Raw genomic sequence first — 56761 nt, 5'->3', positions numbered from 1 at the left:
GCTGATGGCCCTGAGCGTCGGGGGCATGTTCGCCGGCATCCGTATGTACCGGGCCGAGGCCCGGCTCCCCGGCGACCTGGCCCTCGCCCTGGAGGTCGGCGCCACCCGCACCGGCGCCGTCGACTCCCTCATCGACCGCATGGGCATGCGCTACGCCCCCGCGGTCCTGCGTCTGATGGGCCCCAGGCAGGTCGCCCGCTACCGCCGCAAGATCGACCTGGCGGGCAACCCGGGAGGCCTGACCCTGGACCGCTACGCCGCGCGCAGGGCGGTCTACGGCGCCCTGGGAGCCGTAGGGGCGCTGGTGTTCCTCCTGCGCGGGGATGTGCTGGTGGCTCTGCTGCTGCTGGCGTTCGGGGCCTTCTGGACGGAGGTCGGCATCTGGTCGGCGATCCGCGTCCGCAAGGACGTCATCGAACGCACCCTCCCGGACTTCCTGGACGTCCTCGCCGTCGTCGTCAGCGCAGGGCTCGGCTTCCGCCAGGCCCTGGACCGGGTGGCCTCCCGCTACGAGGGCCCCTGGGCCGACGAGATCCGCATCACCCTGCGCCAGATGGACCTCGGCATGAGCCGCCGCCAGGCCTTCGCGGAGCTGCGGCGGCGCAACGACTCCGAGCAGGTGGCGATGTTCGTGACGGCCCTCCAGCAGGGCGAGGAACTGGGCGCCCCGATCGTCGACACGCTCGTGGCGCTGGCCAAGGACATGCGCCGTACGGACGCCCAGAACGCCCGCCGCAAGGCGGCCCGAGCGGTCCCCAAGGCCACCATGATGATCACCACCTTCATGGTCCCGGCCACCATGCTGCTGCTCGGCGCCGGCCTGATCCTCGGCTCCGGCACCGACTTCGGCTCGATCACGGGCCGCTAGGAGGACCGGTGGCGACGATCGCGACGACGGGCCGGGGGACGGGCCGCGGGCCGGCGTATGCCGGGCTGCGGGAGTGGCGCCAGTGGTGCCATTGGCGGCAGCGACGGGACGGGGCGGCCGCGGGGGCGCCCCCGCTGCCCATCCAGGTGAACGCCGTCCAGGCCATGTGCCGCCAGGTCTTCGGCTTCCGCCTGGCGATGATCGCCGTGGCGTCCCCGGCGGCGCTGCTGAACGCGAGCCCCGGCCTGGGCGTACGCCTGGTCGGCGCGGCGGTGGTGGTCACCTTCATGGGCTCGTACGCCCTCTTCCGCGACTGGGAACGCTTCGGCCCCCTGCTGCTGCGCCACCCGTCCCTGCTCGCCGTGGACACGCTGTTCGGCGCGCTGCTGCTGATCTCGGCGGGCCCGGACACGACCCTGGCCTACGTCAGCGTCTGTACGCCCCTGCTGGCCGGCATCGTCTACGGCTGGCGCGGCGCCGCCTTCTTCGCCTCCCTCCAGGGCCTGATACTGCTCCTCGTCCACGCCACGCTGGGCCCCGACGAGGACATGGCCGAGTCCCTCCTCCTGCCCGGCCTGTGCGTCATCACCGGCGCGGTCGGCTCCACCCTGCGCAATCTCATGCTGGGCTTCGGCGAGGCGACCGAGGCCCTGTCGGCCACCCGGGCCCGCCTGGCGGTGACCGAGGCGGTCGGCGCCGAACGCGCGGAGCTGGCCCGCGAGTTGCACGACACCGTGGCCAAGACCCTGCACGGCGTCGCCCTGGCGGCCGAGGCCCTGGTTGCCACGGCCTCGACCCCTTCCCCCGACCCGGCGACCCTGCGCGCCCAGGCCGGCCTCATCGCCCGCTCGGCCCGCAGAGCGGCAGCGGAGTCCCGCGAACTGCTGACGGACCTGCGCCGGGTGGCGGGCGAGCAGGACGACGCGGCCGAGGTGGACGTGGCCGGAGAGCTGGCGGCGAGGGTGGCGGAGTTCGCGGAACGGTCGGCGCTGAAGGTCACGTACGAGGCTCACCCGGCGGAAACGGCGGTACCGATGCCCCGCCCCAGGGCCCGCCACCTCCTGACGATCGTGACGGAGGCCCTGGACAACGCGGCACGTCATGCGGAGGCGACGCACGTACGCGTGCGGTCGGAGACTTCGCTCGACGGCCTGCGGGTACTGATCAGCGACGACGGCCGGGGCCTGCCGCTCGGCGCGACGGTCGAAGCCCTGCGCCACTCCGGCCACTTCGGCCTGCTCGGCATGACGGAACGTGCGGCGTTCCTGGGCGGCACCCTCACCCTCGGCCCCGGCGACGACGGCCCGGGCACGGAGGTACGCCTGGAGGTACCGCTGGGTGCGAGGAAAGGGCAAGGAAGCCGATGCTGAACCCGGAACCCGCCCTGCGGGTGATCGTGGCCGACGACAACCCGGTCGTCCGCGCGGGCCTGACCGCCCTCCTCTCGGGCCGCGACGACCTCACCGTCGTCGCCCAGGCCGCCGACGGCCACGAGGCCCGCGAGGCAGCCGCCCGCCACCACCCCGACGTCATCCTCCTCGACGTCCGCATGCCCGGCCTCGACGGCCTCTCGGCCCTGCCCCACCTCGTCCGCCACGCGCCCGTCCTCATGCTCACCTACAGCCGCGAATCGGAAACGGTCCAACAGGCCCTGCGCCTGGGCGCGGTGGGCTACCTCGTCCACGGCGAGTTCACCCCGGACGAACTGGCCACCGCGGTACGCGACGCGACCCGGGGCCGCCCCCACTTCACCCCGAGCGCGGGAGCGGTGGTCCTGGCGTCACTGCGGGGAGGTGCGACTGCAATGGACGTAGAGGAAGTACGCGCGGAGGCAAGGACTTTACCGCGAGAAGACGTTTCGCAACTGCAACGAGATATGAGACAGTCGACAACGTCGACCACATCCTCGAACCGGGACCCCTCCGTCCACCACCTGAGCCCCAGGGAGGCCGAGATCATGGACCTCATCGCCTCCGGCCTGACCAACCACCAGATCGCCGCCGCCTGCTTCATCACCGAGAAGACCGTCAAGAACCACATCAACCGCATCTTCGCCAAACTCCACAGCACAACCCGCGGCGAAGCCGCAGCCAAGTGGCTGCGCACGACCGCCGACCCTCAAGGGGGCCCACGATGACCCCCGGTTGGGCCCCCGATTGGGCCCAGGGGCCCTCTTCCTGGTCGCCCACGCCGGGTACTGCTGACGGAGACATTGTTTCCGGCGCGGCAGGAGGGCATCGCCATGCGCAACGACAAGGGTCAGACCGCGGTGGAGTACCTGGGGATCATCGCGGTGGTGGTGGCGATCGTGCTGGCCATTACGGGGACGGACATCGGGCAGACGATCTACGACGCGATCGTGTCGAAGATCGACGAAGTCATCAGCTGACACTCGTCCGCAGGCGCGGCGACAGCGGGCAGGCTTTCCCCATCTACATCACGGTGGTGGCGGGCCTGCTCTTTCTCGCGCTCGCGTACCTCGCGGTCGGCCAGGCGGCGGCAAATCGGAACGGAGCCCAGACGGCAGCCGATGCGGCTGCACTTGCAGCGGCGCTGGAAGCGCGGGACCAACTGGCCCAGGCATGGGCAGAGGATGTGCTCGACCCGACCAAATGGCAGGACATCTTCAACGGCACAGGACCGGCCGTCGATGCGTGCTGGCGTGCCTACGACCTGGCGGCGGTCAATGACGCCACGGCGAACGGCTGCGGACATCCGGACGGCCCCTTGAGCTTCGAGGTGACGGTCACGGCTGCGGAGGCGGTCGGCGATTCCATCGTTCCGGGCACGGAGGGCATGAAGTCGACGGCGTCGGCCAAGGCCGTGATCGAATCTCGCTGCACCTATCCGCCGGCAGAGGAGCCCGCGGACGACGCGCTGCCGGAGCTGACATGCGACGGCGAGGTCTGGGAGCTGGACCCGGAGGATCTGGACGAGCTTCCGAAACCCGAGGACCTTTTCGACGTCCATCTGGCTGACTGATGAGAAGCGAACGGCCGAGCGAGTGAGAAGGAAGCGAAGTCATGAGCCAGCGGTTCACAACCAAGGCCCGCCGGGGGATGGCCGCGATGACGGTGGCGGCCGCTTTGGCCCTCGGTGTGGTCGGCTGCGGGGGAGGGGGCGACGACGACAAGAAGCCCGACCGTTCCGCTCCCGCTTCCCGTGACGAGGGATCCAAGCCGAATGCTCAAGAGGGGCAGTCAGACGCGCCCTTGGCCGAACTCAAGGGTGAGGACGGCCTACTCCTCAGGATCCAAACCGCCGCCAGAGACAGCGGCGGTTTCGTCACCGTGACCGGCGAGCTCAAGAACGACGGAGACGACGCGGCTCGCGTATCGGTACGTGCTGCCGGCGACGAAACAGAGATCATCCGGCACGGTTCGTCGCTCGGCGGTGCCACGCTGGTGGATTCGACGGGCAAGAAGCGCTACTACGTGCTGCGCGATACGGACGGTCGGCCCTTGACGACAACGGGCATGCCCAGACTCGAGGCCGGCGCCTCGATCCCCGTCTTCATGCAGTTCCCCGCACCCCCCACCAACACCACAGAAGTCACCTTCCAGCTCCCCACATTCGCCTCGGCCCCCATCCAGATCACAGGGTGAGGCCACCGATGACCCCGACCCGTCTCACCCTGACCCTCACCGCGACCACGCTGATCCTGCTCACGGCGACCGGTGCTCACGCGGACGACAACCCCAGCGTCCCTCCAGGCACGGAACCCACCGCGGTGGCGCCGGTGGAGGTCGACGGCAACGACCCGGACCTGAAGCTGCCGGAAGGGGCCACGCTGGCGGAGCCGAAGGTGCTGGACATCAAGCAGGTCGTCGAGGAGGAGAGCGGAGACGAACGCCGCGAGGACACCAACGCGGACGTGAAGTTCGCGCTCCAGGCCGAGGTGCTGTTCGGCAAGGACAGCGCAAGGCTCGGCCCGGAGGCCAAGGCACGCATCGCGGCGATCGCGGAGGAGATCCGAGCCCAGAACGCGACCAAGGTCAGAGTCTTCGGCTTCACCGACGACCTCGGCTCCTCCGCCCACGGCGACATCCTGTCCAAGCAACGAGCCAACGCCGTCCACGCCATCCTGGGCGACACCCTCAACGACCCCGACATCACCTTCGAGGTCCGCGGCTACGGCGAGCAGTACCCCATCGCCTCCAACGCCACGGAAGCCAGCCGCAAGAAGAACCGCCGCGTGGAGATCTCCTTCCCGCGGGGGTAGGGGCCTGCGGCTAGGTCGGGCTCCCCTCCACCCTCACCACGCCTCCCACCCGGAGTCCCCAGGAGTGCATCACCCCGGCCTCGGCCTCCAGTACGTGGCGGGCGCGCAGGCGGGGGAGGCCCAGGCGGTTGGGGGGCATGGTGTGCAGGGACAGGACTCTGAGGTGGCGGTCCAGGTAGGCGACGTCGATCGGGATGCGCATGCCGAAGGTGTGGATGCTGTTGGCCGGGGTGAGGAGGAGGGCGCCGGTCAGTGAGGTCCGGCGCAGGAGGCCTTTTCGGCGGGCGCGGTAGGACCTCGCTATCTCCAGGGGGAGCCGCACGGGCAGGCCCGTGTCGCTGTCGAACGTCAGATGGGCGTGGCCGTCCCGCCAGCCGGAGCCCGCTCCCGCCATGATCTTCCTCCTCTGTCCCCCCATCAAACTAAAGGAGTTGTTCCTCCACGCGGCCCCGGATAGGAAAGCCCCATGACTGAACTCGGTGTCGTCTTCCGCCCGCAGCTTCCGCCCGAGCGGCTCAGGGAGGTGGTCGGCGTCGCGGAGGAGAGCGGCCTTGAGCAGCTCTGGTTGTGGGAGGACTGTTTCCTGGAGGGCGGTGTCTCCACCGCGGCGGCGGCGCTGGCGTGGAGCGAGCGGGTGCGGGTCGGGGTGGGGCTGCTGCCGGTGCCGTTGCGGAATGTGGCGGTCACCGCCATGGAGGCCGCCTCGCTGCACCGGATGTTCCCGGGCCGGGCCGTGCTCGGTGTGGGGCACGGTGTGCAGGACTGGATGCAGCAGGTCGGCGCGCGGGCGGAGTCGCCCACGACGCTGCTGCGGGAGTACCTCCTCGCCCTGCGCGCCCTGCTGCGCGGTGAGCGCGTCACCACCGACGGCCGGTATGTGAAGCTCGACGACGTCGCACTCGACTGGCCCCCGACCGGCCCGGTCGAGGTGCTCGCCGGCGTCACCGGACCGCGCTCGCTGCGACTGTCGGGTGAGGCGGCCGACGGCACCATCCTCACGGCGTCCACGCCACCGGACGGCGTACGACGGGCCCGGCGGCTCATCGACGAAGGGCGCGCGTCGGCCGGGCGCACCGAGCCGCACCGCGTCGTCGTCTACCTGCTCACGGCCACCGGACCCGACGCCGCCGCCCGCCTCCGCGCCGAGCTGGAGGCCGAGAAACTGGCCGACGTGCCCGGCCTCGGAGTCGCCGGAGGCGCCGAAGACGTCGCCGAGGCGGTGCGACGCCTCACCGACGCCGGCGCCGACACCGTCGTCCTCCAGCCGACCGCCGACGAACCGGACCCGGAGGGCTTCGTACGGTTCGCCGCACACCAGGTCCGGCCGCTGCTGGGCTGAGCTGCCGTCCCTCCGGACGGAGCCCAAGCGCGCCCCCTGATCAGCCGGCCCGGCCCGCCCCGACCCGGCAGACACCAGCCACCCCGCCGCACAAAAATCCGCAACCACCTCCCCCCACCCCTGACACCATCACCCCATGACCCCCCGCACATTCGAAGACCTCATCGCCGAAGCCGTCGCCGAGCCCACCGAAGGGTGGGACTTCTCCTGGTTCGAGGGGCGGGCCACCGAGGAGCGGCCCTCGTGGGGGTATGCCGTCTCCCTGGCCCGGCGGCTGGGTGGGGCGGAGGCGGCGGTGGATGTGCAGACGGGGGGTGGCGAGGTGCTGGACTTCGCCCTGACCCGTGCCGGCCGTAGGCCTGCGTACGTCGCGGCGACCGAGGGGTGGCCGCCGAATGTCGAGAAGGCCGCCGCGCTGCTCGGTCGATGGGGCGTCGAGGTGGTGGCCGCGGAGGAGGACGCGCCGTTGCCGTTCGAGGACGGCACGTTCGACCTCGTCTCCAGCCGCCATCCGGTGCGTCCGCACTGGGAGGAGATCGCCCGGGTGCTGGCTCCCGGAGGCACGTACTTCGGTCAGCACGTCGGACCCAGCAGCGTCTTCGAGCTGGTCGAGTTCTTCCTGGGGCCGCAGACCGACGAGGTGCGCGGCGCGCGGAATCCCGAGCGGGAGCGCGCCGATGCCGAGGCCGCCGGGCTGGAGGTCGTCGAGCTGCGGGCCGAGCGGCTGCGGATGGAGTTCCACGACATCGGCGCTGTCGTGCACTTCCTGCGCAAGGTCGTCTGGATGGTGCCGGGCTTCACCGTCGAGGCCTACGGGCCCCGGCTGCGCGCGCTGCACGAGCGGATCCTGACGGAGGGGCCGTTCGTGGCGTACAGCAGCCGCCATCTGTTCGACGTACGGAAGCCGGAGCGCTGAGGCGCGGGAGTCGAAGATGGCCGGGAACCGCTGTCCGGCGCAGGCTGTGCATTCCGCTTTGCAGCTGAACTCCTACAGCCGTGACAAAAGGCGCAGGTGAGGACCTTCACACCTCTCCAGCCTCACTATTCACAGGTTTTCCACATCGTTACCCCGAACGGCTCGCTTTGGGCCACCGGTCTCGCGTAAGTTCAGACCAAGGTAATTCGCGTGAGCAAAGCTGCGCGGGCGGTACCGCGCAGTGGAGGGGGCTGCGCGGTGCCCTGCCTCCTCTTCCTGCGGCGCTACGGCCGTCAAGTGCGGGTTCTCGGCCCGGTTAGCCCGTCGGAGGGACGCGCCGCGCCCGGGCCGGCCGCCGTGTTCTGGCCATGAACAGCCCGTGAACCCCGTATTCCGGGGCCTTCCAGGCGTTGCCGCCCGATTCCGGAGAGTAATTGCGGCACGCCGATGCACGCAGCATCACTTACAAAGGGTTATGGTGGAAACCCCCCCTCGGGCCGGTCCGTCTCCCCCCCACGGACCGGCCCGTTTTTTGTGCCCACGCGCGCATGAACGCCCCCGGAGCTCCGGCCCCGGCGCCCGTCCGGGCCCCCTCAACCCCCGCCCGCACGGCCAAAACAACAGCAGGGGTAGGCTGTCGGCCCCGCGGGGACCGCATCCGCACAGGAGGGGCTGACAATCACGTGAACCTGCGCGACAAGCTGCGCGGCCTGCTGGTCAGGCTGTACACGCGCCGGGTGGAGGGCCACCTGGACCACGCTCAGGTGCCCAAGCACATCGGCGTGATCATGGACGGCAACCGCCGCTGGGCGAAGGCCTCCGGCTCCACCACCGTGCACGGTCACCGCGCCGGTGCCGACAAGATCGGGGAGTTCCTCGGCTGGTGCACCGAGGCGGACGTCGAGGTCGTCACCTTCTGGATGCTGTCCACGGACAACTTCACCCGGCCCGAGGAGGAGCTCGTCCCGCTCCTCGGCATCATCGAGGACGTCGTCCGCACCCTCGTCGCCGACGGCCGCTGGCGGGTGCACCACGTCGGCACGCTCGACCTGCTGCCGGCCGGCATGCAGCGCACGCTGAAGGAGGCCGAGGAGGCCACCGCCCACGTCGACGGGATACTCGTCAACGTCGCCATCGGCTACGGCGGCCGCCAGGAGATCGCCGACGCGGTGCGCTCGATGCTCCTGGACGCGAGCGAGCAGGGCGCCTCCCTGGAGGACCTCGCCGAGTCCGTCGACATCGACATGATCGGCCGCCACCTCTACACCGGCGACCAGCCCGACCCCGACCTCGTCATCCGCACCAGCGGCGAACAGCGGCTGTCGGGTTTCATGCTGTGGCAGACGGCCCACTCGGAGTACTACTTCTGCGAGGTCTTCTGGCCGGCCTTCCGCAAGGTCGACTTTCTCCGGGCCCTGCGTGACTACGCGGCGCGCCACCGCCGTTACGGCGGCTGACGCACCGGCACACCCGGCACACACCCGGCACGCGCGGACGTACCTCCGCGCGTGCGGACGTATCCGACCTAACGGCCGGACGTATCTGGCGTAACAAGGAGTTCACCGGTCCGCCGTCATATGCCGTGGCATGGCAGCGGGTGTTCGAGGGCATAAGCCAAGCAGGTCGACACCCGAACCACGGGTGTCGGATCTCAGCGGGCGGCACGAGTCCGTCCGCCCGGGAGGCCCTTTGCACCAGCCCCACCGTGCGTCCACCGCACGGAAGCAGCCGCGGAGGGCCGGTTCTCGACCCGCGGCGCGCGCAAGGGTCGTCGACCGGCTGGAATTCCCGCCCGCCCGGCTGGGACGTTCCCGCCCGTCAGGCCGGAATCTCCCGCCCAACTGGCTGGAATCTTCCCGTCCGTCCGGCTGGAGCCTTCCCGCCCACCCCGGCCCAGTTTCCACCTTCGTCGCTCCCCGACCTCATCCGAGGGGGTACGTCCTTCCGTGGTGACCAGCGCAAAGCGCCACAAGTCAGACCGGCGCACCTATGTTCTCGACACCAGCGTCCTGCTGGCCGATCCCAACGCCATGAGCCGCTTCGACGAGCACGAGGTCGTGCTCCCCGTCGTCGTGGTCACGGAACTGGAGGCCAAGCGGCACCATCCCGAGCTCGGCTACTTCGCCCGCCAGGCACTGCGCCTGCTGGACGACTTCCGGGTGCGGTACGGCCGTCTCGACGCCCCGATCCCGACCGGGGATCTGGGCGGAACGCTCCGTGTCGAGCTCAACCACTCGGACCCCAGTGTGCTGCCCAGCGGCTACCGGCTGGGGGACAACGACTCCCGCATCCTCGCGGTCGCCCGCAATCTGCAGGCCGAGGGGTTCGACGTCACGGTCGTGTCGAAGGACCTGCCGCTGAGGATCAAAGCGTCCTCCGTGGGACTCCAGGCCGAGGAGTACCGGGCCGAACTGGCCATCACGGAGAACTCCGGCTGGACCGGGATGGCCGAACTGACCCTGCCCGCCGAGCAGGTGGACATCCTCTTCGAGGAAGGACGGGTGTACGTCCCGGCGGCCTCCGATCTGCCCGTGCACACCGGCCTGACCCTCCACTCCGAGCGCGGCAGGGCGCTCGGCCGGGTCACGCCGGACGGCAACGTCCGGCTGGTGCGCGGCGACCGGGAGGTGTTCGGCATCCACGGCCGCAGCGCCGAGCAGCGGATCGCGCTCGATCTGCTCCTCGACCCCGACATCGGCATCGTCTCGATGGGCGGCCGGGCCGGCACCGGCAAGTCGGCGCTCGCGCTGTGCGCGGGGCTCGAGGCCGTGCTGGAGCGGCGGCAGCACCAGAAGGTGATGGTCTTCCGTCCGCTGTACGCGGTCGGCGGGCAGGAACTGGGCTATCTGCCGGGCACCGAGGCGGAGAAGATGAGCCCCTGGGCCCAGGCCGTCTTCGACACGCTGTCCGCGGTCACCAGCCGCGAGGTCATCGAGGAGGTCACCGCGCGCGGGATGCTGGAGGTCCTGCCGCTCACCCACATCCGGGGCCGTTCACTGCACGACGCGTTCGTGATCGTGGACGAGGCGCAGTCGCTGGAGAAGAACGTCCTGCTGACCGTGCTGTCCCGGATCGGCGCCAACTCCCGGGTGGTTCTCACCCATGACGTGGCACAGCGGGACAATCTGCGCGTCGGGCGCTACGACGGTGTCGTCGCGGTCGTGGAGAAACTGAAGGGGCATCCGCTCTTCGCGCACGTCACCCTGACCCGGTCCGAGAGGTCCCAGATCGCCGCACTTGTGACGGAAATGCTGGAAGACGGCCACATCTGAGGCCTGTCACCTCTGTTGGCGCCGCCCCGCAAAAGGCCGAGAGCCTAGCGGGGCGGCGCCTTCACATGTGGGCGTTCGATGAAATCGCCTGGGCCGAACGGGATGTGAGCTTTCACACGCAACACAGAATTGCCTTGCGCCGTCGTGTTACGGCAGAGTCTCACTCCTGTCAGGCCCCGCATACGGCACACGTGTACCCCCAGCGGTACGCAACAACCTGAGCACCACCCAACTCCATAGCGCCGCCGTATGCCGCCCGAGCACCACGCGGCGCTCCCTTTGCGGGAGTTGCCCACCGGGCCCGTGCCTCCCGTGACCCGTGCAGTGGGGAGGCCAGCGCCAGGGGCACGATTGCGTCCGCCAGGGTCACCGAAGCGGGCGATGCTGGAAGGAAAACCGTGTGAGCCGGATTTCGGTCCGGGGATTCGCAGTGGCCTCGGCCACCGCGGTCACCGCTGTCGGAAGCGTCGTCGGCGTTGCCTCGGGCAGCACCGCGCAGAACAACGACGCCGAAGCGACGGCAGCCGACGCGACGCTCCTCGCGGACATCCCCGCGGGCGAATACGCCCAGGTGCAGACCGCGTCCCTGACGCAGCAGGCCGACACGCAGGCCATCGCCGCCGACTTCACCGCGAAGAAGGACGCCGAGGCCGCGGCCCGCAAGCAGGCGGCCGAGACCGCGATCGCGAAGAAGGAAGCGGCCGTCCAGGCCGAGAAGGAGGCCAAGGAGCGCGAGGAGGCCGAGAAGGCCGCCGCCGCGAGCCGCAGCGCCTCTCGTGCCGACGCCTCGACCTTCGCCGTCCAGAGCTCGTACAGCGTGTCGCAGATCCAGTCGATGGCCCGTCAGATGGTGCCGGGCGACCAGTTCGGCTGCTTCAGCAACATCGTGGACCACGAGTCGAGCTGGAACTACCAGGCGGTCAACCCCTCCTCCGGCGCGTACGGCCTCTTCCAGGCCCTGCCCGGCTCCAAGATGTCCTCGGTCGGCTCCGACTGGCAGACCAACCCGGCCACGCAGATCCAGTGGGGCCTGAACTACATGAACGAGCGCTACGGCAGCCCGTGCGGCGCCTGGTCGTTCTGGCAGGCCAATCACTGGTACTGAGCCGCAGAGCTCACCCTCTCAACCCTGTGGAGCCCCTCCCCGTCTTAACGGAGAGGGGCTTTCGCCCTGTACGGTCGGACGCGACGACTCCGGGGGAGTGGTGGGGAAAGACGGGGGAAGAGGACGGATCATGTCGCGAGTGCCAGGCTGGCTGGGCCGGATCGGGTCAGGACTGACCGAGATGGGACAGCGGTTGGACGAGCGGCGCGCCGAGGCGGAGCAGGAGCACGCCGGGCACGCCGAGCACCGGCCCGCTCAGGACGGTGAACTTCCGCACCGGCCGGCCCCGCCCGCGCATCCGCCGGTCGCGGGCCCCCGCCCCGACCCGGTGCAGGCGGTGCCCTGGGGGATGCGGGTCGCCGCCGAGGCCGGCTGGCGGCTGCTGGTGCTGGCCGGCACGCTCTGGGTGCTGATGCGGGTCATCAGCGCCGTACAGCTGGTGGTGCTCGCCTTCGTCGCCGCGCTGCTGATGACCGCGCTGCTCCAGCCCTCCGTGGCCTGGCTGCGCCGGCACGGCGTACCGCGCGGCCCGGCGACCGCGCTCACCGCGATCCTCGGCTTCGTCATCATGGGTCTGATCGGGTGGTTCGTGACCTGGCAGGTCATGGAGAACATCGACGACCTCTCCGACCAGGTCCAGGACGGCATCGACGAGCTGCGGCGCTGGCTGCTGGACAGCCCGTTCCATGTCACCGACAAGCAGATCAACGAGATCGCCAAGAACCTGCGCGAGGCGGTCGGCGCCAACACCGACCAGATCACCTCGGCGGGCCTGGAGGGCGTCACGGTCGTCGTCGAGGCGCTGACCGGCATCCTGCTGACCGTCTTCTCGACGCTGTTCCTGCTCTACGACGGCCGGCGCATCTGGGAGTGGACGCTCAAGCTCGTCCCGGCCGCGGCCCGGCCGGGTGTGGCGGGGGCCGGTCCGCGGGCCTGGCGGACGCTGACGGCGTATGTGCGGGGCACGGTGGTGGTCGCCCTGATCGACGCGATCTTCATCGGCCTCGGCATCTACTTCCTCGATGTGCCGATGGCGGTGCCGCTGGCGGTGTTCATCTTCCTGTTCGCCTTCATCCCGCTGGTCGGCGCGGTGGTCTCGGGCGCGCTGGCGGTGGTGGTGGCGCTGGTGACGCACGGCGTGTTCACGGCCGTGATGGTGCTGGCCGTGGTGCTCGCCGTGCAGCAGATCGAGGGGCACATCCTGCAGCCGTTCATTCTCGGCCGGGCCGTGCGGGTGCATCCGCTGGCGGTCGTGCTGTCGGTGGCCGCGGGCGGCATGGTGGCCGGGATCGGCGGCGCCGTGGTCGCGGTGCCGCTGGTGGCCGTGACGAACACCGTGGTCGCCTATCTCCGCGCCTACTCGCACGAACGGGCGCCGGCGCACATGGCCGAGCCCCGGGGCGCGACCGCACTGGACGCCTCGCCGGCCGACACGTCCGGCGTCCGGGCAAGCGAGAGCCCCGCTCACCAGGAAGGGTGAACGGGGCCTCGTAGAGCAGCCGTTACTCGGCGAGGACGGCCTCGGCGTCGAGGGTGACGCCGACGGCCTGGACCACCGAGGCGATCTTGAAGGCCTCCTGGACGACCTCGCGCTCCAGGCCCGCCTTGCGCAGCACCTGCTCGTGCGAGTCCAGGCACATCCCGCAGCCGTTGATGGCGGAGACGGCGAAGGACCACAGCTCGAAGTCGACCTTGTCGACGCCGGGGTTGCCGATGACGTTCATCCGCAGACCGGCGCGCAGGTTCCCGTACTCGTGGTCCGAGAGCAGGTGGCGCGTCCGGTAGAAGACGTTGTTCATCGCCATGATCGCGGCGGCGGACTTGGCGGCCTGGTACGCCTCGGGCGTCAGGTTCGCCTTGGCCTCCGGCTCCAGCTCACGCAGCACGATGGGGGAGCGCGAGGCGATGGCGGTGGCCAGCACCGTGCCCCACAGTTGCTGCGCCGGCAGGTCGGAGTTGCCGATGACCGAGCCCAGGTTGAGCTTCAGGTCCTTGGCGTAGTCCGGTATCCGGGACTTGAGGGAGTCGAGGGACATGCCTCACTCACCGGCCAGCAGCTTGACCGGGTCCAGGGTCTCGTCGCCCTTGCTCCAGTTGCAGGGGCACAGCTCGTCGGTCTGCAGGGCGTCCAGGACCCGCAGGACCTCCTTGGGGTTACGGCCGACGGAGCCGGCGGTCACCATGGAGAACTGGATCTCGTTGTTCGGGTCGACGATGAAGACGGCGCGCTTGGCGAAGCCGTCCTCGCCCTCGATGCCGAGGTCGCGCATCAGCTCGTGCCGGGTGTCGGCCAGCATCGGGAAGGGCAGCTCGCGCAGGTCGTCGTGGTCCTTGCGCCAGGCGTGGTGCACGTACTCGGAGTCACCGGAGAAGCCGAGGATCTGGGCGTCGCGGTCGGCGAACTCCTCGTTCAGCTTGCCGAAGGCCGCGATCTCCGTCGGGCACACGAAGGTGAAATCGGCAGGCCACGCGAAGACGACCTTCCACTTGCCCTCGTAGGACTTGTGGTTGATCTGCTCGAACTCCGCGCCCTTGTCCAGCGAGACGCAGGCGGTCAGTTCGAACTCGGGGAACTTGTCACCGACAGTGAGCACACGCTCTCCTTGCAGCGAAGAAACACCCCTTTTGGGGGCGTTTCCCATGGGTTGGACGCTGTCGATGTTGGCACAGGCAGCATTGATTACGGAAATAGCTACACTCGGACGTGTTGATCGGAGGTGGTTATCAGTGACGGTGAGTGTCGCCGGGGCCAAGAGGCGCCAGCCCAGTCTGTCCCAACTGCGGGCCTTCGCGGCCGTGGCCGAGCAGTTGCACTTCCGGGACGCGGCCGCCGCGATCGGCATGAGCCAGCCCGCCCTGTCCGGCGCCGTCTCCGCGCTGGAGGAGGTCCTCGGCGTGACCCTTGTCGAGCGTACGACGCGCAAGGTGCTGCTCACGCCCGCGGGTGAGCGCCTCGCGATCCGGGCCAGGGCCGTCCTCGCCGAGGTCGGCGCGCTCCTGGAGGAGGCCGAGGCGGTCCGCGCCCCCTTCACCGGAGCCCTGCGCCTCGGTGTCATCCCCACCGTCGCGCCGTACCTCCTCCCGACGGTCCTGCGCCTGGTCCATGACCGCTATCCGCACCTCGACCTCCAGGTCCACGAGGAGCAGACCGCGAGCCTCGTCGAGGGCCTGAACACCGGCCGCCTCGACCTGCTCCTGCTGGCCGTGCCGCTCGGTGTGCAGGGCGTCGTCGAACTCCCCCTCTTCGACGAGGACTTCGTCCTCGTCACCCCCCTCGACCACTGGCTCGGCGGCCGCGAGGGCATTCCGCGCGAGGCCCTGAAGGAGCTCAATCTGCTGCTCCTCGACGAGGGCCACTGCCTGCGCGACCAGGCCCTCGACATCTGCCGCGAGGCCGGCCGCGAGGACGCCGACGTGACGACGACCGCGGCCGGCCTGTCCACCCTGGTCCAGCTGGTGGCGGGCGGCCTGGGCTGCACCCTGCTGCCCCGCACGGCCGTCAAGGTCGAGACCAGCCGCAGCAACCAGCTCCTCACGGGCTACTTCGCCGAGCCGGCCCCCACCCGCCGTATCGCACTGGCGATGCGGGCGGGGGCGGCGCGGGGGGAGGAGTACCGGGAACTGGCGGGGGCCTTGAGGGAGGCGATGAGACCCCTGCCTGTAAGGGTGGTCGACGGTGAGACGCCTTAGGGGCGCGGGGAACTGCGCGAGCAACCACGACGGCGCCGCACCCGGCAACACCACCGCACCCCCACGGCGCTACTCCGTACGCAACCCGTCAGGCCGCATCAACCGAAGCAGCGGCGGCAGACTGAGCAACGTCACCACCAGCACCACCCCGGCCCCGATCCCCGTCATCGCCAGCACACTCGCCCAGTCCACCCGCACCGACGCCGCAGCCATCCGCAACAGCACCGCCCCCAGCGTCAGCCCCACCACACACGCCAGGACGAGCCCCAGCGCGACCGGCACAGCCGTCTGCCACAACACGGACAGACTCAGCGTCGAGCGCCTCGTGCCGAAGGCGACCAGCGACGACAACAGCTTCCGCCGCTCGCGCAGTTGCTCCAGCTGGGACACCAGCAGACTCAGCCCGATCAGCGCCAGCACACACGCGGCCCCGACGAACAGGCCCCGGCGGATCGCGGTGAAGCGGTTGTTCTGCTTGGAGTCGACCCAGGTCATCGGCTGGGCGTACGGGTCCATCCGGGCCGCGGCGTTGCGGACGTACTCGCGCACGTCCGGCACCGACTCGTCCAGCCGCAGATACAGCTGCCCGGGCACGAAGGAGGCGGCCGCGCGCGGCAGTGCGCCCGGCGTCAGCAGGATGCCGCCGCGCAGGATGCCGTTGGGGTCCCGGATCGAGCGCGCCTCCTGGAGGTCGCGCGGCACGGGCCAGGCGACCGGCTCGGGCCGCCGTTCCTCGGACGTCTCCTCGAAGTACAGCGTCCGGCCCTGCTTGGCCATGACCGGGGTGTCCTCGTCGAACTCCCCGCCCCGCAGGGCGAAAGAGTCGCCGTCACGGCAGGAGGGCAGCGCGGCCAGCTCGCGCAGGGACACGCAGTCGCCCACGGTCACCGGCGCCATCCGCTCGGGCCCGTCGGGGCGGTCGCCGAGGTAGCCCTCGGAGAAGCCGTACACCCGCTGTACGCCCTCGGTGGCCTCGAACCGGGCCCGGGCCGCCGCCAGCGGCATCCCCTCCGGCACGGACACCTGCATCTGGACGCGGGATACGTCCTGGCCGGTTTCCTGCGTGTAGTCGTCGTCGACGCCCGCGAACAGCATCTGCAGGGCGATCGCCCCGGCCACCGCCACCGCGATGCCGTTGACCATGCGGGCCGCGGTGCCGCTGCTCAACTGCAGCCGCCGTACGGCCAGTTGCCAGGCCACGCCGCCGGCGCCGAGCCGGGCGACGACCGCCTCGACGACCCACGGCAGCAGCGCGGTCACGCCGACCAGCAGCAACAGCACGCCGCCGGTGACGAGGTACTGGTTGAACTCGCCGTTGTCACGGCCGTTGCCGACCATCGGGTAGAGCATCGCGAGACCCGCCAGCGGCAGCAGCAGCCGCCACCACAGCCGGCGCCGCGCCGGGCGGGCGGTGCGCACCACACCGAGCGGCTCGATCACCACACCGCGCAGCGCGAACTGGGTGACCAGCACCGCGGCGGCCGGTACGGCGACGGCGACCAGCAGCGCCAGCACCGGCGAGGGGTCGAGATAGCTCGGGAACGCGCTGAAGTGGAACACCTCCACCGACCCGGCCCACTGTCTGCCGAGCAGGAAGAAGCCGGTGCCGAAGACCAGGCCCAGCAGGGACCCGGCCATCGCCTCGCCCGCCGCCACCCGCCGGGTCATCCGGCTGTCGGAGCCGACCAGCCGCAGCGCCGCGAGCCGCCGGTCCCGGCGCTCACCGCCGAACCGTACGGCGGTGGCGATGAAGACACCGACCGGCATCAGCAGCACCACCACCACGACCAGGAGCAGCAGGAGCAGCACCGGGTCCATCCGCTCCGAGGACGGCAGCGGATCACCGAAGCGGTCGAGACGGTGCGCGCCGGAGTCCAGCCGCGCCTCCAGCCCCTCGCCACCCGCGTAGTAGGCGAGTTCGGCCGAGCCGACCAGGCCCTCCTCCGCGATGGTGCCGGTGATCCGTTGCGGCAGCCGCTCACGCAGCAGCTTGCCGTCGTCCGATTCCAGCAGCCGTTTCAGCGCGGGGGACACCACCATCTCGCCCACGCCGGGGAACTTCTCGACCCCCGGCGGCAGGGGAGCGCGCGGCCCTTCGGGCTCCAGCACCCGTCCTCGTACGTCCTTGTCGCGGAAGACCGTGTAGGTCTGCAGGAGGAGCAGGGTGTCGTCGGCGCTCTTCGTCAGCTCGGTCTGGTTGAACAGCAGGTCCGAGCGGGCGGCCTCCCGCTCGTGCCGGACCGCGAGCGCGTTCGGGATCGCGGTCGTGAGCAGCAGCACCGCCACGCCGAGCCCGACGCCGACGGCGGTGAGCAGGGTGCGGGTCCACCCCTCCCGCCCGCCGCCGAACGCAAAGCGGAAGCCCAGCCTCAGGTCCCTGGACCACTGGCGCAGGTTCATACGATCCGCTCCATGTCCCGCGACCTGCCGTCCCGTACGACGATCTCGCGGTCGGAGTAGGCGGCGACCCGCGCCTCGTGCGTGACCAGCACGACGGCCGCGTTGGTGGACCGGGCCGCCTCCGTGAGCAGCTCCATCACCCGCTCGCCGTTGAGGGAGTCGAGCGCGCCGGTCGGCTCGTCGGCGAACAGTACGCGCGGGCCGGTCACCAACGCGCGGGCGACGGCGACGCGCTGGCCCTGGCCGCCGGAGACCTCGCCGGGCCGCTTGCCGGCGATGTCGTCGACCTCCAGGCGGGCCATCCACTCCCGTGCCGCGCGTTCGGCGGCCCTGCGGGGCGTGCCGTTCAGGCGCAGCGGAAGGGCCACGTTCTCGACGCAGCTCAGCTCGGGCACCAACTGGCCGAACTGGAACACGAACCCGAACTCGCTGCGGCGCAGCGCACTGCGCTCGGAGTCGCTCATGGTGGCCATCTCGCGGCCCGCGTAGCGGATCGACCCGGCGTCGGGCGGGACGATCCCGGCGAGGCAGTGCAGCAGGGTCGACTTGCCGGACCCGGAGGGGCCCATGACGGCGACGACCTCGCCCGGGTGGATGGAGAACCCGGCGCCGTCCAGCGCCGTCGTCGGCCCGTACGTCTTGTGCAGCCCCTCGGCCACGAGCAGGGCGCCGTCGGGGGCGGTCACTGCGCCACCACCGCCTCCGCCAGCTTGTCGAGGCGCGCGGCGGTCAGCTCCAGCCAGCGCAGGTCGGCCTCCAGATGGAACAGGGCGTGGTCGCAGATCAGCTGGTCGGCGAGGTCGCCCTTGCGCTTGCGGTCGGTGAGGATGCGCATCATGCGCAGATGCTCCGAGCGCTGGGTGTCGAGGATCTCGGCCGCGTCTCGATGGGTGAGCAGCGCGAGGACGACCTTCGTGTAGAGGGTCGACTGGAGGTAGGGCTCCGGCTTCTCCGGGGTGGCGAGCCACTGGGCGACGTCGGTGATGCCGGCGTCGGTGATGGCGTATCGCTTGCGCTCGGGGCCGTCGCCGGCCTCGATGCCGTCGACCTCGACGAGGCCGTTCTTCAGCAGGCGGGACATCGTCGAGTAGACCTGGCCGTAGTGCAGCGGCCGGTCCTGACCGAACTTCGCGTCGAAGGCGCGCTTGAGGTCGTAGCCGTGGCGTGGACCGGACTCCAGCAGGCCGAGAAGGGTGTGACCGATGGACATGGCTCGACTCTACACACCATGTATACGCGCCATGTATACGCGGAGTGTGCACTGTCCTGCGGCGAGTGCTGCGGCCCAGGTCAGGGCCGATTGTCACAGTTGCGCTACTCGCTGCGCGGCGGCCGGCCCCGGCGGGCGATCGGCCCGGCCTCGCCCGGCAGACGCCCCGCCTCCGCGAGGGCGCGCCGCAGCAGGAACTCGATCTGCGCGTTGGCCGACCGCAGTTCGTCCGAGGCCCAGCGGGCGAGCGCCTCGTACACTGCCGGGTCCAGCCGCAGCAGCACCTGCTTGCGCTGCTGCGGCCGTCGCTGAGGGGCCGGCCCCTCGGAGGGGGTGCTCACTGGTAGAGGGTCCCGGTGTTGAGGACCGGCTGGGCCGCGCGGTCCCCGCACAGCACCACCATCAGGTTCGACACCATCGCCGCCTTCCGTTCCGGGTCGAGCTCCACGATGTCCTGCTCCTCGATCCGCGCGATCGCCGCCTCGACCATGCCGACCGCGCCGTCCACGATCTGCCGCCGCGCCGCGACGACCGCCCCGGCCTGCTGCCGCTGGAGCATCGCGGAGGCGATCTCGGGAGCGTACGCGAGATGCGTGAACCGTGACTCGATGATCTGCACGCCGGCCGCCTCCACGCGCGCGTGCAGTTCGACGGCGAGCTTCTCGGTGATCTCCTCGGCGTTGCCGCGCAGCGACAGGCCGTCCTCGTCGTGGGCGTCGTAGGGGTACTCGATCGCGATGTGCCGGACGGCCGCCTCGGTCTGGGTGGAGACGAACTCGATGTAGTCGTCGACCTCGAAGGTGGCCTGCGCGGTGTCCTCGACCCGCCACACGACGACCGCGGCGAGCTCGATCGGGTTGCCGTAGGCGTCGTTGACCTTCAGGACGGCGGTCTCGTGGTTGCGCACCCGCGTGGAGATCTTGGTGCGCGAGGTGAGCGGGTTCACCCAGCGCAGGCCGTCCTGGCGGATCGTGCCCCGGTAGCGGCCGAAGAGCTGGACGACCCGGGCCTCGCCGGGCGCGACCATGTTCAGCCCGCACATGGCGACGAAGGCGGCGATGCCGATCAGGACGCCGGGGACGATCAGCGCGGCCTGGGCGCCGCCGGAGGAGACGGCGCTGGAGGCGACGACCACCATGGCGACTCCCGCCAGCAGCCCGAACAGGCCGAGCAGCAGCGCGAGTCCGCCGCCGATGCTGTGCGCGGCGAACTCTCTCACCCGCGGCTCGGGCATCTCGGGCACGTCGGCGGCGGGCGAAGTGTGTGCGGACATGGTGGTCCCCCGTATCTCTGCTCTTGCTGTGATGCTTAGCTTCGGTCTATCTAAGTGATATCACTTTTCGCCGAGACGGCAACCCTGAGCGCCTCTCGGACGTCGGTTCCCATGAGGTGGGTGCTCATTGTCACGTCCGGAAAGGACCGGATCGGACGGACTTCGTCACATAAACCGGTGTTAGCTTTCTGAGCTGACCTGAGCGAGCGCACGTGTGTGACACCCGAGACCGAAGCGGAGCAGACGGACTGATGGGACGAGCGGAAGACAGACGAGCGCGACAGCGCGGTGGCCGCCGCGCGGCGCCGGGGCGCCGCCGTTCGTCGCGGGCGGCCGGCCGCCCGAGCGGCATACGCCGGTTCTTCACCTGGAAGAAGATCCTCGGCACGTTCCTGGGCCTGTGCCTGCTCGGCATCGGCGCGTTCATCGTGCTCTACATGGTCGTGGACGTGCCCCAGGGCAACCCGGCCGCCCAGCGCCAGAGCAACATCTACCAGTTCAGCGACGGCACCATGCTGGCCCGCGACGGCAAGGTCAACCGCGAGATCGTCGACCTCGCCAAGATCCCCGAGCCGGTGCAGAAGACCTTCGTCGCCGCCGAGAACAAGTCCTTCTACCAGGACTCCGGCATCGACCTGAAGGGCACCGCCCGCGGCCTGCTCAACACCGTCACCGGCAAGGGCAAGCAGGGCGGCTCGACGATCACCCAGCAGTACGTCAAGAACTACTACCTCAGCCAGGAGCAGACGGTCAGCCGCAAGCTCAAGGAGCTGGTGATCTCGCTCAAGGTGGACCGCAAGATGTCCAAGGACGACATCCTCGCGGGCTACATCAACACCAGCTACTACGGCCGCGGCGCCTACGGCATCCAGGCCGCTGCCCAGGCCTACTACCGCGTCGACGCCGAGGAGCTCGACGTCGAGCAGGGCGCCTATCTCGCGGCACTGCTCCAGGCACCGAGCCAGTACGACTGGGCGGCCGCCTCCGACACCAGCAAGAAGCTGGTGACCAACCGCTGGAACTACGTCCTGGACAACATGGTCGAGGAGCACTGGCTGGACGCCTCCGAGCGCGCGTCCATGGAGTTCCCGGTGCCGAAGGAGCCCAAGGGCGCGCCCGGCCGGGAGGGCCAGAAGGGCTACCTGATCGACCTCGCCGACCGCCAGCTCCAGGACCGGCTGATGGCCGAGGAGGGCATCTCCCGCTCCGAGGCCGCGGCGCAGGTCGACCAGCAGGGCTGGACCATCACCCTGAACATCGACCCCAAGAAGCAGGCCGCGCTGGAGAAGGCCGTCAAGACGGAGCTGCTCGGCAAGCTCGACCCGAAGGAGCGCGAGGTCGACGCCGACGTCCAGCCGGGCGCGGTCTCCGTCGACCCCAGGACGGGCAAGATCGTCGCCCTCTACGGCGGCCGCGACTACTTCAAGCACTACTTCAGCAACGCCACGCGCCGCGAGTACCAGCCCGCCTCCACCTTCAAGCCGGTCATCCTGGCCGCCGCCCTGGAGGAGGGCTCCGAGACCCAGGACGGCGAGCCGATCACCGCGAGCACGGTCTACGACGGCGACAGCCGCCGCCCGGTCGTGGACGACGGCCGCAAGGTCGGCTTCGCGCCGCCGAACGAGGACGAGGAGGACTACGGCGACATCACGGTCCAGACCGCGATGAACAAGTCCGTCAACTCGGTTTTCGCCCAGATGGGCGTCGACGTCGGCATGGACACCGTCATGGACACCGCCCAGCGGCTCGGCATGGACACCGAGGGCATGCAGGCCGTGCCCGCCCAGACCCTGGGCTCCATGGGCGCGAGCCCCCTGGAGATGGCCGGCATCTACGCCACCTTTGCCAACCACGGCGAGAAGGTCACCCCGACCATCATCAAGTCGGCGTCGAAGAAGGGCCGCACGGTCCAGATCCCCGACCCCATCGGCGAGCAGGTCATCAGCCGCAACACCGCCGACGCCGTCACCTCCGTCCTCACCGGCGTGGTCGACGACGGTACGGCCCAGCGGTCCGTGCGCGACAACCCCATGCGCGACGGCCAGCAGGTCGCGGGCAAGACCGGCACCTCCGACAACAACAAGTCGGCCTGGTTCACCGGCTACACCCCGAGACTCGTCACCTCAGTCGGCCTGTTCGGCGAGGACGACAAGCCCCCGCACCGGCAGGTCCCGATGTACGAGGCCGGTGGCGAGGACCGGGTCAACGGCGGTGGCTTCCCGGCGCAGATCTGGGCGGCGTACACCTTCGGCGTCATGGACAAGGTCACCGAGTTCGACCTGGAGACCGACCAGGGCGCCGCGGTCGAGCCCACCTGGACGCCGACGGTCACTCCGTCGCAGAAGCCCAGCGAGACGCCGTCCGAGGAGCCGACCACCCAGGCCCCGACGACGAAGGCCCCCACGACCCGGCCGCCGACGACCGCGCCGACGACCGAGGAGCCGACGACGCAGCCGCCCACGACGACGGCCCCGCCCACGACGGCACCCCCGACGACGGCACCTCCGACGACGGAGATCCCACCGGACCCGGCCGATCCGGGGAACCTGGACGAATAGACACGAGGGGGCCCGGCATCTCGGATGCCGGGCCCCCTCCATGTCCCCAGGGGCGCGGGGAACTGCGCGAGAAACCGAGAAGGACCCGCACCCGCCAGACGGCCGCAACCACCCGGCGGGCAGGCGGGATCAACTCCGGTTCAGCTCGAACCACACCACCTTGCCGGTGCTCAGCCGGGTCGCACCCCACCGCCGGGCCAGCCTGTTGACGAGGTAGAGCCCGCGCCCGCCCTCGTCCGTGGCCCGGGCCTGCCGCAGCCGGGGCAGCTGCGGTACGTCGTCGCCCACCTCGCAGCGCAGGACGTCCGTGCGCAGCAGCCGCAGGGTGACCGGCCGCGAGGCGTACCGCACGGCGTTGGTCACGACCTCGCTCACCAGCAGCTCCACCGAATCGGTGAGCTCCTCCAGCTCCCACCGGGCCAGCGCGCCCCGGGCCAGTCGGCGCGCACGGCTCGGCGCGGAGTCCTCCGGCTCCAGCGACCAGTACGCCACATCGCTCGGCGCGATCCCGTCGAACCGCGCGGCGAGCAGCGCGATGTCGTCGTCCCGGTCACCGGGACCGAGCATGTCGAGCACCTCGTCGCACAGCGCCTCCAGCGGAGGCGGATGATCCGGACCGGTCAGCTGCGCGGTCGCGGCGAGGCGCTCGCGCAGTTGCTCTATGCCGGTCCACACGTCCCGCAGCCGCGACTCCACCAGCCCGTCGGTGTACAGCAGCAGCGTCGCCCCGGCGGGCGCGTCCAGCTCGACCGCCTCGAAGTCGACGCCGCCCACGCCGATGGGCGCGCCCGGCGGCACCCGCAGCACCTCCGCCCGGCCGCCCAGATGCAGCAGGACTGGCGGCGGATGCCCGGCGTTGGCGATGGTGATCCGATGGGTGACCGGGTCGTAGACGGCGTACAGACAGGTCGCCATGCGGTCCGTGCCCAGGCGCTGCGCCTGCTCGTCGAGGTGGTGCAGCACCTCCTGCGGCGGCAGGTCCAGCCCCGCGAGGGTCTGCGCGGTCGTGCGCAGCTGGCCCATGATCGCCGCGGACGTCATGGAGTGCCCCATGACGTCACCGACCACCAGCGCCACCCGCGAACCCGGCAGCGGGATCGCGTCGTACCAGTCGCCGCCCACCCGCGCGGTCTCCGCCGCCGGGAGGTAGCGGGACGCCAGCCGGACGCCCGTGGGGCGCGGCAGGGTCTCCGGGAGCATGGTGCGCTGCAACTCGTCGGCGATGTACGCCTCACGGCCGTACAGCACCGCCTTGTCGATGCCGAGCGCGCTGTGCGTGGCGAGCTGGGCCGCGACCAGCAGGTCGTCGGTCTCGAACGGGATGCGCTCGGGGCGGCGCAGGAAGACGGCCGCGCCGATCACCCGGCGCCGGCCGCGCAGCGGCGCGAGGATCGCACGGCGGCCGCCCGGCACGATCGCCTCGCCGTCGTCGCCGAGGAGTTCGGGCAGCGCGGCACGGGCCGCGGGCGCGTCCGCGAACACCGGCCGCACCCCGCGCAGCACCTCGGCGAGCGCCCCGCCGGGCCGCACCTCGCACAACTCCGAGGTCACCGAGGACAGTTCGGTCGGCTCCGGGGCCTGGGCGGGCAGGAGGCCGCCGTCGGTGTCCCGCTCCTCGGGTATCCGGTCGGTGCGGCGCAGCCGCAGCACCACCGGGCCGGTGGGCCGCTCGTCGCCGACCGGCAGCGGATCGCGCAGATACACCAGGATCGCGTCGGCGAAGGTCGGCACGGTCGCCCGGCACAGCCCCATCACGATCTCGTCGAGGTCGATGCCGCGGGCGATCCGCCGGGTCGCCGCGCCCACGAACCGCAGCCGGTCGCCGTCGCGCCGCATCGGCGTGGGCCGGCCGCCGGGCACACCCGCGCCGCTGCGCCGCTCCTTGCCGCCCGGACCGCGCCCCGCGCCGTCCGGGTCGGTGCCGGGCTGGGCGGGGATCGCCTCGGGCACCGGGCGGGGGCGGTGGGTGCCCGTCTCCGCCGAGGCCGGCTGGGAGTGCTCCGGGCCGCTGTCGCCCTCGGGCGTCACGGACGTACCCGCCGGCGGGCTCTCACCGGAACCGGACCGGGCCTGCGCCGGTAACCCGGAACTCGGGGTGCGGCCCGTGGCCGGGGTATGCAGGAGCGCCCCGCGGGGGTCCGCGGGGTCGACGCCCGCCTGGGGGCGTTCATAGGAGGTCGGGTTCTCCGTCACGCGTATGAAATCCGTCCGTCCGGGGCTGCGCGCCGCGCGTGCAGTTCTTCCCGCAGAAATTCCGATACCCGGAATACGTGCCCCAGGAACGGAGTTCCCGCGTGGTCAGAGACTGTTCCTGTGTCACCGGCGGGCCTGCCGCGGCCCGCACGGGTGTTGCCGTCGTACCCCTCGCTCACGCCCTGCCGCCCCTCGGTGACATCCGGTCAGACTCGCTGTGCGCGCCGGTGGTTGCCCCCGCGCGCCCTTGCGGAGGACGATCCTACGTTTCATGCCCGGGGGCGCATCAAGGGTCTCATGAGGACATGTACGCGGGCGTACGGTCCCAGTCGTCCGGCAGAGACGGTACCGCCCAGGACGGATCCGGGCGCCAGTGCTGCCAGCCGTCCTTGAACGGAGAGCCCCACGAGCGGATCGCCTCCAGCGCGTCGCGGCCCGCCGCGCGGACCCGCCCGGCCAGCTCGGCGCCGACCAGCCCGTCGCGCTGGGCCTGCGCGAACTCGTCCTCGTCCCGCCAGTGCCAACTGCGGTCCGGGTGCACGGAGATGTCCAGGAAGTGGTCCTCGGAGTCCACGCCGCCCTGCCAACGGGTCAGCGGCTCCTCGAGGTTGACGTACCAGTTCTTGAACTGCCAGCCCGGCTCCCAGAACAGCCACACCGACCAGGGCCGGCCCGGCTGGGCCAGCTTCAGCACGCCCGTGCCGAACCAGCGGTCGCGCTGCACCGTGCGCGGCTTGGTGTAGCGCGACTCCAGAGGTTCCACGTGCACGGGCGTGCCGTCCGCCAGCACCGGCTTCACGCACTCGGTGCCGGGCGCCAGCCACACGGCGAGCAGGTCGGCGTCGTCCCGTACGACGGTGACGGGGCGCGCGATGTGGAACCCGTCCCCGGCGTTCTCCCGGTACCGCCACAGGATCCGGCTCCCGGGCGCCCAGAAGGCCGCCGCGCCGTCCGCCGTACCGCCCGCCGTCCCGCGTCTCACCGCTCCACCGTCTGCCATGCACAGATATTAGGTGTCACGGAGGTACGACGCTGCGGTGCGCGTCACGGTTCGTACGGTCGGACCCACGCGGTCACGGGCGGGTCATGCGCAGCACGTCCAGCGCCGCGTCGAGCTGCTCCAGGGTGAGGTCGCCGCGCTCGATGTAGCCGCCCTCCAGGACCACTTGACGGATCGTCCTCCGCTCGGCGAGCGACTTCTTGGCGACCTTCGCGGCCTCCTCGTAGCCGATGTACTTGTTCAGCGGCGTCACCACCGACGGCGACGACTCGGCGTACTCGCGGGCCCGTTCACGGTTCGCGGTGATGCCGTCCACGGTGCGGTCGGCCAGCAGCCGGGAGACGTTGGCCAGAAGCCGTACGGACTCCAGGACGTTGCGGGCGATCACCGGCAGCATCACGTTCAGCTCGAAGTTGCCCGCGGCGCCGGCCGCGGCGACGGCGGCGTCGTTGCCGGTGACCTGCGCGGCGACCATCAGCACCGCCTCCGGGATCACCGGGTTGACCTTGCCCGGCATGATCGAGGAGCCGGGCTGGAGATCGGGCAGGGTGATCTCGGCGAGGCCGGTGCGCGGCCCGGACGCCATCCACCGCAGGTCGTTGGCGATCTTCGTCAGGCCCACCGCGATCGTCCGCAGCTGCCCGCTGGTCTCCACGATCCCGTCGCGCGCGCCCTGCGCCTCGAAGTGGTCGCGCGCCTCGGTCAGCGGCAGCCCCGTGACCCGGGCGACCTCCTCGATGACGGCCGCGGAGAAGCCGGGCGGGGTGTTGATGCCGGTGCCGACGGCGGTCCCGCCGAGCGGCAGTTCGGCGAGCCGGGGCAGGGACGCGGTCAGCCGCTCGACCCCGTAGCGCACCTGGGCGGCGTACCCGCCGAACTCCTGGCCCAGCGTGACGGGCGTGGCGTCCATCAGATGCGTACGGCCCGACTTCACGACATCGGCGAACTCCTCGGACTTGCGGGAGAGCGCGGCGGCGAGGTGCTCCAGGGCCGGGATCAGATCGCGGGTGACGGCGGCCGTGGCGGCGATGTGGATCGAGGAGGGGAAGACGTCGTTGGACGACTGGGAGGCGTTGACGTGGTCGTTCGGGTGCACGGGCCGGCCGAGCCGCTCGCTCGCCAGGGTCGCGATCACCTCGTTGGTGTTCATGTTGGACGACGTTCCGGACCCGGTCTGGAACACGTCCACCGGGAAGTGCTCGTCCCAGCGTCCCCCGGCGACCTCGGCGGCCGCGTCCTGGATCGCCCCGGCGATCTCCTTGTCCAGCACCCCCAGCTCGGCGTTGACCTTTGCCGCGGCGCCCTTGATCCGGGCCAGCGCCTCGATGTGCGCGCGCTCGATGCGCTGCCCGGACACGGGGAAGTTCTCGATCGCGCGCTGGGTCTGCGCCCGCCACTTGGCGTGGGCGGGGACCCGTACCTCGCCCATCGAGTCGTGCTCGATCCGGTAGTCCTGCTCTTCGTCGGCCACTGCCGATCACCTCCACCTGTCACAGCATCCGGGACGTGACAGCTGTTCCCCTCGCGGCGCGATCTTCACCGTCGGAGAATCGGGAGGGGGAGGTGTGCAACCGGGTTCCGGTTGGGCGGCACTCCACAGCAGGCACAGGAGGCAGATCATGCTCCGCAGCATCAGGACGCTTCTCGCGCTCGGGGCCGGGCTAGCCACGGCAGGCACCCTCGTCGTCGCCGCGCCCGCCTCGGCCCAGGACGAGGACTTCACCCTCTACGCCAAGGAGGTCCCCGGCGAACAGGACGACCAGGGCGAGCAGCAGGCCCCCGAGGTCGGCGACAGCTTCTCCTTCGCCGACGACCTCTTCCGCGAGAAGGGCGGCAAGCAGGTCGGCCGCGACGGCGTGGTCTGCACGGTCGTCCGCGCCGGCAACCCGATGGACATCCTGTGCGTCGGCACCTTCGACCTGGCCGGCGGCCAGCTCACCGCCCAGGTCCTGCAGACGGTCCCGCTGGACGAGTCCGCCGCACTCGCCGAGTTCGACGCGGCCGTCACCGGCGGCACGGACGACTATTCCGGGGCGAGCGGCCAGATCCACTTCAGCGACGACGGGGACTATCAGCGGCTGGACTTCCAGCTGGGCAGCTGACCTTCAAGCCCGTCCGGCGTTTGAGGACGAGGCCCGTTCAGGGCCGACGGGGGTCCAGGGGGCGGAGCCCCCTGGGGATGGGGCGGCGGGGGCGAGAAAACCCCCGCCGCACCCGAAGGCGTTACGCCAGCCCAGGCCCCCGAACCGGAATCGAGGTGAACGTCGGCGCGGGCGCCGGGTCCTGGAAGAAGTCGTTGCCCTTGTCGTCCACGACGATGAACGCCGGGAAGTCCTCGACCTCGATCTTCCAGACGGCCTCCATGCCGAGCTCCTCGTACTCGACGACCTCGACCTTCTTGATGCAGTCCTGCGCGAGCCGCGCCGCGGGCCCACCGATGGACCCGAGGTAGAAGCCGCCGTGCGAGCCACACGCGTCGGTGACCTGCTTGCTGCGGTTGCCCTTGGCGAGCATCACCTTGGACCCCCCGGCGGCCTGGAACTGCTCCACGTAGGAGTCCATGCGCCCGGCCGTCGTAGGCCCGAACGACCCCGACGCGTACCCCTCGGGCGTCTTCGCCGGACCGGCGTAGTACACCGGGTGGTCCTTGAGGTACTGCGGCATCTCCTCGCCCGCGTCCAGCCGCTCCTTGATCTTCGCGTGCGCGATGTCACGGGCCACGACCAGCGGACCGGTCAGCGACAGCCGCGTCTTGACCGGGTACTTGGTCAGCTCGGCGAGGATGTCGTCCATCGGCTGGTTGAGGTCGATCTTCACGACGTCGGAGGACTCGTCCAGGTGCTCCTCGGTCGTGTCCGGCAGGAACCGCGCCGGGTCCGTCTCCAGCTGCTCCAGGAACACGCCCTCGGCGGTGATCTTCGCGACGGCCTGCCGGTCGGCCGAGCAGGACACGGCGATGGCGACCGGGCAGGACGCGCCGTGGCGGGGCAGCCGGACCACACGGACGTCGTGGCAGAAGTACTTGCCGCCGAACTGCGCGCCGATGCCGATCTTCTGCGTGAGCTCGAAGACCTTCTCCTCCAGCTCCTTGTCCCGGAAGCCGTGCCCGAGGGGCGAGCCCTCGGCGGGGATCTCGTCCAGGTAGTGCGCGGAGGCGTACTTGGCGGTCTTCAGGGCGTACTCGGCGGACGTACCGCCGACCACGATCGCCAGGTGGTACGGCGGGCAGGCGGCCGTGCCCAGCGAACGGATCTTCTCCTCCAGGAACTTCATCATGGAGGCCTCGTTCAGGACGGCCTTCGTCTCCTGGTAGAGGAACGACTTGTTGGCCGAGCCGCCGCCCTTGGCCATGAACAGGAACTTGTAGGCGCCGCCGTCGGTGGCGTACAGCTCGATCTGCGCCGGCAGGTTCGAGCCGGTGTTCTTCTCCTCCCACATGGTGAGCGGAGCCATCTGCGAGTACCGCAGGTTCAGCTTGGTGTAGGCGTCGTAGATGCCCTTGCTGAGCGCCTTCTCGTCCTCACCTTCGGTGAGGACGTTCTGCCCGCGCTTGCCCATCACGATCGCCGTGCCGGTGTCCTGGCACATCGGCAGCACGCCTGCGGCAGCGATGTTCGCGTTCTTCAGCAGGTCCAGTGCGACGAACTTGTCGTTGCTCGACGCCTCGGGGTCGTCGATGATCCGCCGCAGCTGCGCCAGGTGGGCCGGGCGCAGGTAGTGCTGGATGTCGTGGATGGCCTCCTCGGCCAGCTTGCGCAGCGCCTCCGGCTCGACCTTGAGGAACGTCCGCCCGTCGGCCTCGAAGGTGGAGACACCCTCGGAGGTCACCAGCCGGTAGGGGGTGGTGTCCTCTCCCATGGGGAGCAGATCGGTGTACGCGAACTCAGGCATCTCAGCCCATTCCTCACTGTGACGGACGGCGCCCGCCGACGCTGGCGAGCCTCACCAGCGTAGAACCTGCCACCGACAGCGAGCTTGTGAGGTAGGGCTCAGTCGACGGCCGCCCATCGGCGTGGGGTCACTCGCGCGGGGGGTGTCGCGATCTATCGTGTTTCGGTACGCTGCTGTCGTGGACCTTCAGAAGCAGACCGAGGACCCTCCCGGCGGGACCGCCGCCCCCGCGCCCGCAGCCGAGCTGCGCGCCTCCGACGCCGACCGCGACCGCGTCGCCGACATCCTGCGCGAGGCCCTGGCCGAGGGCCGGCTGACCGCCGAGGAGCACGCCGAGCGCGTCGAGGGCGTCCTGGCCGCCCGCACGGCCGGTGACCTGGAGGTCTTCATACGGGACCTGCCCGCGGCGCACGCACCCCGCACCGCCTCCGCGTACACCGCCGCCTACACCGCCCCGAACCGCCCGACGACCGGCGCCATCCCGGTCGACCCGGACGACAACGTGGTCGCTGTGTTCGCGAGCGCTGTCCGCAAGGGCCGCTGGCGCGCGGGCCGCCGTATCCACGCCTACGCGATCTTCGGCAGCGTCGAGATCGACCTCAGCGAGGCGCTGTTCGAGTACCAGCAGGTCGTCATCAAGGCGTTCTCGGTGTTCGGCAGCGTCGAGATCCGCGTCCCGGAGAACGTGTCGCTGCGCGGCACCGGCGGCGGAGTCCTCGGCAACTTCGAGGTGGCCCCGCTGGACGCGACCGACCCGCAGGCGCCGGTGGTCTTCGTCGACGGCTGGGCCGTGCTCGGCAATGTGGAGGCGCGGCCCAGGCGCGGCAAGGTCGTCGCGGACATCCTCGATCGCGTCCAGCGCAAGGTCGACCGGAGTTTGCGCAGGCATCTCGGTCATTGACGGGTGCGAACCGGTCCTTTCCGGCGGTTGTGAACTCCCTGCATAGGCGCGCGCACAGCGGGTAGACCTTGCTGCATCGTCGCTCGCTCGCGAAGCCGTCGTCAGGAGTAGACCGTGCTGCAACCGCCGCATTCGTCCCTGCAGGTAGCTGCCGTTCCGGCCCAGCGGGTGCCGGTGCGGGACAGGGACCAAGACGCACCCTGGCACACCGAGGCGGTGTGCCGGCGCGACGAGGCCGGCCTGTTCTTCGCTCCCTCCAAGGAACCCACCGCCGCCCGGCTCTCCCGCGAAGAGGCGGCCAAGCGCGTCTGCGCCCGCTGTCCCGTCATGGTCGAGTGCCGCGAGCACGCCCTCCTCCAGCCCGAGCCCTACGGCGTCTGGGGCGGCCTCACCGCCGCCGAACGCCGCGTGGTCCTGGCGCGGCGCCGCCGCCGCGAACTGGAACTCCAGAAGGCGCGAGCGGCGACCCGCATACCGCAGGCGGGCTGACACATACGAGAAGGGGCGCCCTCCTCCGCACAGGAGGGCGCCCCTTTGTGATGCTGCTGGGGGTCATGTACCCAAGGGGCGCGGGGAACTGCGCGAGCAACCACCCACGACCCGCACCCGAAGGCGGCGTCAAACCCCCACGGCGCTACTTCGCCCGGTCGAAGTCGATCGCGCTGTACGCCCGCAGCTTGCTCAGCCGGTGCTCGGAGTCGATCCTGCGCACCGTCCCCGACTTCGACCGCATCACGATCGAGTCGGTCGTGGCCGTCTCCGACCGGTAGCGCACGCCCCGCAGCAGCTCACCGTCGGTGATGCCGGTCGCCACGAAGAACACGTTCTCCCCGGTGACGAGGTCCTCGGTGGTCAGGACGCGGTCCAGGTCGTGCCCGGCGTCGATCGCCCGCTGCCGCTCCTCGTCGTCCTTCGGCCACAGCTTGCCCTGGATCGTTCCGCCGAGGCACTTCACCGCGCAGGCCGAGATGATGCCCTCCGGCGTACCGCCGATGCCGAGCAGCAGGTCCACGCCCGTGCCCTCGCGCAGCGCCAGGATCGAGCCGGCGACGTCACCGTCGGAGATCAGCTTGATGCGCGCGCCGGTCTCCCGGATCTCGTTGATGATGCCCTCGTGCCGCGGCCGGTCCAGGATGACCACGGTCACGTCCTCCGGCGTGGCCCGCTTGGCCTTGGCGACCCGGCGGATGTTCACCGACACCGGAGCGTCGATGTCCACGAAGTCCGCGGCCTCGGGGCCGGTGACCAGCTTGTCCATGTAGAACACGGCGGACGGGTCGAACATCGCCCCGCGCTCGGTGGCCGCGAGGACGGCGATCGCGTTCGGCATGCCCTTGGCGGTCAGCGTGGTGCCGTCGATCGGGTCGACGGCGATGTCCACCTCCGGCCCGGTGCCGTCGCCGACGCGCTCCCCGTTGAAGAGCATCGGGGCCTCGTCCTTCTCGCCCTCGCCGATGACGACCACGCCGTTCATCGACACGGTCGACACGAGGGTCCGCATGGCACGCACCGCGGCACCGTCGGCGCCGTTCTTGTCACCGCGCCCCACCCAGCGGCCCGCGGCCATCGCGGCGGCTTCGGTCACCCGGACGAGTTCCAGGGCGAGGTTGCGGTCGGGGGCCTCGGAGGGGACGTCCAGCTCGGACGGCAAGTGATGATGCTCGGTCATCGGAGCGCACCTTTCTGATACGACGACGGCCGGATGAGGGTTGTGCCTGACGACTCTATCGTCAGGCCGACAAACTGAGCAGGGGGCCCCACGGATGAGCAGAGGGGGTCACCTGCGACCATAGGGGGCGTGGCAGGTACGTACGGCAAGCAGAAGTCGGCCCGGGACATGATCCTTTCCCTGGGCCTCATCGTCCTCGCGGCGTTGGTGGTCTACGTCTTCATCCCGCACGAGGACAGGGAACCCGACCTCCAGCGCGTCGACTACCGCGTGGAGCTGCTGACCGCGCGCCGCGCCGCCGCGTACCCGGTGGCGGCGCCCGAGGGTCTGCCGAACACCTGGAAGGCCACGTCCGTGCGCTTCCGCGGCGACAAGTTCGACGCCTGGCACCTGGGCTTCCACGACCCCGACGGCGAGTACGTGGCGGTCGAGCAGTCCACCGAGCGGCAGGCCGCGTTCGTCGACCGGGCCAGCCAGGGCGCCGAGGAGACGAAGACCACCGAGCAGATCGGCGGCCGCACCTGGGTCCGCTACACCGGAGGCCGCTACGACGCGCTGGTCCTCAAGGGTGAGGACGGCGCGACCACGATGGTGACCGGCACGGCCTCCTTCGCCCGCCTGACGGAGATGGCGCGGGCGCTGAAGCAGGGCTGAGCGGCACTTTTCCGCTCCGCGGGCTCCGTCAGGTGGGCCGCGGGACTTCCGGAGGTCGCCTTCGGGGCAGTCGTACGAAGAGGCGCCGAAGAGGATAAGACGAAGAGGCGCCGAAGAGGACAAAGAGGTCAGAAGAGGGCAAAGAGGCAAAAGAGGCCCCTGGCATCAGCGCCGGGGGCCTCTTCGCCTGCGTACGGCCTACGGCCTACTCCTCGCCCTCGGCGGGGCCCTCCGCGGACTCGTCCTCCGCCGCCAGCGCCGCGTCCAGCCGCGCCCGGGCGCCCTCCAGCCAGCGCCGGCACACCTTGGCCAGCTCCTCGCCGCGCTCCCACAGCGCGAGGGACTCCTCGAGCGTCGTACCGCCGGCCTCCAGCCGCCGTACGACCTCGATCAGCTCGTCACGCGCCTGCTCGTAGCCGAGCGCCTCATCCACCTTGCTGGTCATCCGCCCACCCTATGCATCCACTCGTACGGAGAACTCGCCCTCGGCGACCCGCGCCCGCAGCGTCTCGTCGGCCGACACCTCGCCCGGGTCGCGCACCACATGCCCGTCGGCCCGCTGGAGCACCGCATACCCGCGCTGGAGCGTCGCCGCGGGGGACAGGGCCACCACGCGCGCGTGCGTGTGCGTCAGCTCGGAGTCGGCGCGGTCCAGGAGGTGGCCGAGGCAGCGCCGGGACCGCTCCATCAGCGCGTCGACCTGGTCGGCGCGCTCCTCGACCATCCGGTGCGGGTCCTCTATCGACGGACGGGCCAGCGCATGGGCGAGCCCGCGCTCCTCGCGCGCGAGGTAGCCCTCGACGCAGCGCCGCGCCCGGTCGCGCAGCTGCCGCACCCGCTCCAGTTCCTCGCCGACGTCCGGCACGACCTTCTTGGCCGCGTCGGTGGGCGTGGAGGCGCGCAGGTCGGCGACGTAGTCGAGCAGCGGGGTGTCCGGCTCGTGGCCGATCGCCGACACCACCGGCGTACGGCAGGCGGCGACGGCCCGCACCAGCTGCTCGTCGGAGAACGGCAGCAGGTCCTCCACGCTGCCGCCGCCGCGCGCCACGATGATCACGTCGACCTCGTCGAGCGCGTCCAGCTCCTTGACCGCCTGCACCACCTGCGGCACCGCGTGCACGCCCTGCACGGGGACGTTGCGCACCTCGAAGCGGACGGCCGGCCAGCGGTGCCGGGCGTTCTCCAGCACGTCCCGCTCGGCGGCCGAGGCGCGCCCGCAGACCAGCCCGATGAGCTGCGGCAGAAAGGGCAGCGGCTTCTTGCGCTCCGGCGCGAACAGCCCCTCGCCCGCGAGCGCCTTCTTCAGCTGCTCGAGCCGCGCCAGCAGCTCGCCCACGCCCACGGGCCGTATCTCGGCGGCCCGCAGCGACAGCTGGCCCCGGGGCGCGTACCACTCGGGCTTGGCGAGCACCACGACCCGCGCGCCCTCGCTGACCACGTCGGCCACCGCGTCGAACACCTGCCGGTAGCAGGTCACGCTCACCGAGATGTCGTACGACGGATCGCGCAGCGTCAGGAACACGACCCCGGCGCCGGGCCGCCGCGACAACTGCGTGATCTGCCCCTCGACCCACACCGCCCCGAGCCGGTCGATCCACCCACCGATGAGCCGCGACACCTCGCCGACGGGCAACGGGGACTCGGGAGTCGTGTTCACAGCCATGCCGCCGAGCGTAACGGCCACCACCGACAATCCGGCCCGGCGCGGGCGGGGCGCCGCTACGCCGCTGCCGGGCGTGCCCGCTGGGCGAGCAGCACCCCGAGCCCGGCCACGCACCAGATCGCGCCCACCACCTGGGCCGTGCCGGAGGCCTCCACGATCACCGCGACGGTGATCGCCGCTCCGGCCACCGGCACGAGCACATGCCGCCACCAGCTGACCGGCCCTCCCCGGCGGCGTACGGCGAACCAGCTCACCACGCTCGCGTGCAGGAGCGTGAAGGCGGTCAGGGCGCCGATGTCGACGACCGAGACCAGGTGGTCCATGCCGTCGTCGCGGCGGGCCGCCCACACCGCGGCGACCAGGGTGACCACCGCCGCGCAGGACAGCGCGACGCGCGGCACGCCGCCGTCGGTACGGGCGAGCGCACGCGGGAGCCGTCCGTCGCGGCCCATCGCGAACAGCAGCCGCCCCGCCGCGGCCTGCCCGGCCAGCGCGGCGAACGCGGCACCGACGGCCTTGCTGACCGCCACCAGGTCGTGCAGCCAGCTGCCGACGGAGACGTCCACGGCGTCGTAGAAGGCGGCACCCTGCCGCGCGGGATCGGCGGCCAGCTCGGCCGAGGACACCGGCTCCAGCAGGGCGACCAGATAGGCCTGCGTCACGAACAGCACACCCGCAAGGGCGAGGCAGAACAGCACCGCGCGGGCGACCTTCTCCGCACCGCCGGTGACCTCTTCCGCGAAGGAGGCGATCGCGTCGAAGCCCAGATACGACAGCACCGCGATGGACACCGCCCCGAGGACGGCCCCCAGCGCGAAGCCGCCCTGGGTGCCGTCCCCGGACAGCGGCGACAGCCAGCCGCGCTCGGCTCCGTCGCGCGCGAGCACCACGACCGCCGAGACGACGAACACCAGCAGGACCACGATCTCCAGTGCCAGCACCAGGAAGCCCACGCGCGCGGCGACCCGTACGCCCCACAGGTTGAGCAGCGTCGTCACCACGACCGCGAGCGCCGTCCACACCCAGCGCGAGACCTCCGGGACCAGCGCCTCCATGGCGATGCCGGAGAACAGATAGGCGACCGCGGGGATCAGCAGGTAGTCGAGCATCGCCATCCACCCGGCGACGAACCCCGCCTCCTTCCCGAGCGCCACGCGCGCGTACGCGAAGACGGAGCCGGCCTGCGGCACCACCCGCACCATCTGCGCGTACGAGAACGCGGTGAAGGCCATCGCGACGGTGGCGACGAGATACACGAGCGCGACCGCGCCGTGCGAGCGGGCGTCCAGGGTGCCGAACACACCGACCGGTGCCATGGGCGCGATGAACAGCAGCCCGTAGACCACCAGGTCCCGGAAGCCCAGGGAGCGCCGCAGCCGATGATGCTCGTCCGTCGCCGGAACCTGTGTGCCGGTCTCGGACATCGGTTCCTCCGCCCGTCGCTGGTCGGCCGCCTTCTGGCCAGTTTCCCCGGCGCCCCGCCGGGCACGCGATCTTTGGGCGCCCGAACGCGGCCTTACGATGGGACGCATGACTTCTTCGCCTGGCCGTCGTGTCCTGCTCGCCGCCCCCCGCGGCTACTGCGCGGGTGTGGACCGCGCCGTGATCGCCGTCGAGAAAGCCCTCGAGCAGTACGGCGCTCCGGTCTACGTGCGGCACGAGATCGTGCACAACAAGTACGTCGTGCAGACCCTGGAGAAGAAGGGCGCGATCTTCGTCGAGCAGACGGAGGAGGTGCCGCCGGGCAACATCGTGATGTTCTCCGCGCACGGTGTCGCCCCGGTCGTCCACGACGAGGCCGCGCGCGGCAAGCTGGCCACCATCGACGCCACCTGCCCGCTGGTCACCAAGGTCCACAAGGAAGCCGTCCGCTTCGCGAACGAGGACTACGACATCCTCCTCATCGGCCACGAGGGCCACGAGGAGGTCATCGGCACCTCCGGCGAGGCCCCCGAGCACATCCAGCTCGTCGACGGCCCCGAGGACGTGGCGAAGGTCGAGGTCCGCGACGAGTCGAAGGTCGTCTGGCTGTCCCAGACGACTCTCTCGGTCGACGAGACCATGGAGACCGTGGACGCGCTCAAGGAGAAGTTCCCGCAGCTGATCTCCCCGCCGAGCGACGACATCTGCTACGCCACGCAGAACCGCCAGCTCGCGGTGAAGCAGATGGGCGCAGAGGCCGACCTCGTCATCGTCGTCGGCTCGCGCAACTCCTCGAACTCCAAGCGGCTGGTGGAGGTCGCCAAGCTGGCCGGCGCCCGCGACGCCTACCTGGTCGACTTCGCGAGCGAGATCGACGAGGCCTGGCTGGAGGGCGTCTCGACCGTCGGCGTCACCTCGGGCGCCTCCGTGCCGGAGGTGCTGGTCGAGGAGGTGCTGGCCTGGCTCGCCGAGCGCGGCTACGAGGACGTGGAGCTGGTCAAGGCCGCCGAGGAGTCCATCACCTTCTCCCTGCCCAAGGAGCTGCGCCGCGACCTGCGCACCGAGGCCGCGGCTCTGGTGGCGGAGCGGGGCGGCAAGGGGCCGGAGGGCTCCGCAGGGGCCTGACTGTCAGTGGTCCGTCGTAACGTAGGGCCATGCAGATCTTCGGCGTGGACATCGGCGGGTCCGGGATCAAGGGCGCCCCTGTGGACCTGGAGAAGGGCGACCTGGCCCAGGAGCGCCACAAGGTGCTCACACCTCATCCGGCGACCCCGGACGCGGTGGCCGACGGCGTGCGCGAGGTCGTCGAGCAGTACGAGTGGGCGGGCCCGGTGGGCATCACCTTCCCGGGGGTCGTGACGGGCGGCTCCACGATCCGCACCGCGGCCAACGTCGACAAGGGCTGGGTCGACACCGACGCGCGCGCCCTGCTGAGCGAGCGCCTCGGCGGCCTCCCGGTGACGGTCGTCAACGACGCGGACGCGGCGGGCGTCGCCGAGATGCGCTTCGGCGCCGGGCGCGACCGCAGCGGCACGGTCATCCTCCTCACCTTCGGCACCGGCATCGGCAGCGCCCTCTTCGTCGACGGCGTCCTCGTCCCCAACTCCGAACTCGGCCATCTCGAACTGGGCGGCCATGACGCGGAGAAGCGCGCCTCCAGCAAGGCCAAGGAGGACGCCGACCTGACCTGGGAACACTGGGCCCACCGCGTCCAGAAGTACCTGGCCCACGTCGAGATGCTGTTCTCCCCGGAGCTCTTCATCATCGGCGGCGGCGTCAGCCGCAAGTCCGCCAAGTTCCTCCCCTTCATCGACGGCATCAGAGCGGAGATCGTGCCGGCGCAGCTGCAGAACAACGCGGGCATCGTGGGGGCGGCCATGCGGGCGGCGGAGGAGGGGACGGCCGGGGGCGCGGGGCGCTAGACCTTTCGGCGTGCTGAGGCGGCCGGCCGAGGAACCTGCCGGTGGCCGGTGCCTAGGAACCTGCCGGTGGCCGGGTTCTCGCCTGGGGTCCCGGGCGTCGGCCGGTCGGCTGGAACCTGCGCACGGTCACGATGACACCGGCCGCCAGCGTCCCTCCGTACAGCCAGGCGGCCTGCGTGGCCAGCGCGGTGAAGAGGCCCATCAGCCGCCCGCCCACCCCCTCCCCGCCCGTGACCGTCAGCAGCCCCGCAGCGAAGGCGATCGGCACGACGACCGGCCCGGTCATCAGGTCCCCCCGCCGCACCCACAGCGCGGTCAACACGCTCACCGGCAGGAACAGCACGCCGTACACCGTCAGGGACGCCCCGAACAGCAGCCGGTCCAGCGAGCCCAGCGCAAGCATCACCGCCGAGCAGAACAGACCGCCACCGAGCCCGGTCAGTCGCGGATCGGGCAGCCGCCGCAGCGCAGGCGGGCGCGGGGGAGCGGGCCGCCGTGCTCCGGCGGGGCGGGGCCGGGTCATACCGGGGGGACGGGGGCGGCCGACCGGCAGGCGGGGGCGGCGGCGGCCATCCTGATCGGGACGGCCGCCATCCGGCTGGGGACGTGGGCTGCCCGCTTGGGGGCGTGGACCGCCCGGTTGGGGACGCGGACCGCCCGGTTGGGGACGGGGGTCGGCCGGCTGGGGACGTGGGCCGCCCGCTTGGGGGCGTGGACCGCCCGGCTGAGGACGAGGGCCGCCCGGCTGAGGTCGAGGGCCGCCCGGCTGAGGTCGAGGGCCGCCCGGCCGGGGACCGTCGGTGCGCGGCTGCGGACCGCCCGTGCCCGGCTCGGGGCGGCCGAAGGGCAGGTCCGGACGGGCGTCCGCTCGGCCACGGGGCCCTGCGCCCTCCTGCTCCCGGAACTCTGGGACCCCGTGCTCACGGGCCGCTGGGGCCCTCTGCTCCCGGGGCCCGACGGCCGGCGTCCGTGGCTGGCTGGGGGCCGGACGGGTGGGCCGGGGCGGGCGGGCCCCAGGGTCGGCGGAGCCGGCCTGCGGCGGCAGCGGGGGCGTGCCGGGGCGCGGTCCGGGCCGGTCGGGGCGAGTCCTGTGTTGCTCCACTGGACCAACTTAGGTCGGTTTATGTGCTGAATGGCCCTCCAGACACGCCGGGGGACCGAGCTTGGCCAAGCGTTCGACAGATCGCCCGGGCCCGCGCCGGGCACCCCGTAAACTGGTGGATCGGCCAGCCCTGTCCTCTGGCCCTGGCCCGAAGGCCCCCAGGCCTCGAAGGTCCCCTGGCCCCTCTCACGTAACGGGAAGTCGCAACGTGTCGCTCACGATCGGAATCGTCGGTCTGCCGAATGTCGGCAAGTCGACCCTGTTCAACGCCCTGACCAAGAACGACGTGCTGGCGGCCAACTACCCGTTCGCCACGATCGAGCCGAACGTCGGCGTGGTCGGCGTCCCCGACACCCGCCTGGCGAAGCTGGCCGAGATCTTCTCCTCGGAGCGGGTCCTCCCCGCGACGGTCGACTTCGTCGACATCGCCGGCATCGTGCGCGGCGCCTCCGAGGGCGAGGGCCTGGGCAACAAGTTCCTGGCGAACATCCGCGAGTCCGACGCGATCTGCCAGGTCATCCGCGCCTTCAAGGACGAGAACGTCGTGCACGTCGACGGCAAGGTCTCGCCCAAGGACGACATCGAGACGATCAACACCGAGCTGATCCTCGCCGACCTCCAGACGATCGAGAAGGTCCTGCCGCGCCTCCAGAAGGAGTCCCGGATCAAGAAGGACGTGGCTCCGAAGGTCAAGGCGGTCGAGGAGGCGAAGGAGATCCTGGAGAAGGGCGACACCCTGTTCTCCCAGGGCATCCTCCAGGGCACGGAGCGCGCCGAGCTGCTCCACGACCTGCACCTGCTGACCACGAAGCCCTTCCTCTACGTCTTCAACGTCGACGAGGACGAGCTGACGGACGACGCCTTCAAGGACGAGCAGCGCGCCCTGGTCGCCCCCGCCGAGGCGATCTTCCTGAACGCCAAGCTGGAGGCCGACCTCGCCGAGCTGGACGAGGAGGAGGCCATGGAGCTCCTGGAGTCCGTCGGCCAGCACGAGCCCGGCCTCGCCACCCTCGCCCGCGTCGGCTTCGACACCCTCGGCCTGCAGACCTACCTCACGGCCGGCCCCAAGGAATCCCGCGCCTGGACCATCAAGAAGGGCGCCACGGCCCCCGAGGCGGCCGGCGTCATCCACACGGACTTCCAGAAGGGCTTCATCAAGGCCGAGGTCATCTCCTTCACCGACCTCGTCGAAACCGGCTCGGTCGCCGAGGCCCGCGCCAAGGGCAAGGCCCGCATGGAGGGCAAGGACTACGTCATGCAGGACGGGGACGTGGTGGAGTTCCGCTTCAACGTGTGACGGCTGCCGACCCACCACCACGTCGCCGATCTGGCAAGCAGGCCGGTCACAAGGGGTCCGACTCTTCGGGGTCGGACCCCTTGTTTTTCCCGACACCCGGCCGCAAGTCGTGTTGACGGATCTCGGTCCGGCGGGCTGAAGCTCGCCCACAAGGGGGATGCTGGTGGGCGCTGCGACTGGCGGGCTCTGTCACTAACGCCTATGTTACTAACATTATTGTTAGTTCCATGGGTGGGAAGGTCGGCAGGTCGTGGTGGATTTCGTAGGCCGTCGGCAGGAGCTGGCGACGTTGGAGCGAGAGCTGCGGAAGGTGGCGGCCGGGGTTGGCGGGGAGCGACCCGGTCGGTGCGTGATGTTGCGTGGGCGGCGCCGGGTGGGCAAGTCGCGACTGGTCGAGCGGTTTGCGGAGCGCTCCGGAGCCCCGTTCTTGTTCTACGCGGCGACCGGTGCGTCCCCCAGGGACGATCTGGCACGGCTGGCCAGGGACGCCCAGGCGTCGACGCTGCCGTTGGCGGGTCTGGTGGCCGCCGCACGGCCGGAGAGCTGGGACGCCGCGTTCGATGTGCTGGCTGCGGCGCTGCCCGCCGACCGGGCGAGCGTGCTGGTCATCGACGAGGTGCCGTACCTGATGGGTGCCGATGGCGCCTTTGAGGGGATGCTGCAACGAGCCTGGGACCGGGTGCTGGAGACCAAGCCGGTGCTGCTGGTCCTCATCGGCTCCGATCTGTCCATGATGGAGGCTCTGAACAGCTATGGACGCCCCTTCCATCAGCGCGGCCGGGAGATGGTGCTGGGGCCGCTGAACCCCGCCGAGGTAGGGAGGATGCTCGGGTTGGAGCCGGCGGAAGCCTTCGACGCCGCGCTGGTCACCGGCGGGCTGCCGCTGATCTGTGCGGAGTGGCCGCGGGGCGCGGGGCTGTGGGACTTCCTCGGCGAGACGCTGAGTGATCCGGTCTCGGCCCTGTTGGTGTCGGCTGAGCGCTCGCTGGCTGCCGAGTTTCCCCCGCAGGCTCAGGCACGTACGGTGCTGGCGGCTGTCGGTAGTGGCGAGCGGACCTTCACCAACATTGCCCGTGCGGCCGGCGGAATCGGAGCCACCCCGCTGCAGCGAGCGCTGGAGCTGCTCACGGACAAGCGGATCGTCGCTGCGGAGCTTCCCGTTTCGCTGCGTCCGTCGAAGGACCGCCGCTACCGGGTGGCAGACCCTTACCTGCGGTTCTGGCTGCACCTGCTGGGCCCCTCCATGGAGGAGATCGAGCGAGGGCGGGGTGATCTGACCTTGGCGCGGATCCGGGAGAGCTGGACCAGTTGGCGCGGCCGGGCGATCGAGCCGCTCATCCGGGAGGCGCTGGTCCGGATACTGCCCGACGACCAGCTCCCCGCAGCCCCCGCAGTGGGCGGCTACTGGACCCGCACCAACGACGTCGAGATCGACATCGTCGGTGCGGACCGTGCCCCCATTGCCAAGGAGCTGCTCTTCCTCGGCTCCATCAAGTGGCTGGAGCAGTCGCCCTTCGACCGGCACGACCTGGCAGCTCTCCATCGACATCGGGCCGCCCTTACCGACCAACCTGTTCCAGTCGTGGCGGTCTCGCGCAGTGGAGTCGACTCTCCGGGGCTCGATGCTGCCTACGGGCCCGGCGACCTGCTGGACGCCTGGCCGCTGTGAGTGGCGGATCGCAGGCGAGGCAGGGGAGTTGGTACGTGCGATCAGGCCGAGGGCGTTGCGGAGATGTCCCCCCAGACCTCGGCCCTTCCCGTCCCGCCGCCCTCAGTCCCCCATGTACTTCACCACCGCCGCCCCCACCTGCTCCCCCGTGACCGGAAACCCAGGGAACCGGGTCAGGCGGATGAGGGGGATGGCGCGGAGCATGGGGCCGGTGTGCGGGTCGGACAGGAGGGCGGCGAAGCCGTTGGTGCCGAAGGTGGTGCGGAGCCAGGGGCCGGCTGTGGGGTGGGTGAGCCACTGGTCGGCTGTGGAGTCGGCGGTGAGGGGTGGGGTGTAGGTGTCGCCGGGGAGGGTGATGGTGGTCTCCAGGCGGATGTCGCGGGAGGACGCGCCGAGGCGGAGGCCGAAGGTGCCGGCTTCGATGATCCAGTCGGCGGCGATCTCGTGCCAGAAGGCGAAGGCACGGCGCCCCAGGGGCAGGGTGACGCGTTCGCTCTGGCCCGGTTCGAGAGGGACTCGGGTGAACGCGCGGAGTTCCTGCGCGGGACGGTGGACGGACGCCTCGGGGTCGGTGACGTAGAGCTGGACGGTCTCGGTGCCGGCCCGCTCGCCGGTGTTGGTGACGGTGAGGGTGATGTCGACCTGGGGGTCGTCGCCGTCCGACCGGACGGTGACCTCGAGGTCGCTGTAGGCGAAGGCCGTGTAGGACAGGCCGTGTCCGAACGGGTACGCCACCGGCATGCGGCGGGTGTCGTACCAGCGGTAGCCGATGAGCGGGCCCTCGGCGTAGCGGACGCGGCCGAACTCCCCGGGGAAGGTGCCGACCGCCGGGGTGTCCTCGTAGCGCTGGGGGATGGTCTCGGCGAGCTTGCCGGACGGGTTCGCGTGGCCGAGCAGCAGGTCCGCGCAGGCCGAGCCGCCGGCTTGGCCGAGCAGCCATGCCTCCAGCAGGGCGGGGACGCGGTCCTGCCAGGGAGCGACGGTGACGACGGAGCCGTTGGACAGGACGACGACGGTGCGGGGGTTGGCGTCGAGGACGGCGTGCAGCAGGGCGATCTGGGGGGCGGGCAGGTCCATGTGGTCGCGGTCGTAGCCCTCGGACTCGTACGACGGAGGCAGCCCGAGGAACAGGACGGCGATCTCGGCGTCCGCCGCCGTACGGACGGCCTGCGCGACGAGGTCGGGATCGGCTTCCGCGGACTCGATCACATAGCCGGGGGCGAAGGTCACCTCACGCCGGCCGTCGAGCGCGGCCCGCAGGGCGTCCAGCGCCGAGTCGAGGCGGGTGGGGTTGACCTGCGACGATCCCGCGCCCTGGAATCGGGGCGTGCGGGCGAATTCGCCGATGACGGCGACGGCGCCGACGGCGTCCGGGTCGAGGGGCAGCAGGGCGCCGTCGTTCTTCAGCAGTACGGCGCTCGCGGTGGCGGCCTCGCGGGCGAGGGCATGGTGGGCGTCGGCGTCGAAGCCGTCGGCCCCCTCTGACCCCTCTGACCCCTCTGACCCCGCGCACCACTCGCCGAGGGCGGGCAGCGCGCGGTCGACGAGGGTGAGCACACGGGTGACCGCCGTGTCGATGTCGCTCTCGTCGAGCCGGCCGGCGGCCAGGGCGTCGAGGATCGCGCGGGTGCCCGCGCCGCTGGAGGAGGGCATCTCCAGGTCGACTCCCGCGGCGACGGTCTCCGGGCGGTCGCCGACGCCGCCCCAGTCGGAGACGACCAGGCCCTCGAAGCCCCACTCCTCGCGCAGGATGCCGGTGAGCAGACGGCGGCTCTCGGCGACGTAGGTGCCATTGATCTTGTTGTAGGAGGACATGACGGTCCAGGGCCGCGCCTTGGTGACGACGGTCTCGAAGGCCGTCAGGTAGATCTCGCGCAGGGTGCGCTCGTCGATCTCGGCGGAGACCGTCATACGGTCGGTCTCCTGGTTGTTGGCGGCGAAGTGCTTGACCGACGCACCGACGCCCTGGCTCTGCAGGCCGGTGACCAGAGCGGCGCCGAGTTCGCCGGCGAGGTGCGGGTCCTCGGAGAAGTACTCGAAGTTGCGCCCGCACAGCGGCGAGCGCTTCATGTTGATGCCGGGGCCGAGCAGCACCGAGACGCGCTCGGCACGGCATTCACGGCCGAGGGCCTCGCCGACCCGGCCGAGGAGGCCGACGTCCCAGCTGGACGCCAGGCCCGCGGCGGGCGGGAAGCAGGTGGCCCGGACGCTGTCGAGGAGCCCCAGATGGTCACCGTCGTCGGGCTGTTTGCGCAGGCCGTGCGGTCCGTCCGACAGCATCACGGACGGGATGCCGAGCCGTTCGACGGGCTGGGTGTGCCAGAAGTCCGAGCCGTCCAGCAGCGCGGCCTTCTCCTCCAAAGTGAGCGCGGCGAGCAGAGCGGGGATGTCGAGTCGCGGGGCGGCAGTGGTCATACGTCAACTCCAGGTGGGGTGGGGAGGCTTCGGTGTCTTCATCGCCCTGGGGAGAGGTGCGCCCAGGTCTCCCGTACCGGGCGCAACGGGTCGGACTCGACGCGCGGGGTGTCGTCCCAGAGCATCGTTTCCCGCCCTTCGGCGGTGTACGGCGGCCAGGACGGGCCCGGATCCAGATCGCGTACGAAGGCGACCCAGGCGGCGTGAAGGGTGTCGGCCAGCTGCTGCGGCGGGTCCTCGCCGAGGGCGGCGGTGACGCCTTCGGCGTCGAGCAGGTCGAAGGCGAAGGGCAGGTCCGTGCAGTGGTACGCCAGGCCCTCGAAGCCCGGTGCGGTGGCCGCTCGCGTGAACTGGTAGAGCCAGGTGGGCCGTCCCCGCCGGGCCCGGGCCTCGGCGACGGCAAGCGTGGGCGCGCGGAAGACCGTGTCGGTGACCGCCTGGCCCCACAGGAGACCCGGCCGGCTCGCGTACGCGGCGTGCGTGTCGAGGAAGAGCCGGGCGCGCCGTTCGTCGAGGCCGAAGGCGGCGAGCATGCCGGACGGGTCGTCGGCGACGGGGCCGGGGTGCGGTACGGCGTTGAACTCGTGTGCCGTGAAGCCGGCCATCAGCGGGATGTCCGCCCCCATGTCGCCGTCGGCGAGCGTCTCGGGCACCGGACGCGGGACGAGCTCGCCGTCGGCGAAGGGCGCGAGGGCGAGCATCTGCAGCTGTGCGCGGTCGGGTCCGGGAGCGCAGAGGGCGTCTTGGTGGGCGAGCAACTCGGTGTCGGTGAGGCCCTGGAGCGCGGCGGCGGTCGCGGGCACACCGGTCCGGGCCGTGAACAGCCGGCCGACGGCCTCGGCCGTCGCCCGGTCCTGCGGCTCCATCACGGCGCCGGACACCGAGATCGCCGCCCTGAACAGGCCCTGGGCGGCGGGCGTGGCGAGCAGCGTCTGGACGGCTCCACCGCCCGCCGACTGGCCGGCGACGGTGACCTTGGCGGGGTCGCCGCCGAAGCAGGCGATGGTGTCGCGCACCCACTCCAGGGCGGCGATCCAGTCGCGGACGCCCCGGTTGTCGGGCGCGTCGGGCAGGTGGAGGAAGCCCTCGATGCCGAGCCGGTAGCCGAGCGAGACCAGGACGACGCCGTCCCGGTTGAAGGACCTGCCGTCGTACCAGGGACTCGCGGCCGACCCGGCGACGAAGCCTCCGCCGTGGATCCAGACGAGGACCGGCAGGCCGGCGGTGGGGGAGGGGTCGGGGGTGAACACGTTGAGGTTGAGCGTGGACGCACCGGGGACGCTCGGCTCGGGGATGGTGGTGACCTCGGCGAACGGCCGGCGCTGCGCGGTCGGCCCGTAGGAGGTGGCGTCGAGGACGTCGGTCCACGGCTCGGCCGGCCGGGGTGCGGTGAACCGGAGTGCGCCGACGGGCGGTTGGGCGTAGGGAATGCCGAGGAAGCGTACGCCGGTGGCGTGGCGCTCACCGCGTACGGGGCCGTGGGGCGTGCGCACGGTCACGGCGGGTGTGGCGGAGGGGTCGGGCATGAGGGTCTCCACGGTGGGTGGGCGGGTCAGGAGCGCGGGGCGTCGTGGGTGACGTAGTGCTTCAGCCGGGCGAGGTCCCTTGCGCCGTCGGTCCGGGCGCCGTAGGTGCGGTCGGCGGTGATCGGGGCGACCGTGATGTGGCCGCGCTTCAGCAGGGCGGTGGAGTCGGCGTCCGGGACGGTCTCGGTGCACGGGTCGCCGGGGCGGTCCGGGCACACGCCGAGCGTGATGTCGTAACTGTCCACGTCGCTTCGCGGCTGGGGCTGGTAGGCGTGCCAGACGACCTGTCCGTGTCCGACGCTCGTCCACACCGGGGCCTCGGCCGGCCGGCCGGCGCTCACGTCCGGGTGGTCGACCTTGACCGCGAAGCGGTCGGTGAACAGGTTCCGGTCGCGCATCCCCGCGAGGAAGGCGGCGGCGAAGCGGGCGTGCGCCCGGTAGTTGACGACCGGGAACCGCGTCTGGGAGGCGTCGCCGGACGAGGAGAGGGCGACCGCGGGGACGCCCTGGTCGATGGCGGCGAGGGCGGCGCCCACCGTGCCCGAGTCGTTCACCTGGGCGCTGACGTTGGGCCCGGAGTTGATGCCGGTGACCACCAGGTCGGGGCCGTCCGTCCAGCCGGCCTTCGCGGCGAGGCCGGTGCGCAGGGCGAACTTGACGGTGTCGGCGGGGGTGGCGCTCGGGGTGTCGGGGCCGCAGGGTCCCGCCGACAGGCAGATGCCGTAGACGGGCGACCCGGAGGGGGTGCCGGCGCAGTCGTTCTCGTAGCCCTCGGGCATGCGGGTGCGCCGGGCGAGGGTGAGGGTGCCGCCGTTGGTGACGGCGGTGCCCTTGCCCGACTGCACCTGCCAGGGCGCCATGACGACGACGTCGGCGCCGGCGTCGCACAGGGCCTTGCGGATCTCGTACAGGCCGAGACCGTCGGCGTGCGAGGGTCTCGCGGCCTGCATCGAGTCGTCGTTGGACACCAGCACGCGCAGGCCGGCCAGCGGCTGTGAGGCACGGCTGGAGGTGCCGGCCGCCGTGGTGGCGGCGAGGTCGTCCGGGCCGGCGGCCGCACCGAGCGACGACAGGACGGCGCCCGTCACGCCGGCGAGGACGAGGGTGGTGCGCAAGGTGGTGCACAAGGTGGTGCGCAGGGTGCGTGCCATGAGCGGTCTCCTTGGCGTCGAGCGGGACCGGGGGCGGCTCCGGGTCAGGGCGGCGCCGCCCCCGGTGGTCGGGTGGGCGGCCGGGACGGTCAGATGTCCGGGCCGGTGTCGTAGGGGAAGAGCGGGTCGGGACGGTTGAGACGTCCAGGCCGGCGTCGTAGGGAAAGAGCGGGTTGGGACGGTCAGATGTCCAGGCCGGTGTCGTAGGGAAAGAGCGGTCGGGACGGTTGAGACGTCCAGGCCGGCGCCGTAGGGAAAGAGCGGCCCGGGAAGGTCAGACGTCCAGGCCCGCGCCGTACGGGAAGAGCGGGTCGGCGGTGTCGTGCGGCACGTCGGGGCGGGAGTTCTCGACCGCGGCCATCGAGCGGGGCATCTCGAACGGAAGGCGTCCCTCGGCACGCGCGCGCCCGAAGGCGACGTCCAGCAGCGCCTCGTCGCTCGCGCCGTAGTCGGCGACGAGCGCGGCGCACCGCTCGGCCACCTCGGGGACGACGGCGGGCCGTTCGAGGTGGAGGAACACGATGGTCGGCACGGTGTCGAGCAGCCGCAGGACCGGCTTGAGCTCCTCCTCGGTGAAGTCCAGCCGCCCGGAGTGGAACAGCGCCTCGAAGCGGTTGTCCCGCCGCTCGTACGGCGTGTGCAGCCGCAGTACCGCCAGGTCCGCCTCGGCCGCGTCGCCGACCACGTCCCCGTACCGCGCCGCGGTGCGGGCGTTGATGCCCTCCACGTACAGCTTCGGGCGCCGCGAGGTGACCGGCAGGGTCCGGTCGCGGTTCACCAGGACGGTCAGCGAGCGGCGCTGCGCGGCCTCGCCGGCCCCGCGGAACTCGCTGTTCCCTACGATCTCCTCGGCCAGGTCGGGGTCCACGTAGGGGTGGTCGAAGAGGCCCAGGACGAACTTCTCGCGCAGCAGGCGGCGTACGGAGAGGTCGAGGCGCTCCTCGGCGATACGGCCGGAGCGGACCAGGTCCACCACGACCTCGGGGCACGCCTCGCCGCCGAACTGGTCGGCGCCCGCGTCGAGGGCCTTCGCCGCGCGCTCGGCGACCGTGAGGTGCTCGACGCCCCAGGCGCGGGCCTGATGCACCTCACCGAAGATCTCGTGGTCGGTGAGCAGGCCCCAGTCGGTGCAGACGATGCCGTCGAAGCCCAGCCGCTCCCTCAACAGCCCGGTGACGACACCGCGGTTGAAGCCGAAGCCGACCTCTTCCCAGTCGGTGCCGACGGGCTGCCCGTAGTACGGCATGACCTGCGAGGCTCCGGCGGCGAGGGCGGCCTTGAACGGCTCCAGGTGGTACTCGCGCATACCGCCCGGGTAGATCTGCTCCTTGCCGTGCGGGAAGTGCGGGTCCTCGCCGTCCTTCTGGGGGCCGCCGCCGGGGAAGTGCTTGACCATGGTGGCCACGCTGGACGCGCCGAGCGTCTCGCCCTGGAAGCCGCGGATGTACGCCTGGACCAGCTCGCTCGTCAGCGCGGCGTCGGCGCCGAACGTGGCCGACTGACGCGACCAGCGCGGCTCGGTCGCCAGGTCGATCTGCGGGTGCAGGGCGACGCGCAGGCCGACCGCGAGGTACTCGCGGCGGGCGATGTCGGCGAAACGGCGGACCAGTTCGGGGTCGCGGACGGCGGCAAGCCCGGTCGGCTCCGGCCAGGCGGAGAACGCCCCGGCGCTCATCGACGCGCCGATGTTGGTGGTGAAGGAGTGCCGGGGGTCGGTGGAGACGGTCACCGGGATGCCCAGACGGGTGCCGGCGGCGAGCTCCTGGACGGTGTTGTGCCACTGAGCCATCTGCCGGGGCGCTGCCGTGCCGAACAGGTTGAAGTGGCTCATCAGCTTCGAGCGGATCGCGCCGGTGGTGTCCGCGGGCACGAACGCCTCGTCGCCGTCCTCGACGGGACGGCCGTCGGGGTGCATCGGGAGCACGGTGTGGAAGAGCAGCCCGGCCTTCTCCTCCAGGGTCATCCGGGCGAGGAGGTCGGCGACACGGTCGTCGACGTCGCGGGAGGAATCCTGGTAGGGATGACCGTCGTTGCGGGCAGGGGGAAGCAACTGTTTCTCCGATGGTGAGGTGGTCGGCGCGTGGGTCAGCGCACGCCGCGGATGGGGACGACCGCGAGGGCGCCCAGGATCGTGATCACCGCGCCGGTGACGAAGAGCGCGGCGTAACCGCCGGGCGAGGCGACGACCAGCGAGGCCATGAACGGGGCGATGATCTGGGGGCCCGCGTTGGCGATGTTCAGTACGCCCATGTCGCGGGCGGCGTCCTCCGCGCTGGGCAGGACGAGCGTGACCAGGGCCGTGTCCACCGCCATGAAGCAGCCGAAGGACAGACCGGTCAGGACGCCGAAGACGAGCATGCCGGGCCAGGTGGGGCTGAGTACCGGGATCATCATGCCGATCGCGGTGAAGGCGCAGGACAGCGCGATGAACGGCTTGCGCCGGCCGATGCGGTCCGAGAGCGTCCCGCCGATCACGGTGGACAGCAGGGTGCACACCGCGCCGATCGGGGAGAGGATCGCCACCGCGCCGGCCGGGGACAGTCCCTCGGGCAGGTCGATGTGGTCCTGGAGGACGTACAGCTGGTAGAGCACGACGGCGAAGTAGCCGAGCATCAGCAGGAACCTGCCGATGAACGCCCACCGGAAGTCCCCGGACCTCATCGCGGAGCCGAACGCGGCCAGTTGGCGCCCCAGAGCGGCCGTGCGGGCGGCGGGGAGCTTCCTTTCGCGGACCAGGGCGGTGAACAGCACGGCCACGGCGGCGACGACCGCGCCCAGGACGAGATAGCCCGTGCCGACGTCCTTCGGCACGAACGCCGACGCGACGGTGACGCCGATGATCGTGCCGACCGGGGTGCCGATGCCGACCATGGCGGAGGCCAGGCCCCGGCGTTCCATCGGCACGCGGTCGGGGACGACGGCGGTGATGGCGGCCTGGTAGACGTTCATCGTCGCCTGGACCAGACACCACCCGACGGTGACCAGCAGGATGCCGCGCACCGAGCCGAGCAGGGCCAGAGCGCCGAGGGCGGCGAGTCCGCCGCCGAGTATCCAGGGATTGCGCCGCCCGGAGCGGTCGGACAGCAGTCCGGCCAGCGGGTTGAAGAGGGTCGCGAACACGGCGGCGACGCCGGAGACCAGGCCGAGGTTGGCGACCTTGTCCGCCGGGTCCAGCGCCTCGACCTGCACGGGCAGCAGCACCTGGCCGACGCCCATGTAGACCATGAACATGGCCGTGTTGCCGAGGGCGAGGAGGCTCAGCAGCCCGCCGAGTCGCCCGGCGGGCCGCTGGACAGGGGTCTCGGCCTCGCCGGCCGGCTCCTGCGGTTCCGTCGCGGGTACGTGGTGGGTCTCGGGTCTGGATGTGCTCATGTCCAGCCTCCTCAGTGGCGGCTCTCGCGGGGCGGGGCAAGCAGAAGGGGTGACCGTGACGTCGACGGCGCCCGGTGCAGGTGACACGTGTCATCTCCGGGCCGGGGCGTACCACGGTCATGGGGGACGGGAGAGGTGCGTCACACCGTGTGGGCGAGCACAGAAAACCACGAAACCCGAGTGGCTAGTAGGTTTTCGGAAAGTGACCCACGTCACGTCGTCGCGGGTGGTGCGACCGCCGGACTACGGTGATCTCCATGGATCGGACGAACGGCGGTCACGCCCAGAACGGAGCCAGGACGCGCGGCCCCTATGCCGTCGGCGACGAGCGGCGGCGGCGCATCCTCGACGCCGCCGTCGAGCACTTCGCGCAGTGGGGCTTCCACGCCTCCTCCCTGGCCCGCATCGCGAAGGAGGTCGGCGTCACCCAGGGCGGTCTGCTGCACCACTTCCGCAGCAAGGAGGACCTGCTCGTCTCCGTCCTCGAACGCAGTGAGGAACACGATGTCGAGCAGTTCTTCACCACGGAGTTCGACTCGGCTGCGGACTGCTTCCTGCGGCTGATCGACCTCGTCGCCTACAACAGCCGCCGCCCCGGCCGCACCCGGATGTTCAACGTCCTGGTCGGCGAGTCCTCCGAACCCGGGCACCCCGCCCACGCCTTCTTCAAGCGCCGCTACGACACCGTCGTCACCCGGCTGGCCGACACCCTGCGCACCGCGGTCGGCACGGGCGAGCTCCTCCCGGACACCGACTGCACGGCGACAGCCCAGGAAGTCCTCGCCGTCATGGACGGACACCAGCTCCAGTGGGCCCTCGCCCCGGACTCCGTCGACATGGCACAGCGGCTGCGCGTCTACCTCGACCGGCTGTACCGGTCGATCTCCGCCAGCGGAGCGGCGCTGCCGACGCAAGGGGCCTGAGTCGGAGAAGCGATGGCACGATGCCTCGAAGCACAGGGCGTACAGCGGGGAGCGGGGCGGGATGGGGCGTGGGGAGCGGGAGGTCGTCGGGCGGGCGCTGGGGCTGGCGGAGGCTGCCGGGCGGGTCGTCGGGGATCACGAGCGGGCTCTGGGCGGGGTGCGGGAGGCGCTGCGGCCGATCCAGGAGGAGCTGGTCGAGCGGGAGTTGGACACCATCTCCGTCGCCCGGCTCAAGGAGGTGACCGAGGGGCGGCTGCGGCTCGGGGAGCTGGAGAAGGGCGGGTTCCGTACGGTCCGGGCCGTGCTGGACGCGGGGCCCTATCGGCTGCGGCAGACGCCCGGGGTCGGACAGCGTACGGCGGACCAGGCGTTCGCGGCGGCGCGGCAGATCGCCGACGCCGTGCGCGAGACGGTCGCCGTACGCATCGATGTGGACCGGCCCGAGCCGCGGACGACCGCGCTGGTGCGCGCCCTGCACGTGCTGGTGGAGGCCGGACCGCAGGCCCGGCGCGCGGCCGAGACCGGTACGGCGCTCGCCGCGCGGCTCGGCGGACTGCTTCAGGAGGCCAAGCCCGCGACGGGCGCGCTGCGGATGCTGTTCGCCGGGAGGGCCGGACGCCGGCGGGCGCTCGAGGCCGTCGACGAGCTGCGGCACCTCGTCGACGAGGCCGAACGGGACGGCGTACCGGAGCTGTTGGCGCAGGCCTCCGTCGACCTGCTGCGCGGCCCCGACACCGAACTCGCCGCGTGGGTCGACTTCGAACTGCGCGCCTCCGAGTACTACGGCCTGCTCGCGGAGATCTCCGGCCGCGGCCCCGACAGCGCGGCGGCCGAGGGCTTCCTGCCCGACGACGTCGCCGCGCGGGTGCGGGAGCAGCGGCTGGACGACGGGCATGTACGCGTGTCGCTGCGCGGCTACCAGGCGTTCGGGGCGCGGTTCGCGCTCGCCCAGCGCCGGGTCGTCCTCGGCGACGAGATGGGGCTCGGCAAGACCGTCCAGGCCATCGCGGCGCTCGCGCACCTCGCCGCCGAGGGGCAGAGCCACTTCATGGTGGTCTGCCCCGCGAGCGTCCTCATCAACTGGACCCGCGAGATCGAGGCCCGCAGCAGCCTGCGGCCGATGCCGCTGCACGGGCCGGACCGGCAGGAGGCGTTCGCCGACTGGAAGGGCCGCGGCGGGGTCGCCGTCACCACGTTCGACGCCCTGCGCGGCTTTCCCACGCCGGGCGGCGGCGAACTCGGCATGCTCGTCGTCGACGAGGCGCACTACGTCAAGAACCCGCAGACACGGCGTACGGCGACGGTGACCGCGTGGGCCGAGCGGTGCGAGCGCGTGCTGTTCCTGACGGGCACGCCGATGGAGAACCGGGTCGCCGAGTTCCGCAACCTGGTGCGGATCCTGCGGCCCGACCTCGCCGAGGTCGTCGACGGCCAGGACTCACCGGCCTCGGTGGCCGGCTCCAAGGCGTTCCGCAGGGCGGTCGCGCCCGTCTATCTGCGCCGCAACCAGCAGGACGTCCTCACCGAACTGCCCTCCCTGCAGCGCACGGACGAGTGGGAGGAACTCAGCGCCTCCGACGAGGACGCGTACCGGCAGGCCGTCCGGGACGGCAACTTCATGGCCATGCGGCGGGCGGCGTACGCACGCCCCGAGCGGTCGGCGAAGCTGCAACGGCTGCGCGAACTGGTCGGCGAGGCCGCCGACAGCGGGCTGAAGGTGGTGGTCTTCTCCACCTTCCGGGACGTGCTCGGCACGGTCCAGCAGGCGCTCGACACGGCCCCCCTCTTCGGGCCGATCACCGGCAGCGTGCCGCCCGCGCGGCGGCAGGGAATCGTCGACGAGTTCTCCGCCGCGTCCGGGCACGCGGTGCTGCTCGCGCAGATCGAGGCCGGCGGGGTGGGCCTGAACATGCAGGCCGCGTCCGTGGTGGTGCTGTGCGAGCCGCAGATCAAGCCGACCGTCGAGCACCAGGCCGTCGCCCGCGCCCACCGCATGGGCCAGGTCCGCCCGGTGCAGGTGCACCGGCTGCTGGCCGCAGGAGGTGTCGACGAGCGCATGGTCCGCATGCTGGAGAACAAGTCCCGCCTGTTCGACGCCTACGCCCGCCGCAGCGAGGTCGCCGAGTCGACGCCCGACGCGCTGGACGTCTCCGACGTGTCGCTGGCCCGCCGGATCGTGGAGGAGGAGCAGGCCCGGCTCGGCATGACGGCGACGGAGCCGGTGTAGAGCACCGCGAAAGCGCCCCTCACACCGGGCACCTCAACCCCGCACCCCTCACCCGCACCCCCTCACCCCCCTCACACCCGCCCCGTCACCTGCCGGCACGCCTCCGCGTACGCCCGTACCAGCGGCCTGCGCCCCTCCTCGCGGCGCCACGCCAGGGCGTACCGGGTGGGGCCGAGGCCGGTGACGGGGCGGGTGGTGACACCGCCGAGGGTGATCAGGGGGGCGTTGCCCTCGGCGATCAGACAGACGCCGAGCCCGCCGACCAGCGCCTCGTACGTCTCCTCCGTGCTGGCCACCTCGGCACCGATGCGGGGCGCGCCGCCGTCGCGGGCGTCGACGCCGAGCCAGAAGTCACGCAGCCGCCCGGCACTGCGCGGCAGCGCCAGGAACGGCTCGTCGGCCAGCTCGGCGAAGTCCACCTCGGTGCGCCCGGCGAGCGGATGGCCGTCGGGCAGGGCGAGCAGCCGCCGCTCCTCCACCACCACCGTCCAGGCGTACCGCTCCTGGTCGGGCAGCGGCAGCCACACGAACGCCACATCGGTGTCGCCCTCGGCCAGACCCGCTGTCGGGTCGTCCCAGGTGATCTGCCGCAGCCGTACGGCCGCCTCGGGGTGGGCGGCGGTGAAGCGGGAGCGGATCGCCGGCAGCAGGCCGCCGCGCCCGGGGCTGGTGCTCATGCCGACGCGCAGGGTGCTGCGCTCGGCCTCCCGGGCCTGGGCGACGGCGGCCGAGCCCGCCTCCCAGGCGTCCAGGACCCGCCGGGCGTGGGGGAGCAGCGCGCTGCCTGCGGCGGTCAGTTCCACGCCCTGGGTGTCGCGGCGGAACAGCTTCACGCCGAGCTGCCTCTCCAGTGCCCGGATCTGCTTGCTCAGGGCGGGCTGCGACACGTACATCCGTTCGGCGGCACGCGTGAAATGGAGTTCTTCGGCGACCGCGACGAAATAGCGCAGGTCGCGTCCGTGTACGTCCGTCGTCATAGCCATCGGTTATCACGGTAGATCTTGGACGTCCGGCTGTCTGCGGAGCAGGGTGGTGCGTGAGGGGGAAGCACGGGTAACCGACAGCAAGCGACAGGACCAGGACAGCCGGCCCGAGCGCCGGCAACGAGGAGATCCCCATGAACAAGGTGTGGTTCGTGACGGGCGCGACCAGCGGGTTCGGCCGGGCGATCACCGAGGCGGCCCTCGCCGACGGCGACATCGTGGTGGGCGCGGCGCGCCGGCCCGAGGCCCTCGACGACCTGGTGGCCGCGCACCCGGACCAGCTGGAGACGCTGGCCCTCGATGTGACGGACACGGTGGCCGCCGAGGAGCTCCTCCAGGACGTCGTGGTCCGGCACGGACGGATCGACGTGCTGGTGAACAACGCGGGCCGCACCCACGTGGGCGCCTTCGAGGAGACCACCGACGACGAGCTGCGGGACCTGTTCGACCTGCATGTCTTCGGTCCGGCGGCGCTGGTGCGGGCGGTGCTGCCGTACATGCGGGAGCGGCGGTCGGGCGCGATCGTACAGATGTCCAGCATGGGCGGGCAGATGTCGGTGGCGGGCTTCGGGGCGTACAGCGCGACCAAGTTCGCGCTGGAGGGCATGTCCGAGGCGCTCGCGGACGAGGTGCGGGAGTTCGGCATCAAGGTGCTGATCGTCGAGCCGGGCGCGTTCCGCACCTCGTTGTTCGAGGGCGGCCGGGCCGGGGAGAGCGAGGACACCGGCGTCTACGGCAAGGTCAACCAGACCCGCGCCTTCGTCTCCGGCGGCCACGGCGCCCAGCCCGGCGACCCGGCCAAGCTGGCCTCCCTGCTGATCGCCGCCCTGGAGGCCCCCGTGACCCCGCTGCACCTGCCCGTCGGCGAGGACGCCGTCTCCGCGGTCCTCGACCACCTCGACCAGGTCCGCGTCGATGTCCAGGCCTGGGAGAAGCGCGCCCGGGACACGGCCTTCGACGACGACTGAGTCCCGGTCAGATTCCGCGCACCCAGGCCACGCTGAAGGGCTTCTCGGGCACCCCCGGCCCGAACGGGCCGCCCTTGTCGAACTGGGAGCGCACCACCAGCAGGCGCCCCCGGTGCCGTACGAGCGTGGTCGGGATCTGCAGCGCCGGGTCGGTGAGGGTGCGCTCCAGGCGGGCCGTGCGGCCGTCCGGGGAGAGGTGCCAGCGGGTGAGGGTGTTGGTCGCGTTGTGGGCGACCCACAGCGTGCCGTGGGCCAGGGCGAGCCCGTCGCCGTGGCGCAGGTCGCCGCCCAGCAGCTCGACACGGCGTACGGCACCGGTCGCGGGGTCCACCCGGAACAGCTCGCCCACGGGCATGTCGACCACGAACAGCCGGCGGCCGTCGGTGTCGATGCCGTTGAGGCTGAAGGGCGAGTCGGCCGGGCGCGGGGTCAGAGCGCCGCTCAGGTCGTGGGCGACGCGCAGCACACCTCGGCCCCCGCGCGCCACTTCGGCCGGAGTCACGCGGTAGAGCACGGCGCGCACGCTGTCGGTCAGATACGCCGTGCCGTCCGCGGTGACGGTGAGGTCGTTCACGAAGAACGGCGCCGTGCCCGGCACGTCGAAGCGCGCCAGCAGGGCCCGGGTGCGCGGGTCGTAGACGCATACCCCGGCGGTGGAGTCGGTCACCCACAGCCGGCCGGCCCCGTCCACCCGCAGCCCGTTGGCGGTGTGCCGCCCGTCGGTGCCGGCGGGCAGCAGGATCTCGGCGGTGCGGTGTCCCGGCCGGGCGCGATACACGGTCCCCTCGGCGTACGAGCCGACGTAGACCTCTCCCGTGCGCGGGTCGAGGGCGATGCCCTCGGGATAGACGCGGTCGCCGGGGAGTTCATGGGCCGTGGTGATCCCCGTAACGGCGGCTCGGGCGGAGCCCGGTACGGCGACCGCGGCGACGGCTGCCGCGGTGGTGGTCAGGAACGTGC

The 56761-nt window shown here is 71.5% G+C and carries 51 protein-coding genes (2 of these 51 only partly in view); 26 read left to right on the top strand and 25 right to left on the bottom strand.

Features of this window, described 5'->3' with window-relative positions; genetic code table 11:
• The 7 genes from ACIQ6Y_RS26700 to ACIQ6Y_RS26670 form a co-directional block, all read left to right on the top strand.
• Positions 1 to 868: the 3' portion of a DUF5936 domain-containing protein gene (locus tag ACIQ6Y_RS26700; RefSeq protein ID WP_404042511.1), read on the top strand. The gene continues 20 nt to the left of window position 1, outside the view; 868 of the gene's 888 nt are visible here — the last part of the coding sequence; its start codon lies beyond the left edge, outside the window; it ends in the stop codon at positions 866 to 868.
• Positions 869 to 876: 8 nt separating this feature from the next.
• Positions 877 to 2238 carry a sensor histidine kinase gene (locus ACIQ6Y_RS26695; protein ID WP_404042510.1) on the top strand — a complete coding sequence of 454 codons (1362 nt, stop codon included), beginning with the start codon at positions 877 to 879 and terminating at the stop codon, positions 2236 to 2238.
• Positions 2232 to 3005 (top strand): response regulator, encoded by a 774-nt coding sequence (locus ACIQ6Y_RS26690; RefSeq protein ID WP_404042509.1) that lies wholly within the window; start codon positions 2232 to 2234, stop codon positions 3003 to 3005. Before ACIQ6Y_RS26695 ends, ACIQ6Y_RS26690 begins: the two co-directional genes overlap by 7 nt.
• A gap of 105 nt (positions 3006 to 3110) precedes the next feature.
• The gene (locus ACIQ6Y_RS26685) at positions 3111 to 3257 is read left to right on the top strand and encodes a hypothetical protein (RefSeq protein ID WP_404042647.1); all 147 of its coding nucleotides are present in this window, start codon (positions 3111 to 3113) and stop codon (positions 3255 to 3257) included.
• On the top strand, positions 3254 to 3850 hold the full coding sequence (locus tag ACIQ6Y_RS26680; RefSeq protein ID WP_404042646.1) for a pilus assembly protein TadG-related protein: 597 nt from the start codon (positions 3254 to 3256) through the stop codon (positions 3848 to 3850). Before ACIQ6Y_RS26685 ends, ACIQ6Y_RS26680 begins: the two co-directional genes overlap by 4 nt.
• A 41-nt stretch (positions 3851 to 3891) precedes the next feature.
• The gene (locus tag ACIQ6Y_RS26675) at positions 3892 to 4473 is read left to right on the top strand and encodes a hypothetical protein (RefSeq protein WP_404042508.1); all 582 of its coding nucleotides are present in this window, start codon (positions 3892 to 3894) and stop codon (positions 4471 to 4473) included.
• Between the two features lie 8 nt (positions 4474 to 4481).
• Entirely contained in the window at positions 4482 to 5090 is a 609-nt protein-coding gene (locus ACIQ6Y_RS26670) for an OmpA family protein (RefSeq protein WP_404042507.1), read from the top strand.
• 10 nt (positions 5091 to 5100) lie between these two features.
• Here ACIQ6Y_RS26670 and ACIQ6Y_RS26665 read toward each other — a convergent pair whose 3' ends face one another.
• Entirely contained in the window at positions 5101 to 5484 is a 384-nt protein-coding gene (locus tag ACIQ6Y_RS26665; RefSeq protein WP_404042506.1) for a DUF192 domain-containing protein, read from the bottom strand.
• A 72-nt stretch (positions 5485 to 5556) separates the two neighbouring features.
• On the opposite strand from ACIQ6Y_RS26665, the gene ACIQ6Y_RS26660 reads away from it, so the two are divergent.
• The 6 genes from ACIQ6Y_RS26660 to ACIQ6Y_RS26635 all read left to right on the top strand — a co-directional run bounded on the left by ACIQ6Y_RS26660 (position 5557) and on the right by ACIQ6Y_RS26635 (position 13202).
• Positions 5557 to 6429 carry an LLM class flavin-dependent oxidoreductase gene (locus ACIQ6Y_RS26660; RefSeq protein WP_404042505.1) on the top strand — a complete coding sequence of 291 codons (873 nt, stop codon included), beginning with the start codon at positions 5557 to 5559 and terminating at the stop codon, positions 6427 to 6429.
• A gap of 136 nt (positions 6430 to 6565) precedes the next feature.
• On the top strand, positions 6566 to 7345 hold the full coding sequence (locus ACIQ6Y_RS26655) for a methyltransferase domain-containing protein (RefSeq protein ID WP_404042504.1): 780 nt from the start codon (positions 6566 to 6568) through the stop codon (positions 7343 to 7345).
• A gap of 683 nt (positions 7346 to 8028) precedes the next feature.
• On the top strand, positions 8029 to 8802 hold the full coding sequence (locus ACIQ6Y_RS26650) for an isoprenyl transferase (RefSeq protein WP_404042503.1): 774 nt from the start codon (positions 8029 to 8031) through the stop codon (positions 8800 to 8802).
• A gap of 489 nt (positions 8803 to 9291) precedes the next feature.
• Positions 9292 to 10617: a PhoH family protein gene (locus ACIQ6Y_RS26645; RefSeq protein WP_404042502.1), complete on the top strand. Its 1326-nt coding sequence runs from the start codon at positions 9292 to 9294 to the stop codon at positions 10615 to 10617.
• Between the two features lie 400 nt (positions 10618 to 11017).
• On the top strand, positions 11018 to 11722 hold the full coding sequence (locus ACIQ6Y_RS26640) for a transglycosylase SLT domain-containing protein (RefSeq protein WP_404042501.1): 705 nt from the start codon (positions 11018 to 11020) through the stop codon (positions 11720 to 11722).
• Positions 11723 to 11852: 130 nt separating this feature from the next.
• On the top strand, positions 11853 to 13202 hold the full coding sequence (locus ACIQ6Y_RS26635; protein ID WP_404042500.1) for an AI-2E family transporter: 1350 nt from the start codon (positions 11853 to 11855) through the stop codon (positions 13200 to 13202).
• A 22-nt stretch (positions 13203 to 13224) separates the two neighbouring features.
• On the opposite strand, the gene ACIQ6Y_RS26630 is transcribed toward ACIQ6Y_RS26635, so the two are convergent.
• Positions 13225 to 13758 (bottom strand): alkyl hydroperoxide reductase, encoded by a 534-nt coding sequence (locus ACIQ6Y_RS26630; protein ID WP_404042499.1) that lies wholly within the window; start codon positions 13756 to 13758, stop codon positions 13225 to 13227.
• A gap of 3 nt (positions 13759 to 13761) precedes the next feature.
• Positions 13762 to 14316: a peroxiredoxin gene (locus ACIQ6Y_RS26625; protein ID WP_404042498.1), complete on the bottom strand. Its 555-nt coding sequence runs from the start codon at positions 14314 to 14316 to the stop codon at positions 13762 to 13764.
• Positions 14317 to 14449: 133 nt separating this feature from the next.
• Between ACIQ6Y_RS26625 and ACIQ6Y_RS26620 the strand changes: the two genes are divergently transcribed.
• Positions 14450 to 15412, top strand: coding sequence for a LysR substrate-binding domain-containing protein (locus ACIQ6Y_RS26620; RefSeq protein ID WP_404042497.1), 963 nt, complete (start codon positions 14450 to 14452; stop codon positions 15410 to 15412).
• Positions 15413 to 15481: 69 nt separating this feature from the next.
• On the opposite strand, the gene ACIQ6Y_RS26615 is transcribed toward ACIQ6Y_RS26620, so the two are convergent.
• From ACIQ6Y_RS26615 to ACIQ6Y_RS26595, 5 genes are all read right to left on the bottom strand, one after another.
• A complete protein-coding gene (locus ACIQ6Y_RS26615) occupies positions 15482 to 17812 on the bottom strand; it encodes an ABC transporter permease (RefSeq protein WP_404042496.1) in 2331 nt (776 codons plus the stop codon).
• On the bottom strand, positions 17809 to 18498 hold the full coding sequence (locus ACIQ6Y_RS26610; protein ID WP_404042495.1) for an ABC transporter ATP-binding protein: 690 nt from the start codon (positions 18496 to 18498) through the stop codon (positions 17809 to 17811). The genes ACIQ6Y_RS26615 and ACIQ6Y_RS26610 overlap by 4 nt, the downstream gene beginning before the upstream one ends.
• On the bottom strand, positions 18495 to 19022 hold the full coding sequence (locus ACIQ6Y_RS26605) for a PadR family transcriptional regulator (protein WP_404042494.1): 528 nt from the start codon (positions 19020 to 19022) through the stop codon (positions 18495 to 18497). Before ACIQ6Y_RS26605 ends, ACIQ6Y_RS26610 begins: the two co-directional genes overlap by 4 nt.
• 104 nt (positions 19023 to 19126) lie before the next feature.
• Entirely contained in the window at positions 19127 to 19414 is a 288-nt protein-coding gene (locus ACIQ6Y_RS26600; RefSeq protein WP_404042493.1) for a hypothetical protein, read from the bottom strand.
• Positions 19360 to 20295 carry an SPFH domain-containing protein gene (locus tag ACIQ6Y_RS26595; protein WP_404042492.1) on the bottom strand — a complete coding sequence of 312 codons (936 nt, stop codon included), beginning with the start codon at positions 20293 to 20295 and terminating at the stop codon, positions 19360 to 19362. The genes ACIQ6Y_RS26600 and ACIQ6Y_RS26595 overlap by 55 nt, the downstream gene beginning before the upstream one ends.
• 251 nt (positions 20296 to 20546) lie before the next feature.
• On the opposite strand from ACIQ6Y_RS26595, the gene ACIQ6Y_RS26590 reads away from it, so the two are divergent.
• Entirely contained in the window at positions 20547 to 22853 is a 2307-nt protein-coding gene (locus ACIQ6Y_RS26590) for a transglycosylase domain-containing protein (RefSeq protein WP_404042491.1), read from the top strand.
• Between the two features lie 129 nt (positions 22854 to 22982).
• On the opposite strand, the gene ACIQ6Y_RS26585 is transcribed toward ACIQ6Y_RS26590, so the two are convergent.
• The 3 genes from ACIQ6Y_RS26585 to ACIQ6Y_RS26575 form a co-directional block, all read right to left on the bottom strand.
• Positions 22983 to 25046, bottom strand: coding sequence for a SpoIIE family protein phosphatase (locus ACIQ6Y_RS26585; protein WP_404042490.1), 2064 nt, complete (start codon positions 25044 to 25046; stop codon positions 22983 to 22985).
• Positions 25047 to 25341: 295 nt separating this feature from the next.
• Positions 25342 to 26046 (bottom strand): DUF402 domain-containing protein, encoded by a 705-nt coding sequence (locus ACIQ6Y_RS26580; protein ID WP_404042489.1) that lies wholly within the window; start codon positions 26044 to 26046, stop codon positions 25342 to 25344.
• Between the two features lie 73 nt (positions 26047 to 26119).
• Positions 26120 to 27517 (bottom strand): class II fumarate hydratase, encoded by a 1398-nt coding sequence (locus ACIQ6Y_RS26575; protein WP_404042488.1) that lies wholly within the window; start codon positions 27515 to 27517, stop codon positions 26120 to 26122.
• Positions 27518 to 27665: 148 nt separating this feature from the next.
• Between ACIQ6Y_RS26575 and ACIQ6Y_RS26570 the strand changes: the two genes are divergently transcribed.
• Positions 27666 to 28148 carry a hypothetical protein gene (locus ACIQ6Y_RS26570; RefSeq protein ID WP_404042487.1) on the top strand — a complete coding sequence of 161 codons (483 nt, stop codon included), beginning with the start codon at positions 27666 to 27668 and terminating at the stop codon, positions 28146 to 28148.
• 121 nt (positions 28149 to 28269) lie between these two features.
• Here the strand turns inward: ACIQ6Y_RS26570 and ACIQ6Y_RS26565 are convergent, their stop codons facing one another.
• Positions 28270 to 29937 (bottom strand): fumarate hydratase, encoded by a 1668-nt coding sequence (locus ACIQ6Y_RS26565; protein ID WP_404042486.1) that lies wholly within the window; start codon positions 29935 to 29937, stop codon positions 28270 to 28272.
• A 178-nt stretch (positions 29938 to 30115) separates the two neighbouring features.
• On the opposite strand from ACIQ6Y_RS26565, the gene ACIQ6Y_RS26560 reads away from it, so the two are divergent.
• Positions 30116 to 30838 (top strand): DUF1707 domain-containing protein, encoded by a 723-nt coding sequence (locus tag ACIQ6Y_RS26560; protein ID WP_404042485.1) that lies wholly within the window; start codon positions 30116 to 30118, stop codon positions 30836 to 30838.
• A 114-nt stretch (positions 30839 to 30952) separates the two neighbouring features.
• Positions 30953 to 31327 (top strand): WhiB family transcriptional regulator, encoded by a 375-nt coding sequence (locus tag ACIQ6Y_RS26555; RefSeq protein ID WP_404042484.1) that lies wholly within the window; start codon positions 30953 to 30955, stop codon positions 31325 to 31327.
• Between the two features lie 145 nt (positions 31328 to 31472).
• Here ACIQ6Y_RS26555 and glpX read toward each other — a convergent pair whose 3' ends face one another.
• Complete coding sequence (glpX, locus tag ACIQ6Y_RS26550) at positions 31473 to 32507, bottom strand: class II fructose-bisphosphatase (protein WP_404042483.1); 1035 nt, start codon at positions 32505 to 32507, stop codon at positions 31473 to 31475.
• Positions 32508 to 32636: 129 nt separating this feature from the next.
• On the opposite strand from glpX, the gene ACIQ6Y_RS26545 reads away from it, so the two are divergent.
• Complete coding sequence (locus ACIQ6Y_RS26545) at positions 32637 to 33161, top strand: DUF4245 domain-containing protein (protein WP_404042482.1); 525 nt, start codon at positions 32637 to 32639, stop codon at positions 33159 to 33161.
• 205 nt (positions 33162 to 33366) lie between these two features.
• On the opposite strand, the gene ACIQ6Y_RS26540 is transcribed toward ACIQ6Y_RS26545, so the two are convergent.
• Genes ACIQ6Y_RS26540 through ACIQ6Y_RS26530 form a run of 3 tightly spaced genes read right to left on the bottom strand, consistent with a single transcriptional unit; the run spans position 33367 to position 36248 of the window.
• Positions 33367 to 33606, bottom strand: a complete 240-nt coding sequence (locus tag ACIQ6Y_RS26540; RefSeq protein ID WP_404042481.1) for an exodeoxyribonuclease VII small subunit — start codon at positions 33604 to 33606, stop codon at positions 33367 to 33369.
• A gap of 9 nt (positions 33607 to 33615) precedes the next feature.
• On the bottom strand, positions 33616 to 34824 hold the full coding sequence (xseA, locus tag ACIQ6Y_RS26535; RefSeq protein ID WP_404042480.1) for an exodeoxyribonuclease VII large subunit: 1209 nt from the start codon (positions 34822 to 34824) through the stop codon (positions 33616 to 33618).
• 56 nt (positions 34825 to 34880) lie between these two features.
• The gene (locus ACIQ6Y_RS26530; RefSeq protein WP_404042479.1) at positions 34881 to 36248 is read right to left on the bottom strand and encodes an APC family permease; all 1368 of its coding nucleotides are present in this window, start codon (positions 36246 to 36248) and stop codon (positions 34881 to 34883) included.
• Positions 36249 to 36345: 97 nt separating this feature from the next.
• Between ACIQ6Y_RS26530 and ACIQ6Y_RS26525 the strand changes: the two genes are divergently transcribed.
• Both ACIQ6Y_RS26525 and ppgK read left to right on the top strand, forming a co-directional pair.
• Positions 36346 to 37371, top strand: coding sequence for a 4-hydroxy-3-methylbut-2-enyl diphosphate reductase (locus tag ACIQ6Y_RS26525; protein WP_404042478.1), 1026 nt, complete (start codon positions 36346 to 36348; stop codon positions 37369 to 37371).
• 29 nt (positions 37372 to 37400) lie between these two features.
• On the top strand, positions 37401 to 38168 hold the full coding sequence (gene ppgK / locus ACIQ6Y_RS26520; protein ID WP_404042477.1) for a polyphosphate--glucose phosphotransferase: 768 nt from the start codon (positions 37401 to 37403) through the stop codon (positions 38166 to 38168).
• A gap of 52 nt (positions 38169 to 38220) precedes the next feature.
• On the opposite strand, the gene ACIQ6Y_RS26515 is transcribed toward ppgK, so the two are convergent.
• Positions 38221 to 38691, bottom strand: a complete 471-nt coding sequence (locus ACIQ6Y_RS26515; protein WP_404042476.1) for a DUF6542 domain-containing protein — start codon at positions 38689 to 38691, stop codon at positions 38221 to 38223.
• Positions 38688 to 39044 (bottom strand): hypothetical protein, encoded by a 357-nt coding sequence (locus ACIQ6Y_RS26510; protein ID WP_404042475.1) that lies wholly within the window; start codon positions 39042 to 39044, stop codon positions 38688 to 38690. The genes ACIQ6Y_RS26515 and ACIQ6Y_RS26510 overlap by 4 nt, the downstream gene beginning before the upstream one ends.
• Before the next feature lie 434 nt (positions 39045 to 39478).
• Between ACIQ6Y_RS26510 and ychF the strand changes: the two genes are divergently transcribed.
• Together ychF and ACIQ6Y_RS26500 are read left to right on the top strand one after the other, a co-directional pair.
• The gene (ychF, locus tag ACIQ6Y_RS26505; protein ID WP_404042474.1) at positions 39479 to 40567 is read left to right on the top strand and encodes a redox-regulated ATPase YchF; all 1089 of its coding nucleotides are present in this window, start codon (positions 39479 to 39481) and stop codon (positions 40565 to 40567) included.
• A gap of 250 nt (positions 40568 to 40817) precedes the next feature.
• Complete coding sequence (locus ACIQ6Y_RS26500; protein ID WP_404042473.1) at positions 40818 to 42236, top strand: ATP-binding protein; 1419 nt, start codon at positions 40818 to 40820, stop codon at positions 42234 to 42236.
• A gap of 102 nt (positions 42237 to 42338) precedes the next feature.
• Here the strand turns inward: ACIQ6Y_RS26500 and ACIQ6Y_RS26495 are convergent, their stop codons facing one another.
• The 5 genes from ACIQ6Y_RS26495 to ACIQ6Y_RS26475 form a co-directional block, all read right to left on the bottom strand.
• Complete coding sequence (locus tag ACIQ6Y_RS26495; RefSeq protein WP_404042472.1) at positions 42339 to 44651, bottom strand: glycoside hydrolase family 3 C-terminal domain-containing protein; 2313 nt, start codon at positions 44649 to 44651, stop codon at positions 42339 to 42341.
• Positions 44652 to 44689: 38 nt separating this feature from the next.
• A complete protein-coding gene (locus ACIQ6Y_RS26490) occupies positions 44690 to 46177 on the bottom strand; it encodes a carboxylesterase/lipase family protein (RefSeq protein ID WP_404042471.1) in 1488 nt (495 codons plus the stop codon).
• A 26-nt stretch (positions 46178 to 46203) separates the two neighbouring features.
• Positions 46204 to 47328, bottom strand: a complete 1125-nt coding sequence (locus ACIQ6Y_RS26485) for a 5'/3'-nucleotidase SurE (RefSeq protein WP_404042470.1) — start codon at positions 47326 to 47328, stop codon at positions 46204 to 46206.
• A 274-nt stretch (positions 47329 to 47602) separates the two neighbouring features.
• On the bottom strand, positions 47603 to 49378 hold the full coding sequence (locus ACIQ6Y_RS26480; RefSeq protein ID WP_404042469.1) for a glycoside hydrolase family 3 N-terminal domain-containing protein: 1776 nt from the start codon (positions 49376 to 49378) through the stop codon (positions 47603 to 47605).
• A 35-nt stretch (positions 49379 to 49413) separates the two neighbouring features.
• The gene (locus ACIQ6Y_RS26475) at positions 49414 to 50700 is read right to left on the bottom strand and encodes an MFS transporter (RefSeq protein ID WP_404042468.1); all 1287 of its coding nucleotides are present in this window, start codon (positions 50698 to 50700) and stop codon (positions 49414 to 49416) included.
• A 257-nt stretch (positions 50701 to 50957) separates the two neighbouring features.
• On the opposite strand from ACIQ6Y_RS26475, the gene ACIQ6Y_RS26470 reads away from it, so the two are divergent.
• Both ACIQ6Y_RS26470 and ACIQ6Y_RS26465 read left to right on the top strand, forming a co-directional pair.
• A complete protein-coding gene (locus ACIQ6Y_RS26470) occupies positions 50958 to 51623 on the top strand; it encodes a TetR/AcrR family transcriptional regulator (protein ID WP_404042467.1) in 666 nt (221 codons plus the stop codon).
• A 61-nt stretch (positions 51624 to 51684) separates the two neighbouring features.
• Positions 51685 to 53850, top strand: coding sequence for a DEAD/DEAH box helicase (locus ACIQ6Y_RS26465; RefSeq protein WP_404042466.1), 2166 nt, complete (start codon positions 51685 to 51687; stop codon positions 53848 to 53850).
• Positions 53851 to 53921: 71 nt separating this feature from the next.
• On the opposite strand, the gene ACIQ6Y_RS26460 is transcribed toward ACIQ6Y_RS26465, so the two are convergent.
• The gene (locus ACIQ6Y_RS26460) at positions 53922 to 54833 is read right to left on the bottom strand and encodes a LysR family transcriptional regulator (protein ID WP_404042465.1); all 912 of its coding nucleotides are present in this window, start codon (positions 54831 to 54833) and stop codon (positions 53922 to 53924) included.
• A gap of 134 nt (positions 54834 to 54967) precedes the next feature.
• On the opposite strand from ACIQ6Y_RS26460, the gene ACIQ6Y_RS26455 reads away from it, so the two are divergent.
• On the top strand, positions 54968 to 55801 hold the full coding sequence (locus ACIQ6Y_RS26455; RefSeq protein ID WP_404042464.1) for an SDR family NAD(P)-dependent oxidoreductase: 834 nt from the start codon (positions 54968 to 54970) through the stop codon (positions 55799 to 55801).
• 7 nt (positions 55802 to 55808) lie between these two features.
• On the opposite strand, the gene ACIQ6Y_RS26450 is transcribed toward ACIQ6Y_RS26455, so the two are convergent.
• Positions 55809 to 56761, bottom strand: the 3' portion of a protein-coding gene (locus ACIQ6Y_RS26450) for an SMP-30/gluconolactonase/LRE family protein (protein ID WP_404042463.1). 22 nt of this gene lie beyond the right edge of the window; the window shows 953 of its 975 coding nt (coding positions 23–975); its start codon lies beyond the right edge, outside the window; it ends in the stop codon at positions 55809 to 55811.

This window comes from Streptomyces sp. NPDC096205 (assembly GCF_044763135.1).
Lineage (GTDB): Bacteria > Actinomycetota > Actinomycetes > Streptomycetales > Streptomycetaceae > Streptomyces.
This window is presented reverse-complemented; position numbering and strand designations above follow the sequence as displayed.

Bases quoted from the DNA above. Each gene is read 5' to 3' on its own strand.
- ACIQ6Y_RS26615 (WP_404042496.1), bottom strand. From the start codon at position 17,812: ATGAACCTGCGCCAGTGGTCCAGGGACCTGAGGCTGGGCTTCCGCTTT.
- ACIQ6Y_RS26485 (WP_404042470.1), bottom strand. From the start codon at position 47,328: ATGGCACGCACCCTGCGCACCACCTTGTGCACCACCTTGCGCACCACC.
- ACIQ6Y_RS26685 (WP_404042647.1), top strand. From the start codon at position 3,111: ATGCGCAACGACAAGGGTCAGACCGCGGTGGAGTACCTGGGGATCATC.
- ACIQ6Y_RS26470 (WP_404042467.1), top strand. From the start codon at position 50,958: ATGGATCGGACGAACGGCGGTCACGCCCAGAACGGAGCCAGGACGCGC.
- ACIQ6Y_RS26660 (WP_404042505.1), top strand. From the start codon at position 5,557: ATGACTGAACTCGGTGTCGTCTTCCGCCCGCAGCTTCCGCCCGAGCGG.
- ACIQ6Y_RS26490 (WP_404042471.1), bottom strand. From the start codon at position 46,177: ATGCCCGACCCCTCCGCCACACCCGCCGTGACCGTGCGCACGCCCCAC.
- ACIQ6Y_RS26630 (WP_404042499.1), bottom strand. From the start codon at position 13,758: ATGTCCCTCGACTCCCTCAAGTCCCGGATACCGGACTACGCCAAGGAC.
- ACIQ6Y_RS26605 (WP_404042494.1), bottom strand. From the start codon at position 19,022: ATGTCCATCGGTCACACCCTTCTCGGCCTGCTGGAGTCCGGTCCACGC.
- ACIQ6Y_RS26655 (WP_404042504.1), top strand. From the start codon at position 6,566: ATGACCCCCCGCACATTCGAAGACCTCATCGCCGAAGCCGTCGCCGAG.
- ACIQ6Y_RS26690 (WP_404042509.1), top strand. From the start codon at position 2,232: ATGCTGAACCCGGAACCCGCCCTGCGGGTGATCGTGGCCGACGACAAC.
- ACIQ6Y_RS26675 (WP_404042508.1), top strand. From the start codon at position 3,892: ATGAGCCAGCGGTTCACAACCAAGGCCCGCCGGGGGATGGCCGCGATG.
- ACIQ6Y_RS26565 (WP_404042486.1), bottom strand. From the start codon at position 29,937: ATGCCTGAGTTCGCGTACACCGATCTGCTCCCCATGGGAGAGGACACC.
- ACIQ6Y_RS26635 (WP_404042500.1), top strand. From the start codon at position 11,853: ATGTCGCGAGTGCCAGGCTGGCTGGGCCGGATCGGGTCAGGACTGACC.
- ACIQ6Y_RS26495 (WP_404042472.1), bottom strand. From the start codon at position 44,651: ATGACCACTGCCGCCCCGCGACTCGACATCCCCGCTCTGCTCGCCGCG.
- ACIQ6Y_RS26525 (WP_404042478.1), top strand. From the start codon at position 36,346: ATGGGACGCATGACTTCTTCGCCTGGCCGTCGTGTCCTGCTCGCCGCC.
- ACIQ6Y_RS26580 (WP_404042489.1), bottom strand. From the start codon at position 26,046: ATGGCAGACGGTGGAGCGGTGAGACGCGGGACGGCGGGCGGTACGGCG.
- ACIQ6Y_RS26595 (WP_404042492.1), bottom strand. From the start codon at position 20,295: ATGTCCGCACACACTTCGCCCGCCGCCGACGTGCCCGAGATGCCCGAG.
- ACIQ6Y_RS26590 (WP_404042491.1), top strand. From the start codon at position 20,547: ATGGGACGAGCGGAAGACAGACGAGCGCGACAGCGCGGTGGCCGCCGC.
- ACIQ6Y_RS26530 (WP_404042479.1), bottom strand. From the start codon at position 36,248: ATGTCCGAGACCGGCACACAGGTTCCGGCGACGGACGAGCATCATCGG.
- ACIQ6Y_RS26540 (WP_404042481.1), bottom strand. From the start codon at position 33,606: ATGACCAGCAAGGTGGATGAGGCGCTCGGCTACGAGCAGGCGCGTGAC.
- ppgK (WP_404042477.1), top strand. From the start codon at position 37,401: ATGCAGATCTTCGGCGTGGACATCGGCGGGTCCGGGATCAAGGGCGCC.
- ACIQ6Y_RS26515 (WP_404042476.1), bottom strand. From the start codon at position 38,691: ATGACCCGGCCCCGCCCCGCCGGAGCACGGCGGCCCGCTCCCCCGCGC.
- ACIQ6Y_RS26460 (WP_404042465.1), bottom strand. From the start codon at position 54,833: ATGGCTATGACGACGGACGTACACGGACGCGACCTGCGCTATTTCGTC.
- ACIQ6Y_RS26455 (WP_404042464.1), top strand. From the start codon at position 54,968: ATGAACAAGGTGTGGTTCGTGACGGGCGCGACCAGCGGGTTCGGCCGG.
- xseA (WP_404042480.1), bottom strand. From the start codon at position 34,824: ATGGCTGTGAACACGACTCCCGAGTCCCCGTTGCCCGTCGGCGAGGTG.
- ACIQ6Y_RS26465 (WP_404042466.1), top strand. From the start codon at position 51,685: ATGGGGCGTGGGGAGCGGGAGGTCGTCGGGCGGGCGCTGGGGCTGGCG.
- ACIQ6Y_RS26670 (WP_404042507.1), top strand. From the start codon at position 4,482: ATGACCCCGACCCGTCTCACCCTGACCCTCACCGCGACCACGCTGATC.
- ACIQ6Y_RS26475 (WP_404042468.1), bottom strand. From the start codon at position 50,700: ATGAGCACATCCAGACCCGAGACCCACCACGTACCCGCGACGGAACCG.
- ACIQ6Y_RS26570 (WP_404042487.1), top strand. From the start codon at position 27,666: ATGCTCCGCAGCATCAGGACGCTTCTCGCGCTCGGGGCCGGGCTAGCC.
- glpX (WP_404042483.1), bottom strand. From the start codon at position 32,507: ATGACCGAGCATCATCACTTGCCGTCCGAGCTGGACGTCCCCTCCGAG.
- ACIQ6Y_RS26665 (WP_404042506.1), bottom strand. From the start codon at position 5,484: ATGGCGGGAGCGGGCTCCGGCTGGCGGGACGGCCACGCCCATCTGACG.